Origin of the sequence: Hafnia sp., assembly GCF_036648275.1 — a bacterium.
GTDB classification, from domain to species: Bacteria; Pseudomonadota; Gammaproteobacteria; order Enterobacterales; family Enterobacteriaceae; genus Hafnia; species Hafnia alvei.
Map to the genome: position 1 here is coordinate 1 of NZ_JAVXIQ010000029.1, position 43,106 is coordinate 43,106.

39 protein-coding genes are annotated in these 43,106 nt (G+C 49.6%); 30 read left to right on the forward strand and 9 right to left on the reverse strand.

Annotated features, from left to right (window positions below):
- Positions 1-401 precede the first annotated feature (401 nt).
- The 3 genes from RSC70_RS18105 to yfcG all read right to left on the reverse strand — a co-directional run bounded on the left by RSC70_RS18105 (position 402) and on the right by yfcG (position 2,483).
- Positions 402-1,307, reverse strand: a complete 906-nt coding sequence (locus RSC70_RS18105) for a TIGR01777 family oxidoreductase (protein WP_025797840.1) — start codon at positions 1,305-1,307, stop codon at positions 402-404.
- Between the two features lie 70 nt (positions 1,308-1,377).
- Entirely contained in the window at positions 1,378-1,755 is a 378-nt protein-coding gene (gene folX / locus RSC70_RS18110) for a dihydroneopterin triphosphate 2'-epimerase (RefSeq protein WP_040046415.1), read from the reverse strand.
- A gap of 101 nt (positions 1,756-1,856) precedes the next feature.
- Entirely contained in the window at positions 1,857-2,483 is a 627-nt protein-coding gene (gene yfcG / locus RSC70_RS18115) for a GSH-dependent disulfide bond oxidoreductase (protein ID WP_025797844.1), read from the reverse strand.
- Positions 2,484-2,694: 211 nt separating this feature from the next.
- Here yfcG and yfcF point away from each other — a divergent pair, with 211 nt between their 5' ends.
- The 3 genes from yfcF to yfcD all read left to right on the forward strand — a co-directional run bounded on the left by yfcF (position 2,695) and on the right by yfcD (position 4,788).
- A complete protein-coding gene (gene yfcF / locus RSC70_RS18120; RefSeq protein ID WP_040046416.1) occupies positions 2,695-3,339 on the forward strand; it encodes a glutathione transferase in 645 nt (214 codons plus the stop codon).
- A 154-nt stretch (positions 3,340-3,493) separates the two neighbouring features.
- On the forward strand, positions 3,494-4,042 hold the full coding sequence (gene yfcE, locus RSC70_RS18125) for a phosphodiesterase (RefSeq protein ID WP_063586770.1): 549 nt from the start codon (positions 3,494-3,496) through the stop codon (positions 4,040-4,042).
- A 128-nt stretch (positions 4,043-4,170) separates the two neighbouring features.
- Positions 4,171-4,788: an NUDIX hydrolase YfcD gene (gene yfcD, locus RSC70_RS18130; RefSeq protein WP_332543123.1), complete on the forward strand. Its 618-nt coding sequence runs from the start codon at positions 4,171-4,173 to the stop codon at positions 4,786-4,788.
- A 19-nt stretch (positions 4,789-4,807) separates the two neighbouring features.
- Here yfcD and RSC70_RS18135 read toward each other — a convergent pair whose 3' ends face one another.
- On the reverse strand, positions 4,808-5,827 hold the full coding sequence (locus RSC70_RS18135; protein ID WP_131391688.1) for a LacI family DNA-binding transcriptional regulator: 1,020 nt from the start codon (positions 5,825-5,827) through the stop codon (positions 4,808-4,810).
- Between the two features lie 309 nt (positions 5,828-6,136).
- On the opposite strand from RSC70_RS18135, the gene RSC70_RS18140 reads away from it, so the two are divergent.
- The 5 genes from RSC70_RS18140 to RSC70_RS18160 all read left to right on the forward strand — a co-directional run bounded on the left by RSC70_RS18140 (position 6,137) and on the right by RSC70_RS18160 (position 10,171).
- Positions 6,137-6,580, forward strand: a complete 444-nt coding sequence (locus RSC70_RS18140) for a PTS sugar transporter subunit IIA (protein ID WP_234619418.1) — start codon at positions 6,137-6,139, stop codon at positions 6,578-6,580.
- Between the two features lie 84 nt (positions 6,581-6,664).
- Complete coding sequence (locus tag RSC70_RS18145) at positions 6,665-6,934, forward strand: PTS sugar transporter subunit IIB (protein ID WP_025797857.1); 270 nt, start codon at positions 6,665-6,667, stop codon at positions 6,932-6,934.
- A gap of 40 nt (positions 6,935-6,974) precedes the next feature.
- Positions 6,975-8,360 carry a PTS ascorbate transporter subunit IIC gene (locus tag RSC70_RS18150; RefSeq protein WP_040046420.1) on the forward strand — a complete coding sequence of 462 codons (1,386 nt, stop codon included), beginning with the start codon at positions 6,975-6,977 and terminating at the stop codon, positions 8,358-8,360.
- 9 nt (positions 8,361-8,369) lie between these two features.
- A complete protein-coding gene (locus tag RSC70_RS18155; RefSeq protein WP_332543124.1) occupies positions 8,370-9,200 on the forward strand; it encodes a transketolase in 831 nt (276 codons plus the stop codon).
- On the forward strand, positions 9,197-10,171 hold the full coding sequence (locus RSC70_RS18160; RefSeq protein ID WP_332543125.1) for a transketolase family protein: 975 nt from the start codon (positions 9,197-9,199) through the stop codon (positions 10,169-10,171). The genes RSC70_RS18155 and RSC70_RS18160 overlap by 4 nt, the downstream gene beginning before the upstream one ends.
- Positions 10,172-10,252: 81 nt before the next feature.
- Here the strand turns inward: RSC70_RS18160 and pta are convergent, their stop codons facing one another.
- Positions 10,253-12,406 carry a phosphate acetyltransferase gene (gene pta, locus RSC70_RS18165; protein WP_130998949.1) on the reverse strand — a complete coding sequence of 718 codons (2,154 nt, stop codon included), beginning with the start codon at positions 12,404-12,406 and terminating at the stop codon, positions 10,253-10,255.
- Between the two features lie 154 nt (positions 12,407-12,560).
- Positions 12,561-13,760, reverse strand: coding sequence for an acetate kinase (ackA, locus tag RSC70_RS18170; protein WP_025797869.1), 1,200 nt, complete (start codon positions 13,758-13,760; stop codon positions 12,561-12,563).
- Positions 13,761-14,164: 404 nt separating this feature from the next.
- Here ackA and yfbV point away from each other — a divergent pair, with 404 nt between their 5' ends.
- The 4 genes from yfbV to RSC70_RS18190 all read left to right on the forward strand — a co-directional run bounded on the left by yfbV (position 14,165) and on the right by RSC70_RS18190 (position 18,029).
- Positions 14,165-14,620 (forward strand): terminus macrodomain insulation protein YfbV, encoded by a 456-nt coding sequence (yfbV, locus tag RSC70_RS18175; protein ID WP_332543126.1) that lies wholly within the window; start codon positions 14,165-14,167, stop codon positions 14,618-14,620.
- 255 nt (positions 14,621-14,875) lie between these two features.
- Entirely contained in the window at positions 14,876-15,370 is a 495-nt protein-coding gene (locus RSC70_RS18180) for a YfbU family protein (protein ID WP_025797874.1), read from the forward strand.
- A 15-nt stretch (positions 15,371-15,385) separates the two neighbouring features.
- The gene (locus RSC70_RS18185) at positions 15,386-16,039 is read left to right on the forward strand and encodes a sugar phosphatase (protein WP_063586776.1); all 654 of its coding nucleotides are present in this window, start codon (positions 15,386-15,388) and stop codon (positions 16,037-16,039) included.
- 157 nt (positions 16,040-16,196) lie between these two features.
- Positions 16,197-18,029 (forward strand): SLC13 family permease, encoded by a 1,833-nt coding sequence (locus RSC70_RS18190; RefSeq protein WP_025797878.1) that lies wholly within the window; start codon positions 16,197-16,199, stop codon positions 18,027-18,029.
- A gap of 714 nt (positions 18,030-18,743) precedes the next feature.
- Here RSC70_RS18190 and yfbR read toward each other — a convergent pair.
- On the reverse strand, positions 18,744-19,349 hold the full coding sequence (yfbR, locus tag RSC70_RS18195; protein ID WP_040046426.1) for a 5'-deoxynucleotidase: 606 nt from the start codon (positions 19,347-19,349) through the stop codon (positions 18,744-18,746).
- 114 nt (positions 19,350-19,463) lie between these two features.
- A complete protein-coding gene (locus RSC70_RS18200) occupies positions 19,464-20,684 on the reverse strand; it encodes a pyridoxal phosphate-dependent aminotransferase (protein ID WP_025797882.1) in 1,221 nt (406 codons plus the stop codon).
- A gap of 299 nt (positions 20,685-20,983) precedes the next feature.
- Between RSC70_RS18200 and RSC70_RS18205 the strand changes: the two genes are divergently transcribed.
- Together RSC70_RS18205 and RSC70_RS18210 are read left to right on the forward strand one after the other, a co-directional pair.
- Positions 20,984-21,574, forward strand: coding sequence for a carboxymuconolactone decarboxylase family protein (locus tag RSC70_RS18205; protein ID WP_332543127.1), 591 nt, complete (start codon positions 20,984-20,986; stop codon positions 21,572-21,574).
- Positions 21,567-22,187: a CDP-alcohol phosphatidyltransferase family protein gene (locus RSC70_RS18210; protein ID WP_332543128.1), complete on the forward strand. Its 621-nt coding sequence runs from the start codon at positions 21,567-21,569 to the stop codon at positions 22,185-22,187. The genes RSC70_RS18205 and RSC70_RS18210 overlap by 8 nt, the downstream gene beginning before the upstream one ends.
- A gap of 53 nt (positions 22,188-22,240) precedes the next feature.
- On the opposite strand, the gene RSC70_RS18215 is transcribed toward RSC70_RS18210, so the two are convergent.
- Positions 22,241-23,551, reverse strand: a complete 1,311-nt coding sequence (locus RSC70_RS18215) for a rhodanese-like domain-containing protein (protein ID WP_332543129.1) — start codon at positions 23,549-23,551, stop codon at positions 22,241-22,243.
- Between the two features lie 156 nt (positions 23,552-23,707).
- Between RSC70_RS18215 and RSC70_RS18220 the strand changes: the two genes are divergently transcribed.
- From RSC70_RS18220 to surE, 16 genes are all read left to right on the forward strand, one after another.
- Positions 23,708-24,391 carry a TVP38/TMEM64 family protein gene (locus RSC70_RS18220; protein ID WP_040046430.1) on the forward strand — a complete coding sequence of 228 codons (684 nt, stop codon included), beginning with the start codon at positions 23,708-23,710 and terminating at the stop codon, positions 24,389-24,391.
- 364 nt (positions 24,392-24,755) lie between these two features.
- The gene (locus tag RSC70_RS18225; protein WP_038502366.1) at positions 24,756-25,706 is read left to right on the forward strand and encodes a LysR family transcriptional regulator; all 951 of its coding nucleotides are present in this window, start codon (positions 24,756-24,758) and stop codon (positions 25,704-25,706) included.
- 674 nt (positions 25,707-26,380) lie between these two features.
- Entirely contained in the window at positions 26,381-26,821 is a 441-nt protein-coding gene (locus tag RSC70_RS18230) for an NADH-quinone oxidoreductase subunit A (RefSeq protein ID WP_025797890.1), read from the forward strand.
- A gap of 48 nt (positions 26,822-26,869) precedes the next feature.
- Positions 26,870-27,544 (forward strand): NuoB/complex I 20 kDa subunit family protein, encoded by a 675-nt coding sequence (locus RSC70_RS18235; RefSeq protein ID WP_025797891.1) that lies wholly within the window; start codon positions 26,870-26,872, stop codon positions 27,542-27,544.
- A gap of 118 nt (positions 27,545-27,662) precedes the next feature.
- A complete protein-coding gene (gene nuoC / locus RSC70_RS18240; protein WP_372338166.1) occupies positions 27,663-29,471 on the forward strand; it encodes an NADH-quinone oxidoreductase subunit C/D in 1,809 nt (602 codons plus the stop codon).
- 2 nt (positions 29,472-29,473) lie between these two features.
- Positions 29,474-29,974: an NADH-quinone oxidoreductase subunit NuoE gene (gene nuoE / locus RSC70_RS18245; protein ID WP_004092610.1), complete on the forward strand. Its 501-nt coding sequence runs from the start codon at positions 29,474-29,476 to the stop codon at positions 29,972-29,974.
- A complete protein-coding gene (gene nuoF, locus RSC70_RS18250; RefSeq protein ID WP_332543130.1) occupies positions 29,971-31,332 on the forward strand; it encodes an NADH-quinone oxidoreductase subunit NuoF in 1,362 nt (453 codons plus the stop codon). The genes nuoE and nuoF overlap by 4 nt, the downstream gene beginning before the upstream one ends.
- Positions 31,333-31,445: 113 nt before the next feature.
- Positions 31,446-34,196, forward strand: a complete 2,751-nt coding sequence (nuoG, locus tag RSC70_RS18255; protein ID WP_332543131.1) for an NADH-quinone oxidoreductase subunit NuoG — start codon at positions 31,446-31,448, stop codon at positions 34,194-34,196.
- Complete coding sequence (gene nuoH, locus RSC70_RS18260; protein WP_025797899.1) at positions 34,193-35,170, forward strand: NADH-quinone oxidoreductase subunit NuoH; 978 nt, start codon at positions 34,193-34,195, stop codon at positions 35,168-35,170. Before nuoG ends, nuoH begins: the two co-directional genes overlap by 4 nt.
- 15 nt (positions 35,171-35,185) lie before the next feature.
- A complete protein-coding gene (gene nuoI / locus RSC70_RS18265) occupies positions 35,186-35,728 on the forward strand; it encodes an NADH-quinone oxidoreductase subunit NuoI (protein WP_004092603.1) in 543 nt (180 codons plus the stop codon).
- Positions 35,729-35,738: 10 nt separating this feature from the next.
- Positions 35,739-36,317 (forward strand): NADH-quinone oxidoreductase subunit J, encoded by a 579-nt coding sequence (nuoJ, locus tag RSC70_RS18270; RefSeq protein ID WP_040046432.1) that lies wholly within the window; start codon positions 35,739-35,741, stop codon positions 36,315-36,317.
- Positions 36,314-36,616 carry an NADH-quinone oxidoreductase subunit NuoK gene (gene nuoK / locus RSC70_RS18275; protein WP_004092601.1) on the forward strand — a complete coding sequence of 101 codons (303 nt, stop codon included), beginning with the start codon at positions 36,314-36,316 and terminating at the stop codon, positions 36,614-36,616. The genes nuoJ and nuoK overlap by 4 nt, the downstream gene beginning before the upstream one ends.
- Entirely contained in the window at positions 36,613-38,460 is a 1,848-nt protein-coding gene (gene nuoL / locus RSC70_RS18280) for an NADH-quinone oxidoreductase subunit L (RefSeq protein WP_063586782.1), read from the forward strand. Before nuoK ends, nuoL begins: the two co-directional genes overlap by 4 nt.
- Positions 38,461-38,657: 197 nt before the next feature.
- The gene (nuoM, locus tag RSC70_RS18285) at positions 38,658-40,181 is read left to right on the forward strand and encodes an NADH-quinone oxidoreductase subunit M (protein ID WP_025797907.1); all 1,524 of its coding nucleotides are present in this window, start codon (positions 38,658-38,660) and stop codon (positions 40,179-40,181) included.
- 6 nt (positions 40,182-40,187) lie between these two features.
- On the forward strand, positions 40,188-41,660 hold the full coding sequence (gene nuoN / locus RSC70_RS18290; protein WP_025797909.1) for an NADH-quinone oxidoreductase subunit NuoN: 1,473 nt from the start codon (positions 40,188-40,190) through the stop codon (positions 41,658-41,660).
- Positions 41,661-42,038: 378 nt separating this feature from the next.
- Entirely contained in the window at positions 42,039-42,932 is an 894-nt protein-coding gene (gene surE / locus RSC70_RS18295) for a 5'/3'-nucleotidase SurE (RefSeq protein ID WP_332543132.1), read from the forward strand.
- Positions 42,933-43,106: the final 174 nt, after the last annotated feature.

The following is a 43,106-nucleotide window of genomic DNA, read 5'->3' on the forward strand; positions in this document are numbered from 1 at the left end:
TACGCCCTCAACCTGCCACCAGCATCCCTGCTGGCGGCTCTAAAATGCATTCTTTAAACATAAAAAAGGGAAAAGACAAAAGACATTTTTTGCCTTCTCATCTTTTAATGGTTTAAGTTTTGGTAGTGAGAGCAGTGAAAACAGGATGTTTTCACTAGGGGAGGAGGCGCCAAGGATGGCGCATGCCGACCCGGCGCGGAGATGGCGTCACGGATAAAAAGCGCGAGGATTGAAGGGGCGCGCGCTGGCGCCCCTCATCGGTCGCCTACAACTTAGTTATATGTGAGTATCGTTGTGGAAAGGCGGACGAAACCTTACACAAAGGTTACACACACACACTTGGCGGACGAAACCTTACACGAATGCATCATAAGCAAAAGTGATTGAAACCTTTCCCCTACTTAAAACTCCTTCCCCAACACATTCCTCAACGCATCTTCCAGCTCAAAATACCTGAACCCAAATCCGGCTTCTTCCAGCCTTTTGGGAATGGCACGCTGTCCGCTGAGGACTAACACGCTGGCTTCACCCATGAGGGTTTTTATCGCAAATGCAGGTGTGCGCACCACCGTAGGGCGGCCTAAAATCTCGCCTAACGTGGCGATAAATTGTTCATTGTGAACGGGATAGGGCGAAGTCATGTTGAACGGGCCGTTGAGCGTTGGGCATTCCAGCAAATAGAGAATGGCGTTGACCATGTCATCAATGTGGATCCACGGCATATACTGCCGGCCATTGCCCATTTCACCGCCTAAACCGAGGCGGAAAAGAGGAAGCATTTTGCTTAATGCGCCGCCATCTGGCGCAAGAACGATGCCCGTACGCATCAGACAGACGCGTGTTTTGTCGCTGGAAGCTTGTAACGCAATGCCTTCCCAGCGCGCGCAGAGATCGTGGGTAAACTCATGATGTGGGGTATCGTCTTCGGTGACCAACGCTTCACCTTGGTTGCCATAATATCCCACGGCCGAGCCTGATAGCAGCGCAGAAGGTGGCGTAGCGCTGTTATGAATCAGTTCAACAAGACGTTCGGTAATATCCCAACGGCTATGACAAAGACGCTGCTTTTGCTCTTCCGTCCAGCGTTTATCCGCGATGGGCTCACCGGCCAGATTAATCACGGCGTCGTAGCCATCCAGCGTTGAAAGCGCTTCCAAAGACGTTACGTAGTGAACGTTATCGCCGAGCTTTTCTCTCGCTTTCTGCGGATCGCGGGTTAAAACCGTGAGCTCGTGGTGCAGCGTCAACAGACGTTGGCAAAGAGGTTTGCCGATAAGCCCCGTTCCGCCAGTGATAAAAATACGCATAAGCCTTCTCCAAGATCAGGGATATGTCTATCACCCTTGATATAACACGAGTTATTTAGGGTATATGAAGCTATTCACTCGCTTTACGGTAGCGCATGGTCATCGAGACAGAATCTGCATAGCGCAGGGCGTAAAGCTTATCGACCTCTACTTCAGCATAGGTGACCCAGTGGTGTTCACAAGCGATGTTGAGGACATCCTGAGTTAATTTTTCCAGCAGTGCGAAACGATTATCCTCAACGTGGGCAATGATACGTTTCGTTATTGTACGATAGTTAAGCGCGTCGGCAATATTCTCGCTTTTCCGCGCCTGTTCTGCTGGGTAATGGATCACAACGTTGATAACAACGTCTTGTTTATTCTTGATTTCTTCTTCTTTTATCCCAATGAAAGTGCGCAGCCGCAGGTTTTTAATACGAATAATGGCATCAGGCTGTAAAAAGCTCATAGGGTGTCCTTATCAAATGCGATGTCGCATTCAGCATACAGGGAAAGCATAACGATGATAATAGAGAAGAAGTGGCCAGCATAAGCGCTGGCCTCTGTCGATTAGTCTTGTGACAAACTGTAGGCTTTCTTCGTTGCAGGACGCGCGGAGATGCGTTCAAACCAGTTACGTACGGCAGGAAAATCTTCTAAGTCAATGCGTTGACGGGCGTGTGGAACCACCCACGGATAAATCGCCATGTCCGCGATGCTGTATTCATCGCCGGATACATAGGCATGCTTTTTCAACTGTTTATCGAGAACGGTATAGAGGCGTTTAGTTTCAACCTGATATCGTTCAATTGCATAGGGAACGGGCTGAGGCGCGTAGTGATTGAAGTGATGATTTTGCCCCAGCATTGGTCCAAAACCGCCGACTTGCCAGAACAACCACTGTAGCGTAGCGGCACGTGAGCGTAATTCTTGGCTCATGAATCTGCCGGTTTTTTCTGCGAGATAAAGCAGTATTTCACCTGATTCAAACAGGCTCAGGGGGGCGCCACCATCTACGGGTTGTCGGTCTACAATGGCCGGAATTTTGTTGTTAGGAGAAATGGCCAAAAACTCAGGTTTAAACTGATCGCCAGCGCCAATATCGACGCGATGAATTTGATAGGCAAGCCCAGATTCTTCGAGGAAAAGAGTAATTTTATGGCCGTTTGGGGTTGGTGCGTAATACAGGTCGATCATGATGTCTCCCAGAAAAATCAAGCGGTAAGAGGAAGCTTATCTCTCTGACTATAGTCCAAAAGGCTCGGTGGTGAAAGCGGTGATGTTGCAAAAATGTATAATTCAGACAGTGTGAAATATCACCTAAACAGGGATAACTTCAGCGCTGCAAAAATACACAAACGTGTAATACTGAGATCCCAATGATTGCCATGTGCCGACAGGAGAGAAGATGAGCCAGCCGAAAATTACGCTGTATTCTGATAGTAACTTTTTCAGCCCGTATGTGATGTCTGTTTATGTCGCTTTAAAAGAAAAGGGCGTTAGGTTTGAGCTGGAGCCGGTTGACTTAGCCGAGAGCGAGAACCAGCAGGAGGCATATGCCGAGCTCTCACTAACGCGCAGAGTGCCGACGCTATTACATGAAAACTTCTCTCTTTCTGAGTCTTCAGCTATCACTGAATATCTTGATGAGGTTTTTGCTGCGCCTGACTTTGCTTCTCTTTATCCAAGAGATAAGCAAAAAAGAGCTAAGGCGCGTGAAATTCAAGCGTGGCTGCGCAGCGATCTAATGCCAATTCGGCAAGAGCGTTCCACCGAAGTTATTTTTGCTGGGCTTAAGCCGTCCGCGTTGAGCCTAGAAGGCGAATATGCGGCAGCCAAGCTAATTGCAGGCGTTGAACGGTTGTTGATTGATGGGCATCAGAACTTATTCGGAGAGTGGTGCATTGCGGATACAGACTTAGCTTTAATGCTAAATCGTTTAGTGATGGCCGGCGATCCAGTACCAGAACGTATTGCGGATTATGCGCATTTCCAATGGCAGCGCGCTTCAGTGTGCCAATGGCTGGCGTTATCGGCGGCAAAGCGACGTTAAAAGCAGCAACCGATGGACCAATCAGGTTAAAAGTAGGCAAACAGTGCGTTGTATGCTGGCGGGAGACGATAGCCATCGTTACACTATGGCCATTCGTTACACTATGGGCATTTGTAACGCCATAGCGATTATTCTTATTTAACGAGAACCGTATATGAAGCTGATGTTTGCCTCTGATATCCATGGATCTCTCACCGCGACCCAGCGCGTGCTTGAGTTGTTTGAACAAAGCGAAAGCCAATGGCTGATTATTCTGGGAGATGTGCTCAATCACGGCCCACGAAATCCGCTACCGGAAGGCTATAACCCGCCGCAGGTCGCAGAGCAGCTAAATAAGTTTGCTGACAAGATCATCGCTGTTCGCGGCAATTGCGATAGTGAAGTCGATCAGATGCTGCTGAAATTCCCGATGATGGCACCTTGGCAGCAAATTTTGCTCGATAATCAAAGATTGTTTTTAACCCATGGTCACCTTTATCATCCTGCTGAGTTACCGCCATTAAGTCCAAAAGATGTGCTGGTCTACGGACACACACACCTGCCGGTGGCAGAACAACGTGGTGATATCTACTGTTTCAATCCTGGCTCAGTTAGCTTACCCAAAGGCGGAAATGTGCCGAGCTTTGGGGTATTTGACAACGGGGTCCTAAAAGTCTGCGCCCTGTACGGTACAGAGATACTGGCAGAAGTCGCAATCGACTGATTGTTTTATTTTATGGCATTTTCGGTAGGATCTGCTTTCACCGCTGTCGCGTGTACAGATGTGAAACATAAAGCAGGTGCGATGAACAAACCGCGTACAGCAGTACGCTAAGAAAAAGGTTTCAGAGGATGGTGGAACAAACGCTCAACACCGGGTTGGAGTGGGTCGATATCGTTGACGAAAACAATGATGTCATTGCTCAATCGACTCGTGCGCAAATGCGCGCTCAATGTCTGCGTCACCGTGCAACCTATATCGTGGTTCACAATGGAATGGGGCAGATCCTGGTTCAGAAACGTACTGAAAACAAAGATTTTTACCCAGGATGGCTCGATGCTACCGCCGGTGGTGTTGTGCAAAGTGGTGAAAATATGTTGGAGTCAGCGCGCCGAGAAGCAGAAGAAGAACTCGGTATTGCCGGCGTTCCTTTTGCCGATCACGGCATGTTCTATTTTGAACAAGACAATTGCCGCGTGTGGGGAGGGTTGTTTAGCTGCGTCTCTCACGGACCGTTTGCGCTACAGGAAGAAGAAGTTGAGTCGGTTCGCTGGATGACCCCTGAGGAAATCACGGCAGAGTGCGATAGCTTCACCCCTGATTCACTGAAAGCGCTCTCTCTGTGGATGACGCGTAACAGCGATAAACACTACCAGCCGATGTGTATCCAAAAGACCACATCATCGGCGAAAGCACCTAGCGAATCTGAAACGGAAAGCGATGTGCCGCAGAACGAAAGCGAAGAGTAGCGATCTTTAGACTGTCAGCTTAGCAACTGCTCCGTTTACAAAGCACTGAGCTGACAGGAATCGTCGCTTTGGTTGTCTGTTGATTCAGGCGGGCCAACAGAGCGTTGGCAGCCTGAATGCCAATCTCTTTAAAAGGTACGGCGGTGGTGGTTAACGGCGGCTGACATACCTGACTGACATCTCGATTGCCGAAACCCACAACGGCTAGCTGGCTTGGCACGCGAATATGCCTTCTCTGGCATTCATACAACACTCCACAGGCTAATTCGTCAGACGCGCAAATCAGCGCATCAATCTCCGGCCAAGCCAGAATAAATTCAGGTAACACGCTTGCGCCGGTGGAGAAATTGGCGGGTTCAGCGGCGTTAATGACCCGATGTGGTGAGAAATGGCTGCGCAGCAGAGCCTGATGCCAACCATGAAGGTGCTGCTGAAATATCCACGGCTCTTGATTCGCACACAGCAAACCAATATTTTCATATCCACGATCGATGACATAGCGCGTCAGATTAAACATCGCGTCGGCATAATCTATTCCGATATTGATATCGATAGGATCTTCACGCATGGCACCGATTTCCACCACCGGAATTTCTGCATTTTTCAGCCACTGACGGGTGTTATCGCTTTGCTCGGTGCTGAGTAAAACCACCGCGGCCAGACTGGCTGAGAGCAGGTTTTCTAGCATGTTAGCTTCGCGTTCTTCATCACGTTGAGATTCGGAGAGCGTCAGTTGGAATCCTGCCGGTTGTAATACGCTTTGCAGCCCTGCCAGCATCTGGGCGCATCCTGCCTCGGTAAACGAGGGAACCACCACCGAAATTGTACGTCCAGCCCCTGAAGCCAAAGCGCTGGCGGCAAGATTTGGCACGTAGCCCAGTTCGCTAACGGCAGACTCAATTTTTTCTCTTAGCTTGTCAGAAACCTGATCGGGCGTACGTAGAGCACGCGATACGGTCATTGAACCAACACCGGCATGGCGGGCTACATCGGCCAGCGTGACTCTGCCGGTACTACGTCGTTTTTTAATGATGGGCATGCTTGTTCCTAACGGAGCCTAGGCTGCAATGGCGCTATTTTAGCTAAAAAAAGAGATTAATCATAAAACTACTGCGGGCTTTGTTAAGCGATATTGCCATGTTCTGGGCGTTATGAGATATGCGTCATCTCTGGTCATAGAATAAACATCTATTTTTGATAGCGCTATCACAAATCCAACAGATAGCGTTTTTGGTAGCGCTATCTTTAAAGGTATCGTCTCTTTACACCACCCCATTTGCTGATAATCGACGGTCAAACTGACTGGCAGCTATGGTTATCGACAGAGGTCATCCGCTTAGGAGAGACAATGCTGAATACTTGGTTAACTGATGACACCATACAAATTCGCGACAGTGTGGATACGTGGCAAGAGGCTGTGAGGCTCAGTGCGCAGCCGTTATTACAAAAAGGCATTATTACCCCTGATTATCTTGCTGCTATTTATCAGCAACATGAAAAGCTGGGTCCCTATTATGTTTTGGCTCCTGGTATTGCGATGCCACACGCAAGGCCAGAAGAAGGCGCTAAGTCTTTAGGACTTTCATTGCTGAGCGTGAAACAAGACGTTTTATTTCATTCTGCTGACAACGATCCGGTTAATTTAATTGTGATGCTCTCAGCGCCTGATAGTCATAGCCATATTGAATTAATTTCTCATCTGGCAGAATTTTTCTCAGATGATGATGCGGTAAAAAAAATTCATAGCGCATCTACCCTAGAGGAGATTAAGTCCATCATCGAGAAATTTTAAAATCTATTTAAATTAATAACTCCATAAAAATAACAGGGTTCCCTGTGGGATCTCTGTTTTTAAAAACTCACCGAGGATTAAATAATGAAAATTATGGCGATATGTGGTTCAGGTTTAGGTAGTAGTTTTATGGTGGAAATGAATATCAAAAAGGTGCTCAAGAAGATGGGCGTTGAGGCTGACGTTGAGCACTCCGATCTCTCATCGGCGATCCCCAGCGAAGCCGACCTGTTTGTGATGGCGAAAGATATTGCTGCCAGCGCGAGTATCCCAGATAACCAGCTAATCGTTATTACTAATATTATTGATATTAATGAACTTGAAACAAAGCTACGGGCTTATTTCAATAAATAAAATAATCGACAACTTATCTTAGATAATTAGCGAGGCGGATATGTTTATCCAAGAAACGCTGAAGTTCATCGTTGATATATTAAAAGTTCCGGCGGTTCTCGTTGGGATTATTGCTCTGGTTGGTTTACTGGCTCAGAAAAAATCTTTCAGCGATGTCGTGAAAGGAACCGTAAAAACAATTCTAGGTTTTATTGTTTTAGGCGGTGGTGCTGGGGTTCTTGTCAGTTCACTTAACCCACTAGGAGGCATGTTTGAACATGCCTTTAATATACAGGGCATCATTCCTAATAATGAGGCGATTGTCTCTATTGCATTAGAAAAATATGGTGCTGCAACCGCGCTAATCATGGCATTCGGCATGGTAGCCAATATTGTGGTGGCACGTTTTACCAAGCTTAAGTACATATTCTTAACGGGGCACCACACGTTTTATATGGCGTGTATGATCGGCATTATATTGACCGTTGCCGGATTTGAAGGTGTGCAATTAGTCTTTACGGGAGCATTAACGCTCGGTTTAGTCATGGCCTTTTTCCCTGCCTTGGCGCAGCGTTATATGCGGAAAATTACCGGCAATGACGATATCGCGTTTGGCCATTTTGGCACATTAGGCTATATCCTTTCTGGTTGGATTGGTGGGCGAGTAGGTAAAGGATCGCGCTCAACCGAAGAGATGAACCTGCCTAAAAACCTCAGCTTCTTGCGCGACAGTTCCATCTCTATTTCTCTGACCATGATGGTGATTTACCTGATTATGGCGGTGAGCGCAGGTTCTGATTTCGTCGAAGCCACCTATAGCGCCGGCCAGAACTATTTGGTCTATTCCATCATTATGGCGATTACCTTTGCGGCTGGCGTATTCATTATTCTGCAAGGTGTTCGCTTGATTTTGGCTGAAATTGTTCCTGCATTTACCGGGTTCTCTGAGCGTCTGGTTCCCAATGCACGTCCAGCGCTTGATTGCCCCGTGGTTTATCCATATGCCCCTAATGCGGTGTTGATCGGCTTCCTATTTAGCTTCCTCGGCGGGCTGGTGGGACTGTTCCTCTTAGGCCAATTTAATCTGGTGCTGATTTTACCTGGTGTCGTTCCTCACTTCTTTACTGGTGCAACGGCGGGTGTCTTCGGCAATGCGACCGGTGGCCGTCGTGGTGCCATGATTGGCGCATTTGCAAATGGTCTGCTGATTACTTTCCTGCCGGTTCTCTTGTTGCCAGTTCTCGGTGCACTCGGGTTTGCCAATACCACGTTCTCGGACGCTGACTTTGGCGGTATCGGTATTGTGCTGGGCAACATGGCGCGCTTTATGAATAAAGACATGATTATGGCCGTCATTGTCGCGATATTCGTGGCGCTTGTGGCTCATAACTACTTCTTCTCTCGCAAGATTTCTCCATCCACCTCCGCTGATAGCGCCAACAAATAAGGGATAACTATGCTTAACCTGAAAGAGGTTCAACGCTATGCGACAGAAATTCGCATAGAAACCTTAAAAGCGTTAACGAATCTGGGTTTTGGTCACTACGGTGGCTCAATGTCGGTGGTTGAAACGCTGGCGGTGCTGTATGGAGCAGTGATGAAGATTGATCCTGCTCAGCCACAGTGGCCAGAGCGCGATAATTTTGTGCTGTCTAAAGGGCATGCGGGGCCTGCGCTATATAGCGCTTTGGCGTTAAAAGGTTATTTCCCTCGTGAAGAATTAGCCACGCTAAACGAAAACGGAACCCATTTCCCCAGCCATCCAGACCGTTTGCTAACTCGTGGCGTCGATGCGACAACCGGCTCGTTAGGGCAGGGTGTTTCAATTGCGACAGGGATGGCGCTGGCACATCGTCTGGCAGGGCGTAAAAACCGCGTATTCTGCATTTTGGGCGATGGTGAACTGAATGAAGGTCAGTGCTGGGAAGCTTTCCAGTTTATCGCCCACCATAATCTGAATAACCTGACGCTGTTTATTGATTACAACAAGCAGCAGCTAGATGGCACCTTAGATGAGGTCATCAAGCCATTCGATCTCAACGCGAAATTTAGCGCATTTGGTTTCGATGTGCTCAGCGTGAAAGGCGACGATATTGCCGCTATTTACGAGGCCATTGCTCCAGTTCGAAGCGGCGAACAGCGCCCGCGAGTGGTACTCCTCGACAGCATCAAAGGTCAGGGTGTTCCGTATATTGAGCAACTGCCCAATTCACATCACCTGCGCTTAACTGAAGACATTAAAGCGGAAATGCAGAAAGCGATCGCAACACTGGAGGCAACGCTATGAGCCATGAATTCCTGCCGTTACAGAAAGACAAAATGGAAATGCGCAAGGTCTATGCTCAGGCGATGCGCGATCAGTTTATCGCTAATACGCCGGTGATAGCCTTAGAGGCCGATTTGATGAGCTCTATGGCCATGGACAGCGTTCACCGTGATTTTCCCCATCAGGTCATTAACTGCGGAATTATGGAGGCCAACGTTATCGGTACTGCGGCAGGGCTCTCTTTAGCCGGACGCATTCCTTTTGTGCATACCTTTACCGCTTTCGCGAGTCGCCGCTGTTTTGATCAGCTATTTATGTCGGTTGATTATCAAAAGAATAATGTGAAGGTGATTGCATCAGATGCTGGCGTTAGCGCTTGTCATAACGGTGGAACCCACATGTCGTTTGAAGATATGGGGATCGTGCGTGGTCTTGCTCACTCTGTGGTGATGGAAATGACGGATGCCACGATGTTCCAAAATATTCTGCACCAGCTGGTGGATTTAAAAGGTTTCCACTGGGTGAGAACCATCCGTAAGCAGGCATACACGATTTATCCTAGCGGTACAGAATTCACCATTGGCAAAGGCAAGGTTTTACAAGATGGCAAAGATATCACGCTGATTGCCAATGGGATTATGGTGGCTGAAGCTCTGCAAGCGGCACAAATGCTCGCTAAGCAAGGCTATAGCGCTGCGGTTATTGACATGTTTACGCTTAAGCCAATCGATAAAGATTTGATTATTGAATACGCGGCGAAAACAGGGCGAATCGTTACCTGCGAAAACCATAGCATTCATAACGGGCTTGGTTCAGCCGTGGCAGAAGCGCTGGTGGAAAACCATCCGGTGCCGATGCGGCGCGTAGGAGTTAAAGAACGTTATGGGCAGGTAGGAACGCAGGATTTCCTGATGCAGGAATATGAACTGACGGCAGAGGACATTGTGAAACAGGCGATGGGATTGCTGGAAGATAATCCTATCAAACGCTGATTCGCTTGTTACCAGAATAGCGGACTGTTCCAACAATAAAAAAGGCTCCCACTTGGGAGCCTTTTAACGTGTAATCAGAGATTACTTAGCAGCGTCGGCAGCTTGTGCAGCCTGAATCGCAGTCAGAGCAACGGTGTAGACGATATCGTCAACCAGTGCGCCACGAGACAGGTCGTTCACCGGCTTACGCATGCCTTGCAGCATTGGTCCGATAGAGACCAGGTCAGCAGAACGCTGTACCGCTTTGTAAGTGGTGTTACCGGTGTTCAGGTCTGGGAAGATGAACACGGTCGCTTTACCCGCAACTGGAGAGTTAGGCGCTTTAGATTTAGCAACGTCAGCCATGATAGCCGCATCATACTGCAGCGGACCATCGATGATCAGGTCAGGACGTTTTTCCTGAGCCAGACGAGTTGCTTCGCGAACTTTCTCAACGTCGCTACCCGCACCGGAGTTACCGGTTGAGTAGGAAATCATGGCCACGCGAGGTTCGATACCGAATGCAGCCGCAGAGTCTGCAGACTGGATTGCGATTTCAGACAGCTGTTCTGCGGTTGGATCTGGGTTGATCGCGCAGTCGCCATACACCAGAACCTGATCAGGCAGCAGCATGAAGAACACGGAAGATACCAAAGAGCTGCCCGGTGCAGTTTTGATCAGCTGCAACGGTGGGCGAATAGTGTTAGCCGTGGTGTGAACCGCACCAGAAACCAAACCGTCAACCTGGTTTTGTTCCAGCATCAGCGTACCCAGAACAACGTTGTCTTCCAACTGTTCGCGAGCAACAACTTCGGTCATGCCTTTGCTTTTACGCAGTTCAACCAGACGTGGAACGTATTGCTCACGTACCGCGTTTGGATCAACGATTTCGATGCCTTTACCCAGAACAACGCCCTGAGCCGCTGCAACGCGCTGGATTTCTTCTGGGTTACCCAGCAGAACACATTCAGCGATGCCGCGTTCAGCACAGATAGCCGCTGCTTTAACGGTACGTGGCTCGTCACCTTCAGGCAGAACAACGCGTTTGCATGCTTTACGCGCCAGCTCGGTCAGTTCGTAACGGAACGCCGGAGGAGACAGGCGACGTGAACGCTCAGAAGCCGCAGACAGGGAATCAATCCACTTGCTGTCGATGTGGCTTGCAACGTAGTTTTGCAGTTTCTCAACGCGCTGATGGTCGTCAGCAGGAACTTCTAGATTGAAGCTCTGCAGGCTCAGCGAAGTCTGCCACGTGTTGGTATCTACCATGAAGACTGGTAGGCCGGTCTGGAATGCACGTTCGCACAGCTTAGCGATGCGCTCGTCCATATCGTAACCGCCGGTCAGCAGGATTGCGCCGATTTCCACGCCGTTCATTGCTGCCAGACAAGCGGCAACCAGAACGTCAGGACGGTCAGCTGAAGTTACCAGCAGTGAACCCGGACGGAAATGCTCCAGCATGTGAGGAATGCTGCGTGCGCAGAAAGTCACAGACTTGATACGACGGGTTTTGATGTCGCCTTCATTCACGATACGTGCTTTCAGGTGATTCGCCATATCGATAGCACGCGTTGCAATCAGCTCGAAGCTCCAAGGCACACAGCCCAGAACTGGCAGCGGGCTATTCTCGATTAGCAGTGCAGTATCCAGATTGGCAATGCTGGCTTTGTTGGAATCATCGAAGATTTCAGACAGGTCTGGGCGAGTACGGCCCTGATCGTCAACCGGTGCATTCAGCTTATTGATGATAACGCCGGTGATGTTTTTGTTTTTGCTGCCACCGAAGCTAGAACGAGCCAGTTCGATACGCTCTTTAACTTGAGAAGCGGAGTCGTTGCCCAGCGCCATAACGAAGACGATTTCAGCGTTCAGGGTTTTGGCGATCTCGTAGTTCAACGCGTTAGCAAACTGGTGCTTACGGGTTGGAACCAGACCTTCAACCAGAACAACTTCTGCGTCTTTGGTATTTTCGTGGTAACGAGCAACGATTTCTTCCATCAACACGTCCTGCTGGTTAGAGCTCAGCAGCGTTTCAACGTGAGACATGCGCAGTGGTTCTGCAGCAGGGATTGAAGAGTTAGCGCGGATGATAGTGGTAGTTTGATCAAGAGAATCGCCGCCGGTGCGTGGCTGGGCGATGGGCTTGAACACGCTAAGGCGAACACCTTTTTGCTCCATGGAGCGGATGACACCCAAGCTAACGCTGGTCAGGCCAACGCTGGTGCTGGTGGGGATCAGCATAATTGTACGTGACACGATAAAACCTCTTTACGGTTGTTCAACTGGCTGAACGGATGTTGGTGTGCTCAGTGCGTTGAACTTGGTCGGATAGGTTAGAATTTCTACGCTTGATTTAAACTTTGGAGCTTAAATACCCCGCAGGCCTTGGCTTGCGGGGTTGAGATGCGTCTTATGCAGTCAGACGAGAGGCGTCTTGTGCAATCACCAACTCTTCGTTGGTTGGGATAACGACGGCCAGACGGCTGCCATCTTTAGTGATGGTGCCTGATTTGCCGAAGCGTGCAGCCAGGTTGCGTTCGTGATCGATTTCGAAGCCCAGCAGACCCAGTTTGTCCAGAGTCAGTTCACGTACCATTGCCGCGTTTTCACCGATGCCGCCGGTAAATACGACTGCGTCCAGACGACCATCCATCAGCGCAGTGTAAGCACCGATGTATTTAGCCAGACGGTGGCAGAATACGTCCATAGCGCGCTTAGCGTCAGCTTTGGTTTCGTAGTTATCTTCAACATAACGGCAGTCGCTGGTGACTTCGGTCAGACCCAACAGGCCAGACTCTTTGGTCAGCAGTTTGTTGATTTGCTCAACGCTCATACCCAGAGAGTCATGCAGGTGGAAGATGATAGCTGGGTCGATATCGCCAGAGCGAGTACCCATTACCAGACCTTCCAGCGGAGTCAGACCCATAGAGGTATCAACGCATTTACCGTTACGAACTGCAGTCACAGAACCACCGTTGCCCAGATGGCAGGTGATCACGTTCAGTTCTTCAACTGGCTTGTTCAGCATTTTCGCAGCTTCTTGGCTAACGAAGAAGTGGCTGGTGCCGTGTGCGCCATAACGACGTACACCGTGGTCTTTGTACAGGCTGTACGGCAGGGCGTACAGGTAAGACTCTTCCGGCATAGTGGTATGGAAAGCAGTATCAAATACAGCAACGTTTTTGTCTTTCAGGTTAGGGAAAGATTTGAACGCTTCAGCGATACCGATCAGGTGAGCAGGGTTGTGCAGAGGCGCAAACGGGATCGCATCTTTAATGCCTTGCAGTACTTCATCAGTAATCAGTGCTGATTCAGTGAATTTCTCGCCGCCGTGCACGATACGGTGACCGATAGCGGTCAGAGATGCAGACAGTTCTGGCTTCTGTGCCAGAATAGTATTAACGATGAAGTTCAGGGCTTCGCTATGAGCTGCACCAGCGCCTAAGGCTTCTTCGTGCTTAGCGCCGTCCATTTTCCATTTAATACGGGCTTCAGGCAGGCTGAAACACTCAGCTAAACCAGACAGGTGTTCTTCACCGTTGGCTGCGTTGATGATAGCGAATTTCAGTGATGAACTGCCGCAGTTAAGAACCAGTACCAGCTTCGACATGGAAGTACCTACTTGTTATGCGTGGTTAGAAATTGAGTCAATCAGACATTAAGCGTAGCGTAATATGTCGTCGACATTTATGATTAACATCATGCGTAGTGCTAATTCGTCATGATGAAGAACATCGCATTAAAAAACCGCGGTGCTCAAAAAAGCATTGCGTTGCCGGCAAGGTTTTCGCCAGACGCTGTTAGATTGTACAGGGTCTTAATGCTGAAAACTTAGCTTTAAGAAGCAGTCGTTAATGAAACACTTTATTAACGTTGTTTTTGCTTCTACAGGCCTCAAAGCCGCGCTAGGATACCGATTGCGGATGCCAAAAACAAAATAAATTTAAGACCGCTAAGTATACGTTGTGATTTTACACTGTTTTTTGATTTTTTATAAATGAAGTTGAGGTTCCTATGACATCTAAGCCAACCGGCCACGTAGGGTGGTTCCAGATTTTTCAACGCGGCCAGACATATATGAAGACGTGGCCGAGTGATAAGCGCTTGGCACCGATGTTTCCTGAAAATCGTATTGCGAAGGTGACGCGCTTTGCCGTGCGCTTCATGCCGCCGATCGCCATTTTTACGTTAACCTGGCAGATTGCGCTGGGCGGCCAGCTTGGCCCTGCGATTGCCACCGCGCTGTTTGCTTGTAGTTTGCCGATGCAAGGGCTTTGGTGGTTAGGTAAACGCTCTGTGACGCCGCTGCCGCCAACCTTATTGCAATGGTTTCATGAAATTCGCGCTAAGCTAGTGGAAGTCGGAAAAGCGCAGGCGCCGGTAGAAGGGACGCCAACCTATCAGTCATTGGCCGATGTTTTGCAGCGTGCATTTAAGCAGCTGGATAAAACATTCTTGGATGATATTTGATCAATAAGAAGTGTGTTTTTTGCGCGTTCGAGTTATCGATTTGTAGCTAAAACACACTTCTTTTGCTAAAAAAATACTCAGTTAGCAATTTACCGCAGTTTCTCGTTCGTGAAACCCCGTTCCAAATCAAAAAAGTGATGTTCAGCACTATTTAGAATGTCAGGCTTATGCCATGCTGCGAAACATACAGTTCACCTTTTACATGACTTGACCCCGGCCTAGGTAAACCTTCGCCGCTCGATGAGGATATCAAAGATGGAAATGACTAACGCGCAACGCCTGATTCTTTCTAACCAATACAAGATGATGACCATGATGGATCCGGATAACGCCGAGCGTTATCGTCGTTTGCAAACCATCATCGAACGCGGTTTTGGCCTACAAATGCGCGAACTTGATCGTGATTTTGGCGAGCTGAGCGAAGATACCTGCCGCACGATTATCAATATTATGGAAATGCACCATGCACTGCAGGTGTCTTTCAATAATTTAAAAGAAAAACAAGACCTTGATCCTCGTCGTCTTGAGTTCTTAGGCTTTGATGCGGCTACGGAATCGCGCTATCTCAGCTATGTACGCTTTATGGTGGGTACCGAAGGGCGTTACACTCACTTCGATTCAGGTACGCACGGCTTTAATGCCCAGACCAAAATGTGGGATAAATACCAGCGTATGCTGTCAATCTGGCAATCATGCCCGCGCCAGTATCATCTGAGCGCAGTGGAAATTGCACAAATTATTAACGCGTAAAACAGAGGAATGCCTGTGAAGTGCAAAGGTTTTTTGTTTGATTTGGATGGAACACTGGTAGATTCGCTGCCGGTCGTTGAACGCTCGTGGATAAACTGGGCGAAACGTCAGGGCGTGGACCCACAAGAGGTTCTGGATTTTATCCATGGCAAACAGGCCATCACCTCGCTGCGGCATTTTATGTCTGGTGAGAGCGAAGATCGTATTCAACAAGAATATGATTGGTTGGAAGAAATTGAATCACGCGATACGGATGGTGTCACGGCGTTGCCGGGGGCGAAGGCATTGCTGGATCGCTTAGATGAGCTCAACATTCCATGGGCTATTGTGACGTCGGGGTCGATTCCTGTGGCCTATGCGCGCCGCGCTGCAGGCCAACTGCCAAAGCCGGACGTGTTTATCACGGCGGAGCAGGTTGCTCGCGGTAAACCTGAACCTGATGCTTATCTGCTGGGGGCTCAAAAACTGGGTCTGGCGGTGAGTGACTGCGTGGTCGTTGAAGATGCCGCGGCAGGGATACTTTCTGGGTTATCGGCTGGTTGTCAGGTGATTGCGGTTAATGCCCCTCAGGATGCACCTAAGTTAGATTTAGTCGATCTCAACCTCACTTCGCTTACGCAAATCCGTATTGAGAAGGAAGAGGATTACGCGGTAATCCATGCGTTATAAATAGTAATCGATCGAAATATGATTAAGCCCCGTGATTGCGGGGCTTTTTTTATGGCATTCTTAAGCTGTTTCTATCCCATGCCATCGGCATTGCTTTCCATCGATGCGGCCTCTGGCGTACAAAGTTTACCGGAGTAAATTCACAAAGGGAGATGTCGTGAACGGCGAATTATTGTGGGTTTTGACGTTATTGCTGATTGCCATTGTTCTTTTTGCTACCAACAAGTTACGCATGGATGTCGTAGCATTGCTGATCATTATTGCCTTTGTGCTGAGCGGAACGCTTTCCCTTAGCGAGGCAACTGCCGGATTTAGCGATCCCAACGTTATTTTAATTGCTGCATTGTTCGTTATCGGTGATGGGCTTGTTCGCACTGGTGTCGCCTATCAGGTTGGCGATTGGCTGGTGAAGGTCGCGGGCGATAGCGAAGCTAAAATGCTGGTTTTGCTGATGATCACCGTCGCCGCATTGGGGGCGGTAATGAGTTCTACCGGCGTGGTAGCGATATTCATTCCTGTGGTGCTCAGCGTGGCCGCGAGGATGAAAATATCACCGGCACGTTTACTGATGCCACTGAGTTTTGCTGGACTGATTAGCGGCATGATGACGCTGGTGGCGACGCCGCCAAACATGATCGTCAGCAGTGAATTAGTTCGTGAAGGATTTCATGGCTTAAGCTTCTTTAGCGTCACTCCGGTAGGGATTATCGTTTTGCTGATGGGCGTGGGTTACATGCTGGTGGCGAGAAATTGGCTGGCAAGTGGCAAGGACGATAACGATAAAGACAGCTGGAAACGCCGTACCTTCCGCGATCTTATCCGTGACTATAAACTTACAGGGCGAGCCCGCCGTTTGGCGCTGCGCAGTGGCTCACCGCTCATTGGCCACACGCTGGATGAGCTGCACTTACGTAGCCGCTATGGTGCCAACGTGGTTGGCATTGAGCGCTGGCGTAAATTCCGTCGCGTGATGGTGAGCGCCATCGGTAACACCGAACTGAAAGACCGCGACGTATTGCTGATTGACATGTCAGATTCAGAAGTGGATTTACGTGAGTTTTGCGCCGAACAGATGCTTGAACCCATGGTGCTGCGCGGCGAGTATTTTTCTGAGCAGGCGCGTGACGTTGGCATGGCTGAAGTCACGATTGTGCCGGACTCCGATCTGATTGGAAAAACGCTGCGTGAAATGACCTTCCGTACCCGTTATGGGTTAAATGTGGTCGGTATTCGCCGCGACGGCGTGCCGATGGAAGGTAAGCTGGTGAATGAACCGCTCCAGCTCGGTGATATTCTGCTGGTTATCGGCAATTGGAAGCAGATACGTCAGCTCCAACTTCAACCCCGTGATTTCATTGTGTTGCATCTTCCGGCAGAGGTGGATGATGTTGCTCCGGCGATAAGTCAGGCACCGCATGCGCTATTTTGTTTGGCGCTGATGATTGCCATGATGCTGACGGATGAAGTACCGAACGCCATTGCTGCGCTGATTGCCTGTATGTTAATGGGCAAATTCCGCTGCATTGATATGGAAAGCGCCTATAAATCTATCCACTGGCCAAGCCTGATATTGATTGTGGGAATGCTGCCGTTTGCTTTGGCTTTACAAAAAACAGGCGGTATCACGCTGGCGGTTGATGTGCTGATGGATTTAGTCGGCGGTATGGGGCCAAGGATTGTGCTGTTGAGCCTGTTTGTGTTCTGTGCGGTGACGGGGCTGTTTATTTCCAACACGGCAACTGCGGTGCTTATGGCACCAATAGCCATTGCAACGGCTCATGCTATGCACCTTTCGCCATATCCGTTTGCTATGATCGTGGCTATATCCGCGTCGGCCGCGTTTATGACGCCGGTATCCTCACCGGTGAATACGTTGGTGATGGGGCCGGGGAATTACAGTTTTGGTGATTTCGTTAAGATCGGTGTGCCGTTCACGATCTTGGTGATGATTGCCAGCGTGATTGTGGTGCCGTGGTTATTTCCGTTTTGATGGGGATGATTTCGTTTGGTTGAATAAGGTGGATCAAGCGATTATTTAGATACAGTGCATATTACGTCCGCCCAAAATACCGAGTCTTGCATATACATCGTGCAGGCGTCCGTGTTAGGGGGCCAATCGCCGCCCCCTAACAACCCGGCTTGGCACCGTTCTTCAGCCAGCTTCGCAGGTTCCCTCATCTCGTCATTCCGGCTTTAACGGAACGAGCGACAATCGGCATCCATGCCTCCGTCGCTCTTTTGCCGACGTCCGGTCGGCAAATCCTAGCCTGCATTCCTCTATTCGGCTGAAGAACAATGTGCCAGATAAGGTCAAACCCAAAACCCAAAACCCAAAACCCAAAACCCAAAACCCAAAACCCAAAACCCAAAAGACAAAAGACAAAAGACAAAAGACAAAAGACAATAACTCTATCTGTTTTTTAGTTTAAGTCATGGCATTTAGAGCAGTGAAAACAGGATGTTTTCACGAGGGGAGGAGGCGCCAGGGATGGCGCATGCCGACCCGGCGCGGAGATGGCGTCTCGGATAAAAGCGCGAGGATTGAAGGGGCGCGCGCTGGCGCCCCTCATCGGTCGCCTTCGATTTAGCTATATGTGATAGCTGTTATTGATAGGCGGACGAAAATTTACACCAAGGCCGCATAGGCACTTTGTGAACGAAACCCTACACGAATGCTATATAACCCAAGTTAATATGCCGAAACCTACATCACCTCATCCTGACTAATCTCATCCAGCGACAAGCTAAAACTCGGAATAAAGACTTCCATAAAGTATTCCATCTCAGGGCTTGAGCGCATATCCAATGTTTTCTCGAGGCGTGCTTTGGCCAGCTTAAATTCATTATTACCGGCTGACAGTTCTTCCAAACATTTGAGATAGGCACACAGCGCATCAGCCTGTTTGACGACTAACTTCTCATCTTCGGTGTAGTAATGTTCATCTAGCAATGGGCGGAAATCGTTTTGTAACTCTGGTGGCAGCATTTCGATCAGTTTTTGCTGCGCGACTTTCTCAATTTTTTTGTATTCGTGCGCAATTTGCGGGTTGTAGTATTTGATAGGCGTAGGCATATCGCCCGTTAGTACTTCGCTGGCATCGTGGTACATCGCCAGCAGCGCCACGCGTTCAGGGTTCACATTGCCATTGAACTTGCGGTTTTTAATGATGGCGAGGGCGTGAGCGACAAATGCGACCTGCAAACTATGTTCAGAGACGTTCTCGGTGCGAACGTTACGCATCAGCGGCCAGCGGCTAATCAGTTTCAAACGGGATAGGTGGGCAAAAAAGTGGCTTTGATTCTGGCTCATAACGCTCTCTCAATAAAACAGGTAGTGGAAAGACGAAGTCTATTGTGGGCGGTGATGGGGGAGGATGCAAATAAGAAACGGCACCAAAAGGTGCCGTTGGGTGATGCGAAAAAATCAATATTTCTGATGGTAGCCAGAGAAGAAACGGCCCAGTTTGTGGATAGCCATATCTAAGTCATCCACGCGTGGTAGCGTGACGATTCGGAAGTGATCCGGCTCAGGCCAGTTAAATGCCGTACCCTGAACTAATAACACTTTCTCTTGCAGCAACAGGTCGAGAACCATCTTCTGATCGTCGTGAACGTTGAAGCGCTTAGCATCAATTTTTGGGAACATATACAGAGCGCCGCGTGGTTTCACGCAGGATACCCCTGGGATTTCGTTGATCAGTTCCCAAGCTCGGTTACGCTGTTCATATAAACGACCGCCCGGCTGGATAAACTCATTGATGCTCTGGTAGCCGCCGATAGCGGTTTGAATCGCATGTTGCATCGGAACGTTAGCGCACAAACGCATCGACGCCAGCATTTCCAAACCTTCAATGTAGCCTTTGGCGTGCTTTTTCGGCCCACTCAAAACCATCCAACCCTGACGGAATCCCGCCACGCGGTAGGTTTTGGACAAACCATTAAAGGTGACAACCAGCAAGTCAGGTGCCAATGAGGCGATAGAAATATGTTCTGCGTCGTCGTATAAGATCTTGTCGTAAATCTCATCGGCGAAGATGATCAGGTTGTTCTCACGCGCGATGGTGACGATCTCTTCCAGCAACTCTTTGCTGTAGACCGCACCGGTTGGGTTATTCGGGTTGATAATAACGATACCACGCGTGCGCGGTGTAATTTTGCTGCGAATGTCGTCCAGATCGGGGAACCAGTCAGCTTCTTCATCACAGCGGTAGTGCACGGCATTGCCGCCTGACAACGAAACGGCTGCGGTCCATAGTGGGTAATCTGGCGCGGGTACCAGCATTTCGTCATCGCTGTTAAGCAGTGCTTGCATCGACTGCACAATCAGTTCAGAAACGCCGTTACCAATATAGATATCTTCTACGGTAACATCATGGATATCACGCGCTTGATAGTGCTGCATGATCGCTTTACGCGCGGAATATAGCCCCTTGGAATCACAGTAGCCCTGAGCCGTTGGCAGATTGCGAATGACGTCCACCAGAATTTCATCGGGGGCTTCAAAACCGAACGGTGCCGGGTTGCCGATGTTTAATTTCAGGACTTTATTGCCTTCTTCTTCGAGTCGTTTTGCTTCTTTCAAAACCGGCCCACGAATGTCATAGCAGACGTGATCCAGCTTGCGGGATTTTTCAATAGGGGACATAAAACAGCAGCCTTAATAATACGTAGCCAGAATAAAATTCGGCATTGCGCGTGGAAATGCGTGTCCATACGAGTAGAACACTGCGATGTAAAATAATGTACTCCCCGTAGCAGGGGTTTTGAAGGGTACAGGCCGTTTTTGGTGTAAAACGTTAGCTTATCCGTTAGCCATAACCGATAACGCGTAATAATGGCTTGTTTGTTAGCGTTTAAAACTTAACAATAATGAAAGTGCAGTTAAAAACTCCATGAAAATTCATTGAGGTTGTAAAAATAACGCCACATAACAGGAGATGTTGGGTGAAAAATAACGATAACCAGCCGTGGATCTCACCGCTGAAAAAAATCCCTACGGTCTTAACGCCTATCGTTCGAGCACAAGAGAAACATTATGGGCAAATTTTGAACCCTACACGCTGGTGGGGGCGATTTCCTTTTCTGTTCTGGCTGGTGGCTTTTTTCGTTGGCTTTTTGGAAAGAAGAGGCTCGGGGATAACGCCTACGGTACGGGCTTTGGTGATGACGCGTGTATCCCAGCAGTGTGATTGCGCTTTCTGCATTGATGCAAATAGTTTGAGATTAGCCGAGCGCAGCGGTTCGCTAGATAAAGTAATGTCTGTTCAGAACTGGCAGGCCGCGGATTGTTTCGACGAGCAGGAACGAGCTGCGTTAGCGTATGCCGATGGAATGACGGCGACGCCGCCGTGTATTGACGATATCTTGAAGACGCAGCTGAAATCTCATTTCAATGAAAAAGCGATCACCGAACTCACGGCACTGATTGCGTTTCAGAATTTATCAGCGCGCTTTAATGCGGCGCTGGACATTCCTTCACAGGGGCTTTGTGTGCCTGAAACTGCGGTAAAACGTAAGGGAGCGCCACGTGTTTGACCGTTATTTACATCCTCGGGTTAAGCCACTGCTTAATCAGATGGTTGCGCATCTTGATCGTCCTGCGATCACGCCGGATCGAATAAGCCTAGGCGGATTTGTCGTTGGTGTTTTTGCTCTGCCTTTTCTGGCTATGCAGTGGTACTACGCAGCTTTAATTGTCATCGTCATAAACCGGTTATGTGATGGGCTAGATGGCGCTTTGGCGCGTCGAAGAGGGCTGTCAGATGCCGGTGGCTTTTTAGATATTGCGCTGGATTTCTTGTTCTACGCACTGGTTCCGTTTGGATTTGTGCTGGCCTCTCCCGAGTTGAATGCGGTTGCGGGTGCTTGGCTATTATTCGCCTTTATCGGCACCGGCAGCAGTTTTTTGGCTTTTGCGGCGGTGGCAGATAAGTACCAGCTAGAAAACCTGGATTACCCGCACAAGTCATTTTATTACCTTGGTGGGCTCACCGAGGGTGCGGAAACCATATTGGTGTTTATTCTTTTTTGTCTGTTCCCTGCTTATTTTCCGCTGATTGCGTGGGTATTTGGTGGCCTGTGCTGGTTTACGACGCTTACACGTGTCTGGGGGGGATATAAGACGTTGAAGAAAGTGGAGAAAATTTAGGCTTCATTCTGGTAGCCCCATCCCTGCATAGGGATGGGGAAGCGTTTTATGGGTTACTTCCAGCTACTGTCTGGCCCACGTTCTCCGGTAACCACAGGGTTCTTCGGATTTGCGCTCCATTCATACCAACCGCCATCGTAAACGCTAACGGAAGGCCAGCCCATCGCACGGGCATACATGAAGGTTTCTGACGCTCTCCAACCGGTGCCGCAATAGAAAGAGACGTGTTGATCCGGCGTGATATGCCATTCTTTCCACATCGCAGCAATATCATCTGCTGAGCGCATGGTGCCATCTGGATTATGGAAATCTTCCATATGTGTGGAATCGCTGCCTGCATGTCCCCAACGCGCGCCAGCAATTTCGCCTTTTGGCTTGATGTAGCTGTAACCGCTGGTTTCACCGGTAAATTCAGGCCATGAACGAATGCTGACTAAAGAAGCATTTTTACGATTTAATAATCCACGCGCCTGTTCTTCATTCAGCATGATTTGAGGCTGTCCAGGAATAGTTGCACCGAAATCTGGCGCTGGTTTTGCCTCTTTCGGTAGGCCGCGTTCGACCGGTAATCCCGCCGCTGACCAAGTCTGCCAACCGCCGTCCAGTAAGCGAACGTCTTTGACGCCTGCATACAGCAGGATCTGCGCCACACGGGCAGCTGCGTAAACGTCGCGGCCGTATAGGATCACGGTGGTATCGTGTTTGATACCCTGTTTAGCCATCAGGGCTTTCAGTTTATCATCGGAAACTTTATTCCATAGCGGTTCACTTTCGACGTCATTGGTATCGATGTAGCCCGCGTTGGGGATATGACTGATGAGGTATTTTTTAGGTGCACCCCATGCAGCCTCAATCACTTTCCATTCACCAGCAGGTTTGGCGGCAACGGCTTTTCCCTGCTGGAGATCGTAAATCCACTGTGGATAGACTAATTGTTCAAAGTGCGGCATGCGCTGCAAGCGCTTAGGCTGCGCTAATGCATCGCTGAGTAATGTGACATTGGCATAGCCAAGTTTAACTAAACGTTCTTGCACCGCAGACGTTTGTGCTGCAGTCCCGTACAGGGCCACTTTGCGGTCAGGCGTGATTTGGTGTTGAGTTGCCCATTGCTGCAACTGCTGATCGCTCATTTCGCTTAACCAGCCAGCCGAGAGATTGTCTGCCTGAGGTTCATGGCCGGAGGCACCGTCAACGCCCTGTGGCCAACCGTTGTAAAATGCGCTAGGGCGAGTATCAATAACCGCACCTTTTTGAGATTGGACATCGGCCAGTGTGGTTTGGGTCATGGGGATGGCAGCAGCGTTGGCCACCTGTAGCCAGCCGAGCAAAAGCGCAGAAGTGGCTAACTGGGAAGAGAATTTCATTAAGTTTCCTAGCGAAGAAAAGGTGAGAGGCTTATTTTGGCGGAATATTTTGTCGCGTTCTTTGTGCGAACGCACAATGTTTTACATTATTACGTAGGTGATAATATAAATTCGCTGTTCTATTAATAGTTTAACTAATGAGGAAATGAAGTCGTCATGTTTAAGCGCCGTCAGAGGAATATCGTCATTTTATTGTGTCTGATAGGGGGCGCCATGATGTGGTTTGAGCCTGTACGCCACCAGCTGAAAGCATTATGGGGACTTTTTTCATCATTGGACGTGAATGTGATGATGGAATATTTGCGCAGCTTCGGGCCATGGGCAATGGCTGTCTCATTTTTGTTAATGATTTTTCAGGCGATCGCCGCACCGTTACCGGCTTTTTTGATAACGTTTGCCAATGCCGCATTGTTCGGCTGGTGGCAGGGCGCTTTGTTGTCATGGTGCAGTTCAATGGTCGCGGCATGGTTGTGCTTTGTGCTGGCGCGATGGCTAGGCCGAGACACTATCGAGAAATTCGTCTCAGAAAAGGCTTTGGACAGCAGCGATCGTTTTTTTGAACGCTACGGCAAACACACCATCTTGATATGTCGGCTATTACCTTTTATCTCATTTGACATTATTAGCTATGCAGCAGGTTTAACCTCAATTAAAGTAAGGACATTCCTAATAGCCACCGGAATAGGGCAGCTACCTGCAACGCTTGTTTACTCATATGTTGGAGGAATGCTCACGGGAGGCTTGCAGTGGTTTATCACGGGGCTATTAATTATGTTTTCTTTGAGTATTCTGATTTTTGCATTAAAAAAGAAAAAGCTCTCTCAAGAAAACAACAGCTAAGCTTAATGAAACCGGTCTCTGTTATTTCTCTTACATTAGATTTATTAATTTATTTATTACTTAAGACAGATAACCCTAAGAAAAATAAAACTACTGTCATTATAAAGCCATTGTAAAACAATCTTTTAGTTGATTGAAAGGTGACTATCTGACCTAATCAATAAGATATACTCAACAATGTAAATCTTTTTGCGTATTTTATGCTTTAAATTTGTTTTTAAGCCATAATTAAACGTGTTGAAAAACTGAATTAAGTATTTTCAGTTGTAGCTAACAGTAATGAGGGGAGGATGACGTTTATCTGAGTAGTAATACGTTTTAAATACCAGGGTTTATAGTCGCTGACTAATAATGAGAAATAGATATGATAAACACACATCGTCCTACGATTAACTTAGATTTAGATTTGCTACGAACTTTTGTAGCTGTTGCCGATGTGAAGACTTTTGCTGCTGCTGCCATTGTGGTGCAAAGAACACAATCGGCGGTGAGTCAGCAAATGCAACGTTTGGAGCAACTGGTGGGTAAAGAGCTTTTTGCTCGCCATGGGCGTAACAAACAACTGACTGAACACGGAGTACAGCTATTAGGTTATGCGCGTAAGATTTTACGCTTCAACGATGAAGCCTGTAGTTCATTGATTTACAACCATCTACAGGGTTCACTGATTATCGGCGCAACTGATGATACTGCCGATAGCATCCTGCCATTTCTCCTAAGTCGCTTTACCAGCCTGTATCCCAAGCTGGAAATCGACGTTAGGGTTAAGCGCAGCCCAGACATGAGGCAATTACTAAAAGACAGAGAAATTGATCTTGCCGTTACTACGATGGGGTTTGATGAGTTCTCTTATGAAACTTTAAGACGCTCTCCGACCGTATGGTTCTGCGCAACGGATTATGACTTTCAGCCTAGCGAACCCGTACCATTGGTGGTGCTGGATGAACCAAGTCCTTTCCGTGCGCTTGCCATTAAGCATCTCAATGAGGCGGGAATCCCATGGCGTATTGCCTATGTGGCTTCCACGCTTTCAGCGGTACGCGCCGCAGTGAAAGCGGGCTTAGGCGTCACCGCACGTCCTATTGAGATGATGAGCCCAGAACTACGCGTTCTTGGTTTGTCTGAGCGTTTGCCTAAGCTACCTGAAACGGAATATGCGCTTTGCTTAGCACCAAACTGTACTAATGAATTAGCGACGATATTGTTTAGTTCATTAAAAGCAGGTTCCGATCCTTATATTGAGGGGGGACCAGGCGTAACAGTACAAACAGTACAGGAAGGATCTTTTTCAAGTGGACCAGAAGATGTGGCTTGAATTTGAAATCTCTCCGCTCATCTGAGCTTAATTTCACACACCGGTAGAAGTGCATAAAAATGCCGGTGTGTGACTATTCTCCTTTTGAAAAATAAATTTAACATCTCTCTGCTGATAAAACTTATTCCGTATTACTGAACCGATTCCGCTTTGCCATCAATTAGTTAAATGAAAATCATTCTCACTAAATGTAGTCTGTGCAAAATACGCACAATATTTGTTAAGCAATCTTCCGGCCATGCCTTCCTGAATGAATATTCATTTGTCTGCTTACCATTGTTAATGTGATCCGCGTCATAAAAATGCCCGAGATACCCACGATGATGAACGGGTAATACCTAAGAAAATGGTATAGTGGCTACCAAACATTCACTTTTGTTTACATAATCGACACGTTACTGATGCAACTTGCAAACCTTATGAAGGATGCTAATACGTCGTGCAGACGCATCAAATGTTAAGTAAAATGTGGTGTTGTAAATTAATGTGTTGTTACCTTTGTCAAAGTTGACAAAAGGTTATAGAAAGGAGTAAAAAGCCCACAGTAAAACTCTGTTTAATCACTAAAAACAGGTGTTTTCTTGTGGTCCTTTTCCTTCCCTTAGTCGTTGTGGTGCACCTGCATTTCTTCAATGCAGAGAGACGCACCACGTTTGATGAGTAAGCATAAGAGTATGTCAACAGCCACTGAAGTAATCGCTCATCACTGGGCATTCGCCGTATTTATCATCATCGCACTCGGGCTATGTGGGGTTATGCTTCTTGGAGCATATGCACTCGGTGGGAGAGCACGTGCGCGCTCGAAAAATACGCCTTATGAATCCGGTATCGACTCAGTAGGTTCGGCGCGTTTGCGTCTGTCTGCTAAGTTTTATCTGGTCGCCATGTTCTTCGTCATCTTTGATGTGGAAGCCTTGTATCTATATGCATGGTCTGTCTCCATCCGGGAGAGTGGATGGATTGGCTTTATCGAAGCGGCAATTTTCATTTTGGTGCTGTTAGCAGGCCTGTTCTATTTGGTGCGTATTGGCGCGCTTGATTGGACGCCGGCACGTTCCAAGCGCCGTGTAGAACACGAAAGTACCGTTACGAATACCGATAGCCGCCCGCAGTAAGCCTGGCCTATTAGTCACCATTTATAGAGAAAGAATTGAGGCATAAAGATGGATTATACGCTCACCCGCATCGATCCGGACGGTGAGAACGACCGTTACCCCCTGCAAAAACAGGAGATCGTATCCGATCCTCTGGAACAACATGTTCACCGCAGTGTTTACATGGGCAAACTCGAAAATGCCCTGCATGACATGGTGAACTGGGGGCGTAAAAACTCTCTTTGGCCGTATAACTTCGGCCTTTCTTGTTGTTATGTGGAGATGGTGACGTCATTCACTGCGGTGCATGACGTTGCGCGTTTTGGTGCGGAAGTACTGCGTGCTTCACCGCGTCAGGCCGACTTTATGGTGGTTGCAGGAACCTGTTTCACCAAAATGGCACCGGTCATCCAGCGTCTTTATGACCAAATGCTGGAGCCAAAATGGGTGATCTCAATGGGTTCCTGTGCGAACTCCGGCGGCATGTACGACATCTATTCTGTGGTGCAGGGCGTGGACAAATTTATTCCGGTTGATGTGTATATCCCGGGATGTCCGCCGCGTCCAGAAGCCTATATGCAGGCATTAATGTTGTTGCAGGAATCTATCGGTAAAGAACGCCGCCCATTGTCGTGGGTTGTTGGCGATCAAGGTGTTTACCGCGCCAACATGCCATCAGAAAAAGAACGTAAGCGTGCTGAACGCATTGCAGTAACCAATCTGCGTTCACCAGACGAAATTTAATTTGCGCCTTGTGCAGTCTACTGAAGATGTGAGCGTCAGAAGATGGATTGCAGTTTTGAGTAGCGAATGATTTAGCCCGTTAGTTTGCTGGTTTCCCAGCAAGTAAAGTAAAAGCGTGGTGATAAAAATTATGACAGATTCGACGACGCAAGATCTGAATTTGCCTGCCTGGCAAACCCGCGATCATCTCGATGATCCGGTGATCGGTGAATTGCGCAACCGTTTTGGGCCCGATGCCTTTACCGTTCAGCCCACCCGCACCGGAATGCCTGTTGTTTGGGTGAAGCGTGAGCAATTACTGGAAGTTATGACCTTCCTGAAGAAACTGCCTAAGCCGTATGTCATGCTGTTTGACTTACACGGCATGGACGAGCGCCTGCGTACTCATCGTCAGGGCCTGCCAGAAGCAGATTTCTCGGTCTTCTACCACATCATCTCTATTGAACGAAATCGTGACATCATGCTCAAGGTGGCATTGTCTGAAAAAGACATGCACCTGCCGACCGTGACTAAGATTTTCCCTAACGCTAACTGGTATGAGCGTGAAACGTGGGAAATGTTCGGTATGACCTTTGATGGCCATCCTCACTTGACGCGCATTATGATGCCGCAATCTTGGGAAGGTCATCCGCTGCGTAAAGATTATCCAGCGCGTGCGACAGAATTTGATCCGTTTGAACTGACCAAGCAGAAACAAGATCTGGAAATGGAGTCGTTGACCTTCAAACCTGAAGATTGGGGAATGAAGCGCAGCACCGAAAACGAAGACTTCATGTTCCTGAACTTGGGGCCTAACCACCCATCTTCTCACGGTGCGTTCCGTATCGTGTTGCAGTTGGACGGTGAAGAGATTGTCGACTGTGTGCCAGACGTGGGTTATCACCACCGCGGCGCAGAGAAGATGGGCGAGCGTCAGTCATGGCACAGCTATATTCCGTATACCGACCGTATTGAATACCTCGGCGGGTGCGTGAATGAAATGCCTTACGTGCTTGCGGTTGAAAAACTGGCGGGTATCGAAGTGCCAGAACGCGTGAAAGTGATCCGCGTTATGCTGTCTGAACTGTTCCGTATCAACAGCCATCTGCTGTACATCTCGACCTTTATTCAAGACGTTGGCGCAATGACGCCGGTATTCTTCGCCTTCACCGACCGTCAGAAAGTGTATGACGTGGTTGAAGCGATTACCGGTTTCCGTATGCACCCAGCGTGGTTCCGTATCGGCGGTGTCGCACACGATCTGCCGCGTGGATGGGAACGCTTGCTGCGTGACTTCCTCGACTGGATGCCAAAACGTCTGGATTCATACGTGAAAGCCGCGTTGAAAAACACCATCCTGAAAGGGCGTTCTGTCGGCGTGGCTGCTTACAATTCCAAAGAAGCATTGGATTGGGGCGTAACGGGCGCAGGCTTACGTGCGACGGGCATTGAGTTTGACGTGCGTAAATGGCGTCCATATTCAGGCTACGAAAACTTTGATTTTGAAGTGCCGGTCGGTCACAACGGTGACTGCTATGACCGTGTGATGCTGAAGGTGGAAGAGCTTCGTCAGAGTTTGCGCATTCTTGAGCAGTGCTACAAAAACATGCCGGAAGGTCCGTTTAAAGCCGACCATCCACTGACCACGCCGCCGCCAAAAGAGCGTACGTTGCAGCATATCGAAACCCTGATCACCCACTTCCTGCAAGTGTCGTGGGGTCCGGTTATGCCTGCAAACGAATCGTTCCAGATGGTCGAAGCGACTAAAGGGATCAACAGCTACTATCTGACCAGTGACGGCAGCACCATGAGCTACCGTACGCGCATTCGTACTCCGAGCTATGCGCACCTGCAACAGATCCCAGCGGTAATTCGTGGCAGCCTGGTATCCGACCTGATCGTATACCTCGGCAGTATTGATTTCGTTATGTCAGATGTGGACCGCTAATCATGTCAGATCAATCTTTAGCTAAAGAAGAGGTTTTCGTGCTCAGCGATAGCGCCCGTGAGGCCATCGAGCATGAAAAACATCACTATGAAGATCCGCGCGCCGCGTCGATTGAAGCACTGAAAATTGTGCAGAAAGAACACGGTTGGGTTCCCGATGGCGCGATTTATGCCATTGCCGAAGTGCTGGATATTCCTGCCGCAGACGTGGAAGGCGTGGCCACATTTTACAGCCAGATCTTCCGTCAGCCGGTTGGTCGCCACATTATTCGCTACTGCGATAGCGTGGTGTGCCATATCAATGGGTATCAAGGTATTCAGGCCGCGCTGGAGCGCAAGCTAAACATCAAACCGGGTCAAACCACGTTTGATGGACGCTTTACGCTGCTGCCAACCTGTTGTCTGGGTAACTGCGACAAGGGGCCGAATATGATGATCGATGAAGATACTCATGCTCACCTGACGCCGGAGAACGTCGTCGAATTGTTGGAGCAGTATAAATGACAATTCCTTCAGCTTTAGTTCCAACACGTTCAGCGGAAAGCCATCCGCTGACGTGGCGTTTACGCGATGATCGTCAGCCAGTGTGGCTGGATGAATATCGCAGTAAAAGTGGCTATCAGGGTGCTGAAAAAGCGCTCAAAGGCATGGCTCAGGATGAAGTCGTTAATCTGGTTAAAGACGCTGGCCTGAAAGGGCGCGGCGGTGCAGGTTTCTCCACCGGTTTGAAGTGGAGCCTGATGCCAAAAGATGAATCCATGAACATCCGTTACCTGCTGTGTAACGCCGATGAAATGGAGCCAGGTACTTATAAAGACCGTTTGCTGATGGAACAGATGCCGCACCTGCTGGTGGAAGGCATGCTGATCGCGGCATTCGCGCTGAAATCCTACCGTGGTTATATCTTCCTGCGCGGCGAATATGTTGAAGCAGCGGTAAACCTGCGTAAAGCGATTGAAGAAGCCAAAGCGGCTGGCCTGTTGGGTAAAAATATCCTCGGCAGCGGTTTTGACTTCGAACTGTTTGTGCACACCGGTGCGGGTCGTTATATCTGCGGTGAAGAAACAGCATTGATTAACTCGCTAGAAGGTCGTCGTGCAAACCCTCGTTCAAAACCCCCATTCCCAGCTAGCTCTGGGGTATGGGGTAAACCAACGTGCGTTAACAACGTTGAAACCCTGTGTAACGTGCCAGCGATCATCGAGCACGGCGTAGACTGGTACAAAGGTCTGTCTGCCGGTAAGAGCGAAGATGCGGGTACTAAACTCATGGGCTTCTCTGGCCGCGTTAAGAATCCAGGACTGTGGGAGCTGCCGTTTGGCACTACCGCACGCGAAATTCTGGAAGATTACGCCGGTGGCATGCGCGATGGTTTAACGCTTAAAGCGTGGCAGCCAGGCGGGGCAGGGACTGACTTCCTGACCGGCGATCATCTGGATCTGCCGATGGACTTTGCCAGCATCGGTAAAGCAGGTAGCCGTTTAGGTACCGCGCTGGCAATGGCCGTGGATAACGAAATTGGCATGGTGCCATTGGTACGCAACCTAGAAGAATTCTTCGCTCGCGAATCCTGTGGCTGGTGTACACCATGCCGTGATGGTTTGCCGTGGAGCGTAAAAATCCTGCGTGCCCTTGAGCGTGGTGAAGGTCAACCGGGCGATATTGAAACGCTAGAACAACTGTGCCGCCATTTAGGCCCAGGTAAAACGTTCTGCGCGCATGCGCCAGGTGCGGTTGAGCCACTGCAAAGCGCCATTAAATATTTCCGCGAAGAGTTTGAAGCAGGTATTGCCGCGAAAGAATACGGCAACTTGAATGCCATTAAGGGCATTCAGCCAAACCTGCTGAAATCGCGCTGGTAATTTTAGCCCCACCCCAATCTGCTCGATAGACAGCAGGTTTGCTCCTCCCCCTGCAAAGAGGGAGGTTGGGAGGGGGTTTAGGGTCAAAGTTTTCTTATTTTGGAAGCATGCTAATGGCTACAATTCATGTAGACGGCAAAGAGTATGAAGTTAACGGGGCGGAGAACCTGCTACAGGCATGTCTCTCTCTCGGGCTTGATATTCCTTACTTTTGCTGGCACCCGGCGCTGGGCAGCGTCGGTGCTTGCCGCCAGTGTGCGGTTAAGCAATACCAGAACGCGGAAGATACCCGTGGTCGTCTGGTAATGTCATGTATGACACCCGCGCAGGACGGAACCTTTATTTCCATCGATGATGCAGAAGCTAAAACGTTCCGCGAGAGCGTTGTGGAATGGCTGATGACCAACCATCCACATGACTGTCCTGTGTGTGAAGAGGGCGGTAACTGCCATCTGCAAGATATGACGGTGATGACCGGCCATAGCTTCCGTCGCTATCGCTTCACCAAACGTACTCACAACAATCAGGAACTGGGGCCGTTTATTTCTCATGAAATGAACCGCTGCATCGCCTGTTATCGCTGTGTGCGTTACTACAAAGATTACGCTGATGGCACCGATTTCGGTGTGTATGGCGCGCACGACAACGTCTACTTTGGTCGCCCAGAAAGCGGCACGCTGGAGAGTGAATTCTCCGGTAACTTGGTCGAAGTGTGCCCAACCGGCGTATTCACCGACAAAACGCACTCCGAGCGTTATAACCGTAAATGGGACATGCAGTTTGCCCCTAGCGTCTGCCAGCAGTGCAGCGTGGGTTGTAATACCAGTCCGGGTGAGCGCTACGGTGAAATTCGTCGTATCGAAAACCGTTTCAACGGTACCGTTAACCACTACTTCCTGTGTGACCGTGGCCGCTTCGGCTATGGCTACGTCAACCTGAAGGATCGTCCTCGCCAGCCGCAACAGCGTCGTGGCAACGACTGGATCCACTTGAATGCCGATCAGGCCATGCAAGGTGCGGCGGATCTGCTGCGTCAGGCGAAGAAAACTATCGGTATCGGTTCTCCACGTGCCAGCCTTGAAAGCAACTATGCGTTGCGTGAATTGGTCGGAGCGGAAAACTTCTACAGCGGCGTTGAAGCGGGTGAATTAAGCCGTTTGAATCTGATGCAAAAAATCCTGCGCGAGGGCGGTATCTATACCCCAGCTCTGCGTGAGATGGAAAGCTACGATGCCGTGCTGATCCTTGGTGAAGACGTAACCCAAACCGCTGCGCGTATCGCGTTGGCGCTGCGTCAGGCTGTAAAAGGCAAGGCGCGTGCGATGGCTGCGGCTCAGCGTGTAGCTGACTGGCAGATTGCGGCGATTCAGAACATTGGCCAACGTGCCAAGTATCCGCTGTTCATGACCAGCATTGACGATACCCGTTTGGATGATATCGCGGCGTTGAATTATCGCGCACCGGTCGCCGATCAGGCACGTTTAGGTTTCGCTGTGGCTCATGCGTTGGATAACTCAGCCCCTGCGGTTGAAGGTTTATCAGACGACGTGCGCAAGCAGGTTGACGTGATCGTTCAAGCGTTAGCGGGAGCGAAAAAACCACTGATCGTAACGGGCAGCAATGCTGGTTATACGCCGCTGATTGAAGCAGCTGCGAACGTTGCCAAAGCGTTGAAAGCGCGCGATCTGGATGTTGGTATCACTTTTATTGCCGCCGAAGCGAACAGCATGGGTCTGGCAATGATGGATGCTCCGTCGATTGACGATGCGTTGGTTGAGCTCGAACAAGGCAACGCTGATGCGGTTGTGGTGTTGGAAAACGATCTTTATCGCCATGCGCCAGCCGCGCGTGTTGATGCCGCTTTAGCGAAAGCCCAAAGCCTGATCGTAGTCGATCATCAACGTACAGAAATTATGCACAAAGCCGATCTGGTGCTCTCTGCGGCAAGCTTTGCCGAAAGCGATGGTACCTTGGTCAACCAAGAAGGCCGCGCACAGCGCTTCTTCCAGGTTTACGATCCGGCCTATTACGACGATCCGAAGAAAAACACGCCGTCCATTATGCTGGAAAGCTGGCGTTGGTTGCATTCCCTGCACACCACCGTCGAAAGCCGCCATATCGACTGGACGCAGCTGGATCACGTGATTGAATCTTGTGTTAAAGCCTATCCACAGCTGCAAGGCATCGTGGACGCGGCACCGGATGCAAGCTTCCGTATCAAAGGTCAGAAACTGGCTCGTGAACCGCATCGTTATAGTGGCCGCACCGCAATGCGCGCCAACATAAGCGTACATGAACCGCGTCAGCCGCAGGACAAAGACACCGCGTTTGCGTTCTCAATGGAAGGGTACAGTGGTCCATTGGAAGATCGTCAGCAGATCCCATTTGCATGGGCTCCAGGCTGGAACTCACCGCAGGCATGGAACAAATTCCAAGCCGAAGTGGGCGGCCATCTGCGCCACGGCGATCCGGGCGTGCGTTTAATCGCAGCGGGTGAAGGCTCATTGGCTTACTTCGACGCTGTACCTGCTGCCTACCAGAATGTGGGTTGGGTGGTTGCTCCTTACTACCATCTGTTTGGTAGCGACGAGATGACTCAGCGTGCACCGGTTATCCAAACTCGTATGCCAGAAGCGTACGTGATGGTGAATCCGGCGGATGCGGCGCAGTTGGGCGTTAACAGCGGAACGGTTCTGGAGCTGATTGTTGCAGAACAGAAACTGACGCTGCCAGTGCGCTTAAGCGATAATTTGCAGTCAGGTCAAATCGGTCTGCCTCTGGGTCTGCCAGGGATCTCCCCGGTGCTGAACGGAAGCAAAGTTGACGCTATTCAGGAAACGAAAGTGCGGGAGGCAGCATTATGAGTTGGCTGACGCCAGACGTGATCGACATCATTCTCACCGTGCTTAAAGCGGTGGTGATTTTGCTGGTGGTGGTCACCTGTGGGGCATTTATGAGCTTCGGCGAACGTCGCTTGCTCGGCCTGTTCCAGAATCGTTATGGACCAAACCGTGTTGGCTGGGGCGGCTCGCTCCAGCTGGTCGCGGATATGGTCAAAATGTTCTTCAAAGAAGACTGGGTTCCACGCTTCTCCGATCGCCTGATCTTTACCTTGGCGCCGATGATTGCGTTCTCCTCCCTGTTGCTGGCTTTCGCGATTGTGCCGGTAAGCCCAACGTGGATGGGTGCCGATCTGAACATCGGTATTCTGTTCTTCTTGATGATGGCAGGTCTTGCGGTTTACGCCGTGCTGTTTGCCGGTTGGTCGAGCAACAACAAATACTCCTTGCTGGGTGCGATGCGTGCTTCTGCGCAGACGCTGAGCTATGAAGTGTTCCTCGGTCTTTCGGTGATGGGCGTGGTTGCGCAGGCTGATTCCTTCAACATGCAGGCTATCGTTGAATCACAGTCTCATCTGTGGAACGTCATCCCGCAGTTCTTTGGATTCCTGACCTTTATTATCGCCGGTGTTGCGGTATGTCACCGTCACCCATTTGACCAACCGGAAGCCGAGCAAGAACTGGCCGACGGTTACCACATTGAATATTCCGGTATGAAATTCGGTCTGTTCTTCGTGGGGGAATATATCGGGATCGTCACCGTATCAGCGCTGATTGTGACGCTGTTCTTCGGAGGCTGGCAGGGGCCATTCCTGCCGCCGGTTATCTGGTTTGCAATCAAGACTGCCTTCTTCATGGTGATGTTTATTCTGGTGCGTGCGTCACTGCCGCGTCCTCGCTATGACCAGGTGATGTCATTCGGCTGGAAAATTTGCCTGCCGTTGACGTTGTTGAACCTGTTGGCGACCGCCGCCGTGATTTTGTATAACGCTCAATAAGGGGTGAATGTAACCATGACATTGAAAGAGTTAGTGGTTGGTTTCGGCACCCAAGTGCGCAGCCTGTGGATGATTGGCTTGCATGCGTTTGCTAAGCGCGAAACCCAAATGTATCCGGAAGAGCCGGTATATCTGCCGCCTCGCTACCGTGGTCGTATCGTGTTAACCCGCGATCCCGACGGTGAAGAGCGCTGCGTTGCCTGTAACCTGTGTGCCGTTGCCTGTCCGGTTGGCTGTATTTCTTTGCAGAAAGCAGAAACCAAAGATGGTCGCTGGTATCCAGAGTTTTTCCGCATCAACTTCTCTCGCTGCATCTTCTGTGGTCTGTGTGAAGAAGCGTGTCCAACGACCGCTATTCAGCTAACACCAGATTTTGAACTGGGTGAATTTAAGCGTCAGGATTTGGTATACGAAAAAGAAGATCTTCTGATCTCGGGCCCGGGTAAATATCCGGAATATAACTTCTATCGTATGGCCGGTATGGCTATCGACGGCAAAGCGAAAGGCGAAGCCGAAAACGAAGCGAAGCCGATTGACGTTAAAGGTCTGCTACCTTAAGGAGCCAAGCATGGAATTTGCATTCTACATTGCAGCGCTGGTGGCCGTGGTGGCAACGATCCGAGTGATCTCGCATGCCAATCCGGTTCACGCCTTGCTGTATTTAATCGTGTCGTTACTGGCGATTGCGGCGGTGTTCTTCTCTCTTGGTGCTTACTTTGCAGGTGCCTTGGAGATCATCGTTTATGCCGGTGCGATTATGGTTCTGTTCGTCTTCGTGGTCATGATGCTTAACCTCGGTAATTCGGTGGTGGAGCAAGAGCGCGCATGGTTGAAACCAACGCTGTGGATTGGGCCGAGCATTTTGTCTCTGATCCTGCTGGCGGTGCTGGTTTACGCCATTATGAGCGTGAACGATCAGGGGATCAGCGGCGACATGATTGACGCGAAAGCGGTCGGTATCGCGCTGTTTGGCCCTTATGTTCTGGCCGTTGAGCTGGTGTCTATGCTGTTGCTGGCGGGTCTGGTGGTGGCGTTCCATGTGGGACGCGAGCACAAGCAGGGCGAAGTCTTCAGCAAAGCGCCAGAAGCGGATGCCAATAAAGCCAAGGCAATGGCGGTAAAAAATAAGGCGGAGGAGCGAGCATGATCCCGTTACAACACGGTTTAATTCTGGCGGCCATCCTGTTTGTTCTCGGGCTGACCGGCCTATTAATCCGACGCAATCTGCTGTTTATGCTGATTAGCTTGGAAATCATGATCAACGCGGCTGCTTTGGCATTCGTGGTGGCGGGGAGCTATTGGGGACAAGCAGATGGCCAGGTGATGTACATTCTGGCGATCAGCTTAGCCGCGGCGGAAGCGAGTATTGGCTTGGCGCTGTTGCTGCAATTGCATCGTCGTCGCAACACCCTGAATATCGATACTGTCAGTGAGATGCGCGGATGAACCTACTCTACTTAACAATATTGCTACCGTTAATCGGGTTCTTGCTGCTGGCATTTTCCCGTGGTCGCTGGTCAGAAAATACGTCGGCCATCATCGGTGTCGGTTCTATCGGGCTGGCTGCGCTGGTTACCGCCTATGTGGGTTTTGATTTCTTAAGTCAAAAAGCCGACGGCATACAGGTGTTCAACCAACATCTGTGGAACTGGATGGCCGTGGGTGACTTCGGCATTCCTGTCACCTTAACGCTGGACGGTCTGTCGCTGACCATGCTGTCTGTGGTTACCGGCGTGGGCTTCTTCATTCATATGTTCGCCTCGTGGTATATGCGCGGTGAAGAGGGCTACTCGCGCTTCTTCGCTTATACCAACCTGTTTATCGCCAGCATGGTGGTATTGGTTCTGGCGGATAACCTGCTGCTGATGTATTTGGGCTGGGAAGGGGTAGGGCTGTGCAGTTATCTGCTGATCGGCTTCTATTACACCAACCCTGCTAACGGTGCGGCGGCAATGAAGGCGTTCATCGTGACTCGCGTGGGTGACGTGTTCTTGGCGATTGGCCTGTTCATTCTTTACAACGAACTGGGCACGCTGAACATCCGTGAACTGATGATTTTGGCTCCGCAAAAACTGGAGATAGGCTCGACCGCGATTACGTGGGCGACGCTGATGCTGTTGGGCGGTGCCGTTGGTAAATCTGCACAGTTGCCGTTGCAAACATGGTTGGCAGATGCGATGGCGGGTCCAACGCCGGTTTCTGCTTTGATCCATGCTGCGACCATGGTTACCGCGGGTGTTTACCTGATTGCACGTACTCACGGTCTGTTCCTGATGGCACCTGAAGTGCTGCATTTGGTGGGTATCGTTGGTGCGGTGACGTTGGTGCTGGCCGGTTTCGCCGCGCTGGTACAAACCGACATCAAACGCGTGCTGGCATACTCAACCATGAGTCAAATCGGCTACATGTTCTTGGCGCTGGGCGTTCAAGCATGGGATGCGGCAATCTTCCATCTGATGACGCATGCGTTCTTTAAAGCGCTGCTGTTCCTCTCTTCTGGTTCGGTGATTTTGGCCTGCCACCACGAGCAGAACATCTTCAAAATGGGTGGATTGCGTAAATCGCTGCCGCTGGTTTACATCTGCTTCTTGGTCGGTGGTGCTGCGCTGTCTGCGCTGCCAATCGTCACCGCGGGCTTCTACAGTAAAGATGAAATCCTGTGGGGTGCGTTGGCTTCCGGCCACGTTAACCTGATGACTGCGGGCTTGGTGGGTGCGTTCCTGACGTCGCTGTATACCTTCCGTATGATTTTCATTGTGTTCCATGGCGAAGCACATACCAAAGCACATGCGGGCAAAGGCATTGCGCATAGCCTGCCGCTGATTGTGTTGCTGGTGCTTTCTACCTTCATCGGTGCGTTGATTACGCCACCATTGGCGGGTGTGTTACCAGAAAGCCACGGCGGTGAAGCGGGTAAAATGACGTTAGAAATTATCTCCGGCGTCGTGGCTATCGTTGGCATCCTGCTGGCTGCTGTCTTGTACCTTGGGAAACGTCAGTTTGTGAATAGCGTGGCGCAGAGCGCGCCGGGTCGCTTCTTCTCAACGTGGTGGTTCCATGCATGGGGCTTTGACTGGCTGTACAACATGATCTTTGTTAAGCCGTTTAAAGCGATTGCTTACCTGTTACAGCGCGATCCGCTCAACAGCCTGATGAACCTGTTCGCCGTCTTTGCGCGTTGGGGTAATCGTGGTCTTGCGGTGAGTGAAAACGGTCAGTTGCGCTGGTATATGGCATCTATGGGTGTGGGCGCAGTAGTCGTATTGGCTCTGTTGTTATTGGTTAAGTGATATACCCTTCATCTTTCAAGTTGCAGGTGTGTTGGCTGTGTTCGCTCACCCTAGTCACTTACTTTAGTAAGCTCCTAGGGACTCGTTCACTTGCCGCCTTCCTGCCTCTTGAAATCTATAGGGTATAGCTTATGGAGAACTGTTTAGGGTTCTCCATTGCATGAAACCTCATTCAATTTTAAGGGACACAAAGCGCCATGTTATTACCTTGGCTAATTCTTATCCCGTTCATCGGTGGCTTTTTAAGCTGGCAGAGCGAGCGCTTCGGCACTAAAGCTCCACGCTGGATAGCACTGATAGCAATGGGTCTGACGTTAGTGTTGTCTGTGCAACTATGGTTGCAGGGCGGCTATTCTCTGACACAGGCGACGGGGCTTCCGCAGTGGCAGTCAGAGTTCTCCGTGCCGTGGATCCCACGTTTCGGGATTGAATTCCACCTAGCACTGGATGGTTTATCACTGCTGATGGTGGTGTTGACCGGCTTGCTGGGCGTTCTGGCGATCCTCTGTTCTTGGAACGAGATCCAGAAGTATCAGGGCTTCTTCCACCTGAATCTGTTATGGATTCTGGGGGGCGTAATCGGTGTGTTCTTGGCCATCGACCTGTTCCTGTTCTTCTTCTTCTGGGAAATGATGCTGGTGCCGATGTACTTCTTGATCGCTCTTTGGGGTCATAAAGCATCAGACGGCAAAACTCGTATCAGTGCGGCAACCAAGTTCTTCATCTACACCCAGTCCAGCGGCCTGATTATGCTGATTGCGATTCTGGGTCTGGTATTTGTTCACTTCAACGCTACCGGCGTGTGGACATTTAACTATGAAGAATTGCTGAACACGCCAATGAGTCACAACGTTCAGTATCTGCTGATGTTGGGCTTCTTTATTGCATTCGCCGTGAAGATGCCGGTGGTTCCATTGCATGGCTGGCTACCTGATGCACACAGTCAGGCACCGACCGCAGGTTCCGTTGACTTAGCCGGTATTTTGCTGAAAACCGCAGCCTATGGCCTGTTGCGCTTCAGCCTGCCGCTGTTCCCTGAAGCATCCCATGAGTTTGCGCCTATCGCGATGTGGTTAGGCGTTATTGGTATCTTCTACGGTGCATGGATGGCGTTTGCTCAGACTGATATTAAGCGTCTGATTGCTTACACCTCCGTTTCCCACATGGGCTTCGTGTTGATCGCGATTTACTCCGGTAGCCAACTGGCCTATCAGGGCGCGGTTATCCAGATGATTGCACACGGTCTGTCTGCTGCCGGTATGTTCATCATCTGCGGTCAGCTTTACGAGCGTCTGCATACGCGTGATATGCGTCAGATGGGCGGTTTGTGGGGCCGGATTAAATACCTGCCTGCGCTGTCGCTGTTCTTTGCCGTTGCAACCTTAGGTATGCCGGGTACCGGTAACTTCGTTGGTGAGTTCATGATCCTGTTCGGCAGCTTCCAAGTGGTGCCGGTTATCACGATTATCTCTACCTTCGGTCTGGTATTTGCCTCTGTTTATTCGTTAATCATGATGCAGCGCGCTTATTACGGTGCACCAAAATCTGACAAGCCGCTGCCGGGTATGAGCACGCGTGAGCTGTCGATTATTCTGCTGCTGGTGGTTCTGCTGGTTGCGCTGGGAGTTTATCCTCAGCCGATTCTGGATACGTCCAGTGCCGCAATGACGAACGTGCAACACTGGTTTAGCTCTGCTTCAACTTTAACAACAAGGCCGTAATTCGCCATGACAATAACTCCTCAACATCTGATCGCACTGTTACCGCTGTTGATCGTCGGATTGACGGTGGTGGTTGTGATGCTGTGCATTGCGTGGCGACGCAACCACTTCGTCAACGCAACGGTGACAGTGATCGGTTTGAACCTGGCGCTGCTTTCGCTCTATTTTGTGGGGCAGCTTCTTTCTGCAACGGATGGCTCGTTAAACGTAACGCCGCTGTTTCGCGTTGATAGTTTCTCCATGCTGTATATCGGCTTGGTGTTGCTGTCGAGCCTTGCGACCAGCACGTTTGCCTATCCATGGCTGCAAGGCTATCCAGATAACCGCGATGAGTTCTATCTGCTGGTTCTGATTGCAACGCTGGGCGGTATCGTACTGGCTTGCGCTAACCATCTGGCTGCGTTGTTCATCGGTATCGAACTGATTTCGCTGCCGCTGTTTGGCCTGATTGGCTATGCGTATCGCCAGAAACGTTCGCTGGAAGCCGCTATCAAGTACACCATTCTGTCAGCGGCGGCGTCATCGTTCCTGCTGTTCGGTATGGCGCTGCTGTATGCTGAATCTGGCGACCTGTCGTTTGCCGGCCTCGGTAAAAGCATGAGCGATAGCATGCTGCACGAACCACTGCTGTTAGCAGGTTTAGGCATGATGCTGGTTGGCTTTGGCTTCAAGCTTTCACTGGTTCCGTTCCAGCTGTGGACGCCTGACGTGTATCAGGGCGCGCCTGCACCGGTTTCAACCTTCTTGGCCACCGCCAGCAAGATTGCCATCTTTGCTGTGCTGATGCGTCTGTTTATGTATGCGCCGGTCACCAACAGCGAAACGGTACGTTTGGTTCTGGGCATCATCGCATTCTGCTCCATCCTGTTTGGTAACCTGATGGCCATCACGCAGAGCAACATCAAGCGTCTGCTGGGTTACTCTTCGGTGTCTCATTTAGGCTATCTGCTGGTGGCACTGATTGCGGTTCAGAGTCAGCAAATTTCTGCTGAAGCGGTTGGCGTGTATCTGGCGGGTTATCTGTTCGCAAGCCTTGCCTCCTTCGGCGTGGTGAGCTTGATGTCTAGCCCATACAGCGGCCCTGACGCAGAATCCCTGTTCTCTTATCGTGGTCTGTTCTGGCATAAGCCAATTCTGTCTGCGGTAATGACGGTGTCTATGCTGTCTCTGGCTGGTATCCCAATGACGCTGGGCTTCATCGGTAAATTCTATATCGTTACCGTGGGTGTTCAGGCGCATCTGTGGTGGCTGACCGGTGCGGTTGTGGTGGGTAGTGCGATTGGTTTGTACTACTACCTGCGCGTTGCTGTGAGTATGTACCTGCATGCACCTGAAACGCTGGTGCGTGATACGCCAAATAACTGGGCACTGACTGCCGGTGGCGTTGTGGTACTGATTTCAGGGATCTTAGTGGTTCTGCTGGGTATCTTCCCTCAGCCGCTGATTTCTCTGGTGCAGATGGCACAGCCGATTCTTTAATTGAATCGATAAGGCCATAGCCAAATAAAGCCCTATTAGTTAACGCTAGTAGGGCTTTTTGCATATACGCGTTAAAGGAATGGCAAGGCCGAATGAGTTGGAGATTAGATTCATTCTTCAGAGTGTCTGAAAGAGATGGCGGGTATGTTGTATACGCACGTTTTTATGCATGAAAATAGTTTTTTAAATTTAATTTTTTTACTAACAAACGGATATAAACAAAATAGGTTTAAATCTCAATTTAAACAAATAAATCAATAACTTAAATATAGTTATTAATCTATAGAATGTGAGGTACACGGTGATATACAGAATATCCCCTCAGTTATCTCATTAACGTAAGAGGGGATATTTTCTAATTAATTAAAGGATATCACCATGAAAACTACAGAACTGACCGCATTAGCCCTGTCTTCTACTGTATCGGCCGCTCAGGCTGCAACTCGTCCAATGCGTATTTTATTGGTCAATGACGACGGCTATCAGTCTACAGGGATCACCTCGCTGCAAAGTAAACTTGCGGCTAAAGGTTATGATGCGTGGTTGACAGCACCTGCAACCGATCAAAGTGGTCAAGGTTCAGCAATGACAATTAGCCCAAATAATGCTTTTGAGGTGAAAAAAGTCGGTGATAAGCAATATGGCTTCCCTGGAACACCGTCGGATTCGCTAGATTTTGGTTTGCTGGGTGTGCTGAAAGATACCCCGCCGGATCTGGTGATCTCTGGTGTTAACTACGGGCAAAATAACGGCGGGAACTTGCAGAACTCGGGTACGGTTTCTGCGGCCGCGTTGGCTATTCGCTATGGCTATCCAACCATTGCGGCTAGTATTGGTATGCTCATGAGTGTAGATGAAGCCAAAGCAGGTTTCCCAAGCACTAAACTTTATTGGCCTGACGCCGTTGATTATGTTGTTAGTATGGTGGACGCTTTGGCTAAAAATTGGACACCGGGTGAGACAGTTTTACCTTATGGTACCGGTGTTAACGTGAATTATCCGGCCTTACCAAAAGATAAAATCTTGGGAAGAAAGTTTGTGCTTAATGATTTGCACGCTAAACCGATGTTTAGCTATGAGATACAGCCTGATGGCACCGCTACGCAGGTAATTAACCCTGATGCGCTAACGCCTGCGGCGGGTAATACGGACGTTAACTTGCTGAATGAAGGCTATATCACGTACACCGTGATTGATTCTGATTGGAATGCGCCACAGTTTGATATGAACTATGCCTATGCTTTTGACGCCCCCGAGTTAAAACATCCTTAATGCTTGATAAACAAATATTAACGGCCTGAGATTTCAGGTCGTTTTTCGTTGCAAAGCCAAAACGGTTATCGCATCTTTTATTGCCGCACAAAAATTAGTATGTTAGTCTAACTAAATTGGTTTCACTCCTTCCTAACTGAGCTCTCGTATGATTAACGATCTGAAAAAACTTCA

Excerpts from the sequence above, each read along its gene's own strand:
- RSC70_RS18215 (WP_332543129.1), bottom strand. The coding sequence starts at position 23,551 with ATGAAATTCTCTTCCCAGTTAGCCACTTCTGCGCTTTTGCTCGGCTGG.
- nuoK (WP_004092601.1), top strand. The coding sequence starts at position 36,314 with ATGATCCCGTTACAACACGGTTTAATTCTGGCGGCCATCCTGTTTGTT.
- RSC70_RS18235 (WP_025797891.1), top strand. The coding sequence starts at position 26,870 with ATGGATTATACGCTCACCCGCATCGATCCGGACGGTGAGAACGACCGT.
- ackA (WP_025797869.1), bottom strand. The coding sequence starts at position 13,760 with ATGTCGAAGCTGGTACTGGTTCTTAACTGCGGCAGTTCATCACTGAAA.
- nuoH (WP_025797899.1), top strand. The coding sequence starts at position 34,193 with ATGAGTTGGCTGACGCCAGACGTGATCGACATCATTCTCACCGTGCTT.
- nuoE (WP_004092610.1), top strand. The coding sequence starts at position 29,474 with ATGTCAGATCAATCTTTAGCTAAAGAAGAGGTTTTCGTGCTCAGCGAT.
- RSC70_RS18225 (WP_038502366.1), top strand. The coding sequence starts at position 24,756 with ATGATAAACACACATCGTCCTACGATTAACTTAGATTTAGATTTGCTA.
- yfbV (WP_332543126.1), top strand. The coding sequence starts at position 14,165 with ATGACATCTAAGCCAACCGGCCACGTAGGGTGGTTCCAGATTTTTCAA.
- folX (WP_040046415.1), bottom strand. The coding sequence starts at position 1,755 with ATGAGCTTTTTACAGCCTGATGCCATTATTCGTATTAAAAACCTGCGG.
- RSC70_RS18135 (WP_131391688.1), bottom strand. The coding sequence starts at position 5,827 with ATGCCCATCATTAAAAAACGACGTAGTACCGGCAGAGTCACGCTGGCC.
- nuoJ (WP_040046432.1), top strand. The coding sequence starts at position 35,739 with ATGGAATTTGCATTCTACATTGCAGCGCTGGTGGCCGTGGTGGCAACG.
- nuoN (WP_025797909.1), top strand. The coding sequence starts at position 40,188 with ATGACAATAACTCCTCAACATCTGATCGCACTGTTACCGCTGTTGATC.
- nuoG (WP_332543131.1), top strand. The coding sequence starts at position 31,446 with ATGGCTACAATTCATGTAGACGGCAAAGAGTATGAAGTTAACGGGGCG.
- nuoL (WP_063586782.1), top strand. The coding sequence starts at position 36,613 with ATGAACCTACTCTACTTAACAATATTGCTACCGTTAATCGGGTTCTTG.
- RSC70_RS18230 (WP_025797890.1), top strand. The coding sequence starts at position 26,381 with ATGTCAACAGCCACTGAAGTAATCGCTCATCACTGGGCATTCGCCGTA.
- nuoM (WP_025797907.1), top strand. The coding sequence starts at position 38,658 with ATGTTATTACCTTGGCTAATTCTTATCCCGTTCATCGGTGGCTTTTTA.
- yfcG (WP_025797844.1), bottom strand. The coding sequence starts at position 2,483 with ATGATCGACCTGTATTACGCACCAACCCCAAACGGCCATAAAATTACT.
- RSC70_RS18150 (WP_040046420.1), top strand. The coding sequence starts at position 6,975 with ATGTTTATCCAAGAAACGCTGAAGTTCATCGTTGATATATTAAAAGTT.
- nuoI (WP_004092603.1), top strand. The coding sequence starts at position 35,186 with ATGACATTGAAAGAGTTAGTGGTTGGTTTCGGCACCCAAGTGCGCAGC.
- yfcF (WP_040046416.1), top strand. The coding sequence starts at position 2,695 with ATGAGCCAGCCGAAAATTACGCTGTATTCTGATAGTAACTTTTTCAGC.
- yfcD (WP_332543123.1), top strand. The coding sequence starts at position 4,171 with ATGGTGGAACAAACGCTCAACACCGGGTTGGAGTGGGTCGATATCGTT.
- surE (WP_332543132.1), top strand. The coding sequence starts at position 42,039 with ATGAAAACTACAGAACTGACCGCATTAGCCCTGTCTTCTACTGTATCG.
- RSC70_RS18145 (WP_025797857.1), top strand. The coding sequence starts at position 6,665 with ATGAAAATTATGGCGATATGTGGTTCAGGTTTAGGTAGTAGTTTTATG.
- RSC70_RS18200 (WP_025797882.1), bottom strand. The coding sequence starts at position 20,684 with ATGTCCCCTATTGAAAAATCCCGCAAGCTGGATCACGTCTGCTATGAC.
- RSC70_RS18160 (WP_332543125.1), top strand. The coding sequence starts at position 9,197 with ATGAGCCATGAATTCCTGCCGTTACAGAAAGACAAAATGGAAATGCGC.
- RSC70_RS18105 (WP_025797840.1), bottom strand. The coding sequence starts at position 1,307 with ATGCGTATTTTTATCACTGGCGGAACGGGGCTTATCGGCAAACCTCTT.
- RSC70_RS18140 (WP_234619418.1), top strand. The coding sequence starts at position 6,137 with ATGCTGAATACTTGGTTAACTGATGACACCATACAAATTCGCGACAGT.
- yfbR (WP_040046426.1), bottom strand. The coding sequence starts at position 19,349 with ATGAGCCAGAATCAAAGCCACTTTTTTGCCCACCTATCCCGTTTGAAA.
- nuoF (WP_332543130.1), top strand. The coding sequence starts at position 29,971 with ATGACAATTCCTTCAGCTTTAGTTCCAACACGTTCAGCGGAAAGCCAT.
- yfcE (WP_063586770.1), top strand. The coding sequence starts at position 3,494 with ATGAAGCTGATGTTTGCCTCTGATATCCATGGATCTCTCACCGCGACC.
- RSC70_RS18180 (WP_025797874.1), top strand. The coding sequence starts at position 14,876 with ATGGAAATGACTAACGCGCAACGCCTGATTCTTTCTAACCAATACAAG.
- RSC70_RS18155 (WP_332543124.1), top strand. The coding sequence starts at position 8,370 with ATGCTTAACCTGAAAGAGGTTCAACGCTATGCGACAGAAATTCGCATA.
- RSC70_RS18220 (WP_040046430.1), top strand. The coding sequence starts at position 23,708 with ATGTTTAAGCGCCGTCAGAGGAATATCGTCATTTTATTGTGTCTGATA.